We start from the raw sequence: 55,334 nt of genomic DNA, 5'->3' as shown, positions 1-55,334 counted from the left end.
GCGCCTTGACTTCGTAGAACTCGATGCAGCGACGTCCCGGACGCTTCAGTCCCTGAAGCCGACCATTGGGCCGCTGATGGGCGGCGCTCTCGACAAGTTCTACGCCAAGGTCGCGGCTCATTCGAAGCTCGGTCCATTTTTCCGCGACAAGACCCATATGTCCGGCGCCAAGAAGGCGCAGGAGGGGCACTGGGACAAGCTTTCCAACGGCACGTTTGACAGCAAATACGTCGCTGGCGTGACGGCGATCGGAAAGGCGCACGCCCGTATCGGGCTTGAACCGCGCTGGTATATCGGCGGCTATTCCATCCTGCTGGGCGAACTTGTTTCGGGCATCCTGAAACAGCACTGGCCATTCCCCTTTGGCCGCCATCATGCCGCGGCGCTGTCCGACAAGCTCAGCGCCCTGATCAAGGCGGCCATGCTCGACATGGATTATTCGATCTCCGTCTATCTCGACGCGCTGGAGGAAAAGCGAATCGAACTTGAGCAGCAGCGCGAACGCGCCGAGGCCGATCAGAAGGTCGCCATGGATCACCTGCGGCGCGGCCTGCAGGCCCTGGCCAGCGGCGACTTCGAATACAAGATGTCGGAAGACCTGCCTGAGAATTTCAAGCGCATGGCGCTCGATTACAACGAAACGGTCAATCGGCTGAACCATTCCTTCGCCTCGATCCGTCGGACCTCGGAAGAGATTCTCGACGGCACGGAGACCATCGCCAAGGCTTCCGACGAACTGGCGCTGCGGACCACCAAGCAGGCGGCCGGAGTCCAGGAAAGCTCGACAGCCCTGCAGCAGCTTTCGGTCAGCGTCGGGCAAACCGCGACAAATGCCGAGCGGGCCTCCGAAGCGGTGCAGGATACCCAGCAGCGCGCCAGAACCTCGGGCGCCGTGGTCACCAAGGCCGTGGCAGCGATGGCCGAGATCGAAAAGTCCGCAACGGAGATTTCCAAGATCATCGGTGTGATCGATGAAATTGCGTTCCAGACCAACCTTCTGGCTCTGAACGCCGGCGTCGAGGCGGCGCGGGCAGGGGATGCCGGCAAGGGATTTGCGGTCGTGGCCCAGGAAGTGCGCAATCTCGCCCAGCGCAGCGCCGAGGCCGCCAAGGAGATCAAGGGCCTGATCACCCAGAGTTCGAACCAGGTCGGCGAGGGCGTCGAGCTCGTCAGCAACACAGGTTCGGCACTGGCCGACATGATCGAGCGCATCGATGCCATCAACACCTTCGTCCTTGACATCGCGACGGCCGCAAAGGACCAGGCCACCGGCCTGAAGGAAGTCAACGTGGCGACGCGCAACATGGACACACTGACCCAGCAGAACTCGACTATGGTCGAGCAGACGTCTGCTGAGACGCGCCGCCTGCGGCAGGAAGTCGCCGGCCTGGTGTCCCTTCTCGGGCAGTTGAAGACGCGCGAGGAAGCGCGTGAAAGCCAGCGGCGGTCGATCAGAAACGCCGCGTAAACCCTGAAGGACATGGTGTCCCAGCCCGTCTTTTTTCGATTCCATCGGAATGCGAGATGGGTTATGGGACATCATGACCATCAAGCCTCTTATCATACTTCCCGACCCCCTGCTGCGTCAGGTTTCCAAGCCGATTGAGCGTGTCGATTCCGATACGTCGAAGCTCATCGATGACATGCTCGAAACCATGTATGATGCGCCCGGTATCGGTCTTGCCGCCATCCAGGTTGGCGTTCCGCGTCGCCTTCTGGTGATCGACGTGTCGAAGGAAGGCGAAGACAAGAAACCGCTGGTCTTCATCAATCCGGAAATCATCAAGTCGTCGGACGACCGATCCGTGTATGAGGAAGGGTGCCTGTCGATCCCTGACTATTATGCGGAGGTCGAGCGTCCGGCAGCGGTTACGGTGAAGTCGATCGATCGGGACGGGCACGAGCAACTGACGGAGGCGGATGGGCTGCTGGCAACCTGCCTGCAGCACGAAATCGACCATCTCAACGGCGTCTTGTTCATTGACCATATCTCCCGGCTGAAGCGCGAGATGGTGATCAAGAAGTTCACCAAGGCGGCCAAGTCCAAGGCCGCCCTTTGACGGTCTGTGCCGCGGACGAGCGGCATCCTTGCTGACGATATCGCGAGCACGATCATGGCACTTCGCATCATTTTCATGGGTACGCCGGATTTCTCCGTGCCCACCTTGCGCGCCCTTGCCGGCGCCGGCCATGAGATCGTCGCGGTTTACACCCAGCCCCCGCGGCCGGGCGGACGTCGCGGTCTCGACCTGCAGAAATCACCGGTGCACCAGGCCGCAGAAGCGCTTGGCATCGATGTCCTGACGCCGCTCAACTTCAAGGCCGAAGAAGACCGCGACCGGTTTCGAGCCTTCGGCGCCGATGTCGCCGTGGTCGTCGCCTATGGTCTGCTGCTGCCGCAGGCCGTGCTCGATGCAACGAGGCTCGGTGCCTATAACGGTCATGCGTCGCTTTTGCCCCGGTGGCGCGGCGCGGCCCCGATTCAGCGGGCGATCATGGCCGGCGATACCGAGACCGGCATGATGGTGATGAAGATGGAAAAGGGGCTGGATACCGGCCCCGTCGCGCTGACCCGCCGGGTTGCCATCGCGCCAGACATGACGGCCGGAGAGCTGCATGATCGCCTGATGCTTGAAGGTGCTGCGGCCATGGTGGAGGCCATGGCGCGGCTGGAGGCGGGAAATCTGCCGCTCACCCCACAATCCGAAGCGGGCGTGCTATACGCCGCCAAGATCGACAAGGCAGAAACCCGGATAGACTTCGCCAAGCCGGCGACGGAGGTGCACAACCATATCCGTGGTCTAGCACCCTTTCCCGGCGCCTGGTTCGAACTGGAGATTGGCGGCAAGCCGGAGCGCATCAAGGTCCTCTCGAGCCAGCTCTGCGGCGGATCCGGCGAGAGGGGCCAAGTCCTGGATGACGCCCTGGCAATTGCCTGCGGGGAGGGGGCGGTGCGTCTGACCCGCTTGCAGAAGGCCGGCGGCAAGCCGCTCGAAGCAGCCGACTTCCTGCGCGGGACGCCAGTGGCGCCGGGGGCAATTATCAGCTGATGCCACGCTTTCGCATGACCGTCGAATATGACGGCACACCCTATGTCGGCTGGCAGAGACAGGAGAACGGGTCCTCGGTGCAGGGCGCCCTGGAACAGGCAATCCTCACGCTGACGGGCGAAACCGTATCCATCCGCGGCGCTGGCCGCACCGATTCCGGCGTGCACGCCATGGGCCAAGTGATCCATGTCGACCTGTCGCGCGCATGGGTGCCCTACAAGCTGCGCAATGCGGTGAATGCCCATCTCGCTCTGGCGCAGGAACACGTCGCGGTGCTGAATGTCTTGGAGGTCCCAGAGGATTTTGATGCCCGGTTCTCGGCGCTAAGACGCCACTATCTCTACCGCATCATTTCCCGCCCGTCGCGGCTGGCGCTGGAGGCGGAACGGGCCTGGTGGGTGTCGAAGCCCCTGGATCATGAGCTTATGCACGCGGCTGCGCAGCAACTGGTCGGGCATCACGATTTCACCACGTTCCGCTCTGTCCATTGCCAGGCGAAGAGCCCGGTCAGGACGCTCGATCGGCTTGACGTGACCCGCAATGGCGACCTGATCGAGATCCGGGCGACAGCGCAGAGCTTTCTGCACAATCAGATCCGGTCCTTTGCCGGTACGTTGAAGCTTGCGGGTGAGGGACGCATGACGGTTGCGGATGTGCGGGCGGCGCTTGAAGCACGCGACCGCGCGGCCTGCGGGCCGGTTGCGCCACCGACAGGCCTGTTCTTCATGAAGGTGGATTATCCCGGGGATCCGGCCTGATCGTTGTCAGCGCGGGAAGACGTCGAGATAGCGCTCCAGCGTCTCGGACAGGATCATCGTCGGCACCAGCAGCACCATCGTCAAGGTCGAGACCATCAGCAGATGGTCGCCGCAGATGGTCCAGAGAATGCGGAACAGCGCTGCCACCAGCACCACCATCAGCCCGAACCAGGCCAATGCAATGAGCGCCGGCAGTCCAGGCGCGATCATCATCAAAATGATCAGCACGCCATAGGCATAGGAGACAGGCAGGGCCAGCCAGTTTGTGGCAACCACGATGGCCGGAAACTTGTCAGCGATATCGAGGACCAGGCACAGCACGCCCACCAGAACCAGCGGCACGAGCCAGTTCGCGGCCTCGAGCAGCGCAAGGCGGAAGAAGAACAGCGAGGCCGGCAGGGCGCCAGTCATGCCGTCCATATAGCTCATGCGCCACCAGATCCATGAGAGCGCGATGGCCGGCGCTGCCCAGACGATGGCCCAGAACGAGCGGATCATGCCCCGATCGGTCATGTCCATGTACTGGAAACCCTTGGGGTTACGCTGGAACAGCAGCCACAAACCGTTGAGGTAGATCAGGATCTCTCTAGTCGTCGGCATGCGTGAACCATCGCTCCAGAAAGGCTTCGTAGATACGGGTCAGGGTTTCGAGGTCTGCCACGGCAACGCGCTCATCCACCATGTGCATCGTCTTGCCGACCAGTCCGAACTCCACGACAGGGCAATAATCCTTGATGAAGCGGGCATCGGATGTGCCGCCCGTCGTCGAAAGCTTCGGTGTTGCCCCCGTCACGGCCTCGACGGCGCCCGAGAGAGAAGAGATCAACGCATTGTTGCGGGTCAGGAACACATGGCTTGGCCGCTCCGCCCAGGCGATCTCGTAGCGGGCCGGCTCGCGGCCAGGGCGCAACCGCTGATCGGCTGCAGCCTCGTCCAGTCGGCGCATGATCTCGGCCATCACGCTCTCGGCTGTCCAGGTGTCGTTGAAGCGGATGTTAAACCGCGCCACGGCTTTGGCGGGAATGACATTGGTCGCGGGATTGCCGACATCGATCGACGTGACCTCCAGGTTGGAGGGCTGGAAGCTGTCGGTGCCGTGGTCGAATGGCGGATGCATCAGGGCCTGCGTCATCAGGATGATGGCTCGCACCGGATTGTCGGCAAGATGCGGATAGGCCGCATGGCCCTGCACGCCATGCACCGTGATCGTGCCGGAGACGGAGCCGCGCCGACCGATCTTGATCATGTCGCCCAGCTGGTCCGGATTGGTCGGCTCGCCCACCAGGCAGGCATCCCAGCGCTCGCCCTTGTCGGCCGCCCATTTCAGGAGCTTCACCGTGCCGTTGACCGCAGGGCCTTCCTCGTCGCCGGTGATCAGCAGCGACACCGAGCCTTTCGGTTTGCCATGTTTCTCGATATGGCGGGCGACTGCGGCTATGAAGCAGGCGATGCCGCCCTTCATGTCCACCGCCCCGCGGCCATAGAGGTCTCCGCCGGATATGGCGGCGGAAAAGGGCGGATGGGTCCAGGCGGCCTCGTCGCCGACCGGAACCACGTCCGTATGCCCGGCAAACATCAGATGCGGCCCGTCGTCGCCAAGCCGCGCATAGAGGTTTTCGATGTCAGGGGTGTTTTCGTCCGTCTCCATGACACGCGAAACCGCAAAGCCGAGCGGCTCCAGCATGGCCTGCAGCGCGGTTAGTGCGCCGCCTTCAGCAGGGGTTACCGAAGGGCAACGGATCAGCGTTTGCAGATTGGCGACGGGATCAGAACTGGTCATGGCAAGCAGTCTTTATGAGGCGCGGCAGGATATCGGGAGCAGGCTCGGCTCCCTTGTATGGCATCCCAGGTTTAGCGGAAGCCCCGAGGTCTGTCACCCCGAGGCTTGTTCTCTGTCAGGCAAGCGTATTGCCGTGAGCGGCACATTGGTACCAGCCGCCGGTGCAAGCTCAGTCGCGCAGCAACTCATTGATGCCGGTCTTCGAGCGCGTCTTTTCGTCGACGCGCTTGACGATCACGGCGCAGTAGAGATGCGGGGCCGGCATGCCGTTGCTCATCGTGGCATTGCCCGAGGGCATAGAGCCGGCAACGACGACGGAGTAAGGCGGTACTTCGCCATACATGACCTCGCCGGTGGCGCGATCGACGATCTTGGTCGACTTGCCGATATAGACACCCATGCCCAGCACGGAGCCTTCGCGGATGATGCAGCCCTCGACCACTTCCGAGCGGGCGCCGATGAAGCAGTTGTCCTCGATGATCGTCGGGCCGGCCTGCAACGGCTCCAGCACGCCGCCGATGCCCACGCCGCCCGACAGATGCACATTGGCGCCGATCTGGGCGCAGGAGCCGACCGTTGCCCAGGTGTCCACCATGGTGTTTTCACCGACATAGGCACCGAGATTGACGAAGGACGGCATCAGCACCACGCCCTTGGAAATGTAAGCCGAGCGGCGCACGACGGCATTCGGGACAGCGCGGAAGCCTGCAGCACGGAACTGGTTCTCGCCCCAGCCTTCAAACTTGGAGGGCACCTTGTCCCACCAGGTGGAAGCGCCCGGGCCGCCCGCAACGACTTCCATATCGTTCAGCCGGAAGGACAGGAGCACGGCCTTCTTCAGCCACTGGTTCACGGTCCAGGCGCCATCGGCGCCGCGCTGTGCCACCCGCACCGCACCCTCGTCCAGGAGCTTGAGCGAGGTTTCAACCGCGTCGCGGACTTCGCCCTTCGTCGTCGTGTTGACGGTATCGCGATTGTCGAAGGCGGCTTCGATGACATGCTCCAGGGAGGCGAGATCGCTAGCGTTCATGAGAATTCCTTAAACTTCGTTGGATATCGTTTGATCCGGGACATGGTCCGGACCCGCAATCGGAAACCGGCGTTCTGCTCTAGCGCATTCCCCCGCGATTTGGAACAGTCGGCGGCGGCAGCGATGCCGTTAGCAACGACGTTCTGCGGCGGACCGTCATCGGTCGCGGCAATGCGAAAGACAAGGAATTCCGCCCCGGCGGAGAAAGGCATGAAACTATGGCAAAGACCAACGGCAGGCAGCGCAAGACAGCCGCTTGGGATCCTCTGAAGGACAGCTCGACCGACCGCAAGGTTGCGGAAGGCGTGCCGAAGACCCCGCAGTCGCTATCCCCCTCCTATCGCCTGGCCTATGCCGACGACGACTTCCTGTGCCGGGAGGAGTTGCGACCCGTGCGCCTGCAGCTCGAACTCCTGAAAACGGAGATGATGCTGTCGGAGCGCGGCATCCGGTCGACCGTCGTGATCTTCGGCGGCGCGCGCATTCCCGCACCCGGTGCCGACGCCTGGGCTGCCAAGAACGAGGTCCAGCGCAAGAACCTGATGGCCGCCTCGGTCTATTACGAGGAAGCCCGGAAGTTCGCCCGGCTGTGTGCCGAACAGGCGGCCTTGCACGAGCACCGTGAATACGTTGTCGTCACCGGCGGCGGTCCGGGTGTCATGGAGGCCGGAAACCGCGGCGCCGCCGAGGTCGATGCGCCATCGATCGGCCTCAACATCGTGCTGCCGCACGAGCAGGCACCCAATGCCTTCGTCACGCCGGAGCTCAGCTTCAACTTCCACTATTTTGCGATCCGCAAGATGCATTTCCTGATGCGCGCCAAGGCCATCACCATCTTTCCCGGCGGCTTCGGCACAATGGACGAGCTGTTCGAATCGCTGACGCTGATCCAGACCAAGCGCATGGCGCCGATCCCACTGATCCTGTTCGGCGCGGAGTTCTGGCATCGCATCATCGATTTCCAGGCACTGGCCGATTTCGGCACCATCGCGCCTGAGGACATGGACCTCTTGAGCTTCGTCGAGACGGCCGATGAGGCCTGGAGCATCATCGCCAAGCACTACGGCTTATAGGATCGCCAGCCGCAAAACGCTTGCAATCGCGAAAACGTGCATCCGCATCGGAACATATTCGGTGGCTGGACGTTTTATCGCGCATTGTCATGCGTTTTGCGGGAGAGGCATTTGGCATTCGTCAACGAAGGGTTGGAACGGCAGCGGCAGGTCTATCGGCGCTGGGCGCCCGTCTATGACCGGATCTATCGCGGCATTCTTCAGGACGGTCACCGCAAGCTGGCAAGCCTGGCGGCAGCGGCCGGTCAAGACATCCTGGAAGTGGGTGTGGGCACGGGCCTGGTTCTTCCCTACTATCCCCATTGTTGCCGCGTGACCGGCATCGATATCTCCGAACACATGATCGACAAGGCGCGGGAGAAGGTTTCGCGGCTGAACCTCAATCATGTGCTCGGCCTGCAGGTCATGGATGCGCAGGCGCTGGAGTTTGCCGACAACTCGTTCGATGCCGTTAGCATGCCCTTCGTCATCACGCTGATACCCGATCCCGAGCGCGCCCTGAGCGAATGCGCCCGGGTTCTGCGTCCCGGCGGGGAGATCATCGTTGCCAGCAAGCTCGGCGATGGTGTTGGCCTCCAGGGCGCGATCGAGGAGGCCATGGCGCCGCTGGTGCACAAGATCGGCTGGAGTTCGGCATTCCGCATCGATCGTCTTGCCCGCTGGGCCGCAGAGCGCGGCGATTTCGACGTCGTCGAGATCCAGCGGGCCTTTCCGAACGGCTTCTTCAAGGTCATGCGCCTGAAGCATCGGCACCCGACCTGACCCGGCCCGGCCCAATAGTAGGGTGCCACCTCGATTGATCTCCTAGGAAATTTGCAACCGGCGGGAACAGGAGTGCCGTCGCCGTAGTTTGCCGGTGGAAACAGGAGATCATCATGACCGACGTCCGTCGTCCCCTTCCGCCGCAACCCCGTCAGACCCAATCGCCTCCGGGGCATACGGCACTGATGGAGCCAGCGCCAGATCACGGCGAGAAGTCCTATGTCGGCAACAACAGGCTGCATGGCAAGGTTGCCCTGATCACTGGCGCCGATTCCGGCATCGGGCGCGCGGTCGCCATCGCTTTCGCCAGAGAAGGAGCTGACATCGTCATCTCCTACCTGAACGAGCATGAGGATGCCAAGGAGACGGCACGCTGGGTGACGGATGCCGGTCGCCGCGCCAAGCTTGCAGCCGGCGACATCACGAACGAACAGTTCTGCAGCCGGCTGGTGCGGGAAACCGTGGAGGCCTTCGGCCGCATCGACATTCTCGTCAACAACGCCGCATTCCAGCGGACCTATGCCTCGGTCACGGACATCACGGCCGAGGAATGGGACATCACCTTCCGCACCAATATCTATGCGCCTTTCTTCCTGAGCAAGGCCTGCGTCCCGCACATGAAGCCCGGCAGCGCTATCATCAACACCACGTCGATCCAGTCGCGGCAGCCATCGGCCCATCTCCTGGCCTATGCCTCTACCAAGGGCGCCGTGTCCAACTTCACCGCGGGCCTGGCGGAAATGGTCGCCGAGCAAGGCATCCGCGTGAATGCGGTGGCGCCGGGCCCGATCTGGACCCCGCTCATTCCCTCCACCATGCCGGTCGAAAAGACACAGTCCTTCGGCAAGCAGACCCTGATGGGTCGGGCCGGCCAGCCAGCGGAACTGGCGGGCGCCTATGTGCTGCTGGCTTCAGACCTCGGTAGCTATATGACGGGGGCAGTCGTTCCGGTCACTGGCGGCGAGATCATGATCTGAATTTTGAGATGCCGAGGTGGGCCTTATCGCCCGCCTCGGCTTCAGCGCTCAGGACGCGTATTGGCTGGCGCTGCGCGAGAGGATCTGGCCAAAACCCTTGTCGCCAATGATGTCGCCATCCTGCATCACCAGCTTGCCGCGGGCGATAGTTGCCACCGGCCATCCGGTCACCTCGAAACCTTCCCAGGGCGTATAGTCAGAGCCATGATGCAGGATCTCCTGGCGAATGGTTTCCTTCCGGTTGGGATCCCACAGCGCGATGTCGGCATCAAAGCCGACGCCGATCGATCCCTTCTTCGGGTAAAGCCCGTACATCTTGGCGTGATTGGTGGCGGAAAGCTCGACGAATTTCTGCGCCGTGATCCGCCCCTTCGAAACGCCCTCGGAAAACAGGATCGGCAGGCGGGTCTCGATGCCGGGAATACCGTTCGGCACCCAGCGAAACGATGTCCGGGCCTTGGGGTTCAACTTGCCGTCAGTGGCGTCGTAGCGGAATGGGCAGTGGTCGGAGGAGAAGGTCTGGAACACGCCCTGGGTCAGGCCTTCCCAGATGGCCTTTTGGCTTTCTGTGTCGCGCGGCGGCGGGGAGCAGACATATTTGGCCCCCTCCATGTTCAGCCCCTGCAGGTCTTCGGCGGTGAGCGTGATATATTGCGGGCAGGTCTCGGCATAGACCTTCAGCCCACGCTGTTGTGCCCAGCGCACCTGCTCCATCGCCTCGCGGCCGGAGACATGAACCACCATCATCGGCACGTCGATCAGTTCCGCATGGCTGATCGCCCGATGCGTTGCCTCTCGCTCGATCACCTCAGGCCTGGAAACCGCGTGATAATAGGGTTCGGTCTTGCCGGCGCGTTCCAGCCGCTCGGTCATGAACTTGATGGTGTCGTAGCCCTCGCAATGCACCATGACCAGCGCCTTTTCCGCGCGGGCGACATCGAACACCTCGAGAAGCTGCCGATCGTTTAGCACCAGGTCGTCATAGGTCATGAAGACCTTGAAGGAGGTATAGCCATCCTTCACCAGCGCCGGCAGTTCCTGGCCCAGCACCGCCGGCGTTGGGTCGGAGACAATCAAGTGGAAGGAGGTGTCGATATAGCACTCGCTCTCCGCGAGGCGCTTGTAGTCTTCCACCGATTGGCGCAGCGAATGGCCGCGCTGCTGCAGCGCGAAGGGCATGATGCAGGTATTGCCGCCGGCCGCGGCCGATGCCGTGGCGCTGGCAAAGTCGTCGGCCAGCGTGATCCCCAGACCTTGCGGCTGGGAGACATGAACATGGCTATCGATGCCGCCGGGCATGACCAGCAGACCGGTGGCATCGATCTCGCGGGCAGCGCCGCTCACCTCCTCGGCAATGATGGCGATCCGCTCTCCCGAAATGCCGATATCGGCGCGATACATGTCGGTCGCGGTCACGATCGTTCCGCCGCGTATGGCCAGGTCATAGGTCATGATGGGTCCCTTGCGATTGAAGGTGGACACTGTGGCATCAGGTCGCCGACAGCGGATGGAAGACCCAATGGTTATCGGAAGGAAGGGGCTTTCGACAAGCCGTCTTGCGCGGGAGACGAGCCAGCGGGCCAAACATGCAAAAAAGGCCGCCCGCAGGGGGCGACCTCTTTGAACACTTGGCTTTTCAGCGCGGGACCTGACGCTGTCAGGACCGCCATGCCGATGTTAGCGAATCCAGGCGCCGCGCTTGGGGAAGTCGGCGGCGCTGATCGAGCCGTCCTTGTCCGTGTCCATGCGCTCGAACATCTTGTCGCCCATGGCCACGGCCTCTTCCTTGCTGATCTGGCCGTTCTCGTCGGTATCGGCCACGCGCATCATGCCCATGCCGCCGCGCGGACCGGGGCGACGTTCGCCCTCGTCATTGCGGGCGTCGTGACGCCAGCCATGCTGACCCTTGCCATGAGGGCCTTCGCCGGCATCGGCGCGGTCGCCGTGATGATGGCGCCAGCCCGGACGATCGTCGTCACCGGGTGCCGGCTTGTCGTCCGCCTGCGGCGCATTCTGGGCCATCTCGGCCTTGCGCGCTTCCATCATGGCCTCGCGATGCTTGCGCATTTCGCCCGGCGTCAGGACGCCGTTGCTGTCTGCATCGATCGTCGTGAACAGCTTGTCGCGTCCGGCAGCGGCCTCTTCCTTGGAGATCTTGCCGTCGCTGTTGGTGTCCATCTGCTGCAGCATGGTGACGAACATGCGTTCCGGGCCACCGCGGCCCATCTGCCCCTCGCGCTGGCCATCACGAGCCAATGATGCGGTCGCCGACGTGCCGATCATCAGGGTGGCTGCCAGTGCTGCCAGAGTGATTGTCTTCCCGTTCATGTGTGCTTCCTTCCATCCGAGTTGGGATGACTGGAGCTTATGCCGGGTGGACCCACGGTCCTACTTAAACATCCGTAAGGATGGATGAATGTTTGGTAATATTTGATGCAATTCAAAAAGTTAACGAAGTATTGCCTCAAGAAAGCCGGTAAGGTCATCCGTCATGTAGTCGATGTCGGCGCCATTTTCCGCCGTATCGGCCCGCTCGAAGCTTTCCAGAACCGCCGTCCCCAGGTTCACCGGCACCAGAAGAACGGTCTTCATGCCCAGCGCCTTGGGCACGGCCAGATTGCGCGGCAGGTCCTCGAACATCGCCGCATGGCGCGTATCGACGCGGTGCAGGCTCATAAACTTGTCATAGGTTTCGCCTGCGGGCTTAGGCACATAATCCGCCGCTACGATGTCGAAGATGTCGTCGAAATGATCGAGGATGCCGAGCGCCCGAGCGGCAGCCTGGGCGTGGCTCACCGTGCCGTTGGTGAAGATGAACTTCCGGCCCGGCAGCGCCCGAATGGCCGTGCCTAGCCGCTCATCCGGCAGCAGCGCCGAATAGTCGATCGCATGGGCCCGCTCGAGAAAGCTGTCCGGATTGATGCCGTGATGCAGCATCAGGCCGGCCAGCGTCGTGCCATGGTCGCGGTAGTACTGCTTCTGCAGCCGCTTCGCATCCTCAGGCGCCAGTTGCAACAATTCGGCGACGAAGGCCGTCATGTTGCGGTCGATCTGGGCGAACAGGTCGATGTGATGCGGATAGAGCGTATTATCCAGGTCGAAGACCCAGTCGTGCACATCAGCGAAATCAGCAGCGTTCGGAAGCGATGTCATCTTTGTCATGGCTCCCTTATGTCAGAGCCGCCGACGGAAGAAAATGCGTATTTGCGGTGCCGATCGCATTTGGCAAACGTGCTGAAGCAGCGGCATGGAAATAGAATTGGTCGCCGCCTCGAAAAGTGCTATGCCGGTGCTCATGCGAACCGATCATCGGCATTGGCAGAAGGCGGCATTCATCCTGCAGGACCACAAGCTCCTGCCGGCCCGCTTTTTCGCATCCTATTCCTGCAAAGCCCTGAGCCGGCTGAGCTGACGCCCGCCCCGGCTGTGTCGCACAGCCAATCCTCGCAATTCCCGTTATTCTCGACCGGCGTGCTGGAGAGGGCTTCAACCCGTCTCGCATCTGGTCGCTTCCCGGAGAAACACCATGGAAGTCTGGGCCGTCATCACTTTTGCCAGCGCCTTCCTCCAGAACATGCGCTCGGCGCTGCAGAAACACCTGAAGGGGCGCATGGGTACGACCGGCGCCACCTTCGCCCGCTTCGGTTATGGCGTGCCCTTCGCCGTGGCCTATCTCGCCATCCTGCATTATGGCCTGGATCGGCCGCTGCCTGTGATGAACGGTCCCTTCTGGTTCTGGGCCACAGTCGGAGCCTTTGCCCAGATCGCCGCCACGTTCCTCCTGGTGCATCTGTTTTCCTTCCGCAACTTCGCGGTTGGCACAGCCTATTCCCGCACGGAACCGGCCCAGGCAGCCCTGATCGCGCTGGTCCTGTTCGGAGAGAAGATCACGCTGCCCGTCATCATGGCGATCGTGATCTCGGTCGTCGGGGTCATGTTGATATCGGTCGCGCGCACCGCCATCACGCCTAAAGCGCTCCTGACCTCGGTTCTCAGCCGCACCGCCCAGATCGGGCTGATGTCCGGGCTGTTTTTCGGCGTGTCCGGTATTTCCTATCGGCAGGCGTCGCTTGCCCTGGCCCCGAGCCTGCCGCAGCCTGATGCGGTCATGCAGGCCGGCTTTACCCTCGTCGTCGTGATCCTCATTCAAACGATCTCGATGCTGGCCTGGATGCTTCTGCGCGACCGGCAGGAGCTTGGAAGGGTCGCTGCGGCATGGCGGATTGCAACGCTGGTCGGCTTTGTCGGCGCCACCGCATCCTTCGGGTGGTTCATCGCCATGACCCTTCAGCAGGTGGCCGTGGTCAAAGCGCTGGCGCAGGTGGAAATGCTCTTCACCTTTGCCTCCTCCGTCTTCGTCTTCAAGGAAAAGATCAACGGCTTCGAGATTGCCGGTTGTCTTCTGATCGTGCTCGGCGTCCTGCTGCTGCTGGTTACGTGAGCCGTGGCGGATTGCGGTAGCGTTTTGCGGGCGCTACCTTGACGGAAGGTCATCAACGCGCTGCGGAGGCCAGCATGTTCTATGCCGAATGGATCGAAACGCCGCTTGGCGACATGGTGGCCATCGCCGATGCCGCAAGCCTGCATGTCCTGGAGTTCCGCGATAGATTATCCCGACAGGAGGATATCGCGGCTCTCGAACTGCGTATGGGAGCGCCGGTATCCGTTGACGGTAATGCGGTGACTGCTCAGGCCACGTCTGACATGGCGGACTATTTTTCCGGACGATCCGCCACGTTTTCCGTCCCGCTTTCCCCCGCAGGCAGTGACTTCGAGAAAAGCGTCTGGAGGGAGTTGCTGCAGGTGCCTCTCGCGGAAACCTGTTCCTATGGCGATATCGCCAGGAAGGTCGGCGGACTGGAGACCGTGCGCGCTGTCGGCAAGGCCAATGGCGCCAATCCCATAGCCATCATCATTCCCTGCCACCGCTGCATCGGTTCCGACGGATCACTGACCGGATATGGCGGCGGGCTCTGGCGAAAGAAATGGCTTCTGCGGCATGAGGGCCAGATGCGGCCCGTCGGCCTGTTCGCCAGCTGACGCAAATCCACCTTGCATTGAATGCACGGCTGCGCCTGCAATTCCGCTTGCATTCCAAACGGAAATCAATCAAGTGATTGATTATGACCACTCAAGAGAACCAGTCCCCATCAACAGGCCGCAAACATGCGCCCCCGCGGCACCGCGAGAGTGGGCCAGATCGACGCCTGGCGATTGCAGCGGCGGCGCGTCAATTGATCGTCGAGAAGGGCCTCGACGGATTGCGCACCCGAGACATTGCCTCGGCCGTCGGCATCAATATCGCGACGCTGCACTATCATGTGCCCACCAAGGAGGCGCTGATCGAGCTTGTCACGGCGTCGATGCGCGATGAGTTTGCCGCGCAGAGCGGAGTCTGGAGCCGGGAAAACCTGACGCCCGCCGATGAACTCCGGCTGGAGATCAGCGAATTCCAGACGTTGCGACAGAAAAACCCGCAGCTGCTGCAGGTGATGGCGGAACTTGGCCAGCGGGCGCGCATCGACGAGAATGTCGCGCGTTATCTCGTTCCCCTGCGACTGGACTGGCGGGCTCGTGTTGCCGGCATCGTCCGCGATGGCAAGGCCTGCGGGCAGTTCCGAAGCGACCTCGACCCGGAGGCGGCCGCCGTGATCGTCACGGGAACGATCATCGGCCTGACTCAATATCCCGATGCGGAACCTCCCGATCTGACCACCGTTTCCGACGAAATTCTCCGTTCTTTCCTTTCACCGACCGCAAAAGAGAAGCTCAATGCAGGCGAAAACTAATCCCGGCGCCGAAGGCGCGGATGCATACCCGAGACGCTGGTCCGCCCTCGGCATCATGATGCTGGCCAATTTCATGAACCTGCTCGACGTGACGATCGTCAATGTCGCGCTGCCGAGCCTGCAGCGGGATCTCGGTGCCTCGTCCAGCGAAATCGAATGGATCGTCGCCGGCTATGTTCTGGTCTTTGCCCTTGGCCTGCTGCCGTTCGGCCGTCTTGGCGACGTGCGCGGCAAGAAGCAGGTCTTTCTCGTCGGTGTCGGCGCCTTCACCACGGCATCGCTGCTGTGCGGCTTGTCCACCAGCACGGAAATGCTGATCGGTGCGCGCTTCCTGCAGGGTGCTGGTGGCGCCATCATGACACCCCAGGTGCTGGCGATCGCCCAGATGATGTTCCCGCCCAAGGAGCGTGCCGCTGCCTTCTCGCTGTTCGGTTTGAGTGCTGGCCTTGCATCCGTCTCCGGCCCCATCATCGGCGGCTGGCTGATCGGCATGGATCTCTGGGGCCTGGCCTGGCGCCCGATCTTCCTGATCAATATCCCGATCGGCATCCTGACCATTCTGGTGGGACGTCGCCTTATTCCCGTCCTGCCGGTGCGTCCCGGTTTGCGCAATGACTTCGGCGGCATCGCCATTGCCGCCGTCACCATCTTCTGCGTCATCTTCCCGCTGATCGAAGGTCGCGGCTTCGGCTGGCCCTGGTGGTGCATTGCCATGCTGGTCATGGCGCTACCGGCCGCTATCGCCTTCTTCTTCTGGGAGCAGCGCCAGCGGCGGCTCGGAGAGCCGGAACTGCTGCCGGTCAGCCTCATGTCGAACCGCAATTACGTGATCGGCGCGCTGATGTCGGCCACCTTCTTCTCGACGCTGCCGGGCTTTTTTCTGATCTTCGCGATGTTCCTGCAGGAAGGCTTCGGATTTACGCCGCTGCAATCGGGCTTCACGACCATTCCGTTTTCCATCGGCATCCTGGTCGCCTCCGTGATCTCGGGTCGCCTCGGCAATATCGCGCCACGGGTCCGAATTGCGCTCGGCCTCGTCATGGTCGCCACGGGCATGTTCGCACTGCGCTATCAGGTCATGGGCTTCGGGGATGTCGCGGATCGCGCCGCACTGCTGCCTTACCTGCTGCTGAGCGGTCTTGGCATGGGCATTGCGATTGCGCCGATGTTCCAGGTGGTTCTGGCAGGCGTGCCGCCCCATGACGCCGGATCTGGCTCGGGCGCCTTGCAGGCCATCCAGCAGGTCGGTAGCGCCTTTGGCATAGCCATCGTCAGCCAGATCTTCTTCTCGAGCCTGGAGAGGTCGATGGCAGCGGGAATGCCCCCGCACGCCGCCTATATCGACAGCCTGGCAACCGGCCTGTTCTACAACTTCTCAGCCTATATTCTTGTGCTGATCGCGGTCATGTTGCTTCGACCGCGGCACATCGCAGACAAGGTTGAGCTGCCGCCCATGCCGATCGAATGACCGGCCTGGGCAGCCCAACGGGTGTCAGGGAACGATCAGTGTCCCTGCACCATGCTCCGTGAAGATCTCAAGCAGGACGGAATGGGACGTCTTGCCGTTGAGGATAACCACACCCTGGACGCCTGCCTTGATCGCGTCGATGCAGGTCTCGACCTTGGGGATCATGCCGCCGGAGATCGTGCCGTCCTTGATCAGGGCCCGGGCCTCGGCCACGGTCAGTTCCTTGATGAGTTCCTTGTTCTTGTCCAGAACACCGGGAACATCGGTGAGGAACAGGAGGCGGGTCGCGTTCAGCGCACCAGCAATCGCGCCGGCAAAGGTGTCGGCATTGATGTTGTAGGTCTCGCCGTCGCGACCCGGCGCGACTGGCGCGATGACCGGGATCATCTCGGACTTGGCCAGGAGGTCGAGCAGGGTACGGTCGACCTCGACGACCTCGCCGACGAAGCCGAGATCGAGCACGCGCTCGATATTGGAATCCGGATCGGTCACGGTCTTCTTTGCCTTTTCGGCGAAGACCATGTTGCCGTCCTTGCCGCAGAGGCCGATGGCCCATTCGCCGGTCTGGTTGATCAGCGCCACGATTTCCTTGTTGATCGACCCGGCCAGCACCATCTCAACGATCTCGACCGTCTGCCGGTCCGTGACGCGCAATCCGCCCTCGAACTTCGATTCGATACCGAGCTTCGTCAGCATCGCCCCGATCTGCGGGCCGCCGCCATGGACGACGATGGGATTGACGCCGGATTGCTTGAGCAGCGCGATATCCGCAGCAAATGCCTTGCCGAGTTCGGCATTGCCCATGGCGTGGCCGCCATATTTCACGACGATTGTCTTGTTCTCATAGCGCTGCATGAAGGGCAGCGCCTGGGCCAGCAGCCGTGCCTGGGTTTCGCTTTCGGAGGCGGTCATCGGAAATCCCTTTTGGTTTGTCGCGCGGGGTTTTAGCGCAACTTGCACCGGGAGGGAATAATCATCCGCGCGGCGAATGACCCTCGCGTTTGATCCGCTTGAGGATGCCCGGCGTTACCCTATGTAAGCTTGGACCATGCGGAGGAGGCCTAGGACCCATGCATATCGATGAGGTGGCCCCGCTGCTGGCCCGCGTGGCATTGAAGGACCGCGCAGGCTTTGCCGCCCTCTACAAGATCGCCAGCCCGAAACTTTTTGGCATCTGCCTTCGTATCTTGAAGGATAGGACCGAGGCCGAGGACGCCTTGCAGGAGGTGTTCGTGCGAATCTGGAACCGTGCCGATAGTTTTGCCGCCGCCGGCAATAGCGGCATCGCTTGGATTTGCGCCATTACGCGGCACCATTGCATAGACCGGCTCCGCGTTCGTCAGCCAGTTGGCGCAGAGCTCGACGAGGCGGAAGAATTGCCGGCGCTTGAGATCAATCCAGAGCAGAATGCCATCCTCGTCAGTGAAGGAAAGCGCATTGACAGTTGTATGGAACAGTTGGAATCTGACAGGGCTCAGGCAGTGCGCTTCGCCTATGTCGAAGGGGTAAGCTATCAGGAACTGGCCGATCGATTCGATGTGCCCCTGAACACCATGCGCACCTGGTTGCGCCGCAGTCTGCTGAAATTGAGAGAGTGCTTGGACCAATGACGACGCCAGACAAGAGCCAGGGAGATCGCTCGCACGACGAAGTGCTCGCCGGCGAATACGTGGTCGGCGTCCTCGATGCAAAGGCTAGGCGCGCGGTCGAAGAGCGCATGCGCCGCGACCGGAATTTTGCCGCCATCGTCCGTCGCTGGGAAGAGAACCTATCCCACTTTGATGACGATTATCAGGCGCAGATGCCCCCGGCGCATCTCCTGTCGAAAATCGAGACCAGAATTCACGGCGACGAAGCCCGCGAAACGACCCGCACCGGCCTCTGGGCCTTCCTGTGGTCATCGGTTGCTGTCTGGCGCAGCGTGGCCGTTGCAAGCCTCGCAGCCCTTGTGTTCGTGGTGGGTGACGAGCTTGTGGAATTCGGCAATATTCCCCGCCCGCCTCTGGTCGCGGAAATGGCCGGCAAGGACAATTCCATCAGCCTGGTCGCCCGCTATGACGATGCCTCCGGCCGGCTTCGGGTCACGCCTGTCGCGACCGGAGAGAGGGCACAGCATTCCCTGGAACTCTGGCTGATCGAAGGTGAGAAGGAACCGCTATCCCTTGGCGTCCTGCCGCAGACGGGCGAGGGGGAAATCTCGATACCCGCGGAAAGACGCCGACAGTTTGCCGCGGGCGTCGTTCTCGCTGTCAGCCTTGAGCCGTTCGGCGGCTCGCCAACAGGCAAGGCAACCGGTCCAATTCTCGCAGTCGGTGAGGCGCATTTCTAGCGCCTGCTTCTAGTGCGCGTATTTTTATTCATTTTTATCAAGTAGATATCGATTTTTTTGATAAAAATGCCAGGTCTCTGAAACTTAAGTTTTCAACGCCTCGTCTTCTCTCATGTTCCCGATGATGCGGAACACGAACAACCCGGGGCGGCCCATTCAGCGGTCGCGGGTCCTAGGTTCGAAACAGAGGAAGAGGAATTCAGAGATGATCAAGTCCACACTCCGCCTGCTCGCCATTGCAACGGTGCTCACCGCCGGTGCCGTCACGGCGCATGCTGCCAACCCGGAAGTTGGTGGTGCTGCCATGTTCGAAGACAAGAACATCGTTGAAAACGCGATGAACTCGAAGGACCACACCACGCTGGTTGCTGCCGTCAAGGCTGCCGGCCTGGTCGAAACGCTGCAGGGTGCCGGCCCGTTCACCGTCTTCGCGCCGACCAATGCCGCGTTTGAAGCCCTGCCTGCCGGCACTGTCGACACGCTGCTCAAGCCGGAAAACAAGGATCAGCTGACCAAGGTGCTGACCTGCCATGTGGTTGCCGCCAACGCCATGTCGGATGCCATTGGCAAGATGATCGCCGATGACAAGGGCACCCATGCGGTGAAGACCGTCGGCGGCTGCACGCTGCAGGCCAAGATGGATGGCGACAAGATCACCCTGACGGATGAAAACGGCGGGGTTGCCACGGTCACCATCGCTGACGTCAAGCAGTCGAACGGCGTGATCCACGTCATCGACAAGGTGCTTCTGCCCAAGATGTAAGTCTTTCAGGTCGCTCGGGCTGTCAAAGGTTCAGCTTGGGTCCGGGCTGCCCCTCTCCGGTCTGGACGCGGATCCGCCCCGCGTCGAGCCAATCAGGCCACGTGCCCCACAGTCTCGGCGATCGCCTGACGAAGCTCTTCCAGGCCGGAGCCTTTTTCCGATGAGGTGCTCAACACTTCCGGAAAGGCCGCCGGCCGCTTGCGGATCTTCTGCAATGTCTCTTCGACCAGTCCCGGTATGCCGGCTTCCTTGATCTTGTCCGTCTTGGTCAGCACGATCTGGTAGGAAACGGCCGCCTTGTCCAGGAGATCGAGCACCTCGTCATCGTTCTTCTTCAGCCCGTGGCGAGCGTCGATCAGCACGTAAACGCGCTTCAGCGTGGCGCGACCCCTTAGATAATCGAAGACCAGCTTGGTCCAGGCATCCACCTGGTCCTTCGGCGCCTTGGCATAGCCATAGCCCGGCATGTCCACCAGCGCCATGGGCGGCAGGTCGTCGCCCTCGCCGGAATAGCCTTCCGGTACGAAGTAATTGAGCTCTTGTGTGCGCCCCGGCGTGTTGGAGGTGCGTGCCAGCCCCTTGTGGCCCACCAACGCATTGATCAGCGACGACTTCCCGACATTCGAGCGCCCGGCGAAGGCCACTTCCAGCGGCCCCTCCGGCGGCAGGAATTTCATGGCCGGCACGCCACGGATGAAAATCCAGGGATTGCCGAAGAGAGAGCGCTTCCCGCCTGCATCTGATGTCGTCATGGCAAAGGCCTCTTTTTATGATCGAAGCCGCAAATCCGGGTTTTACAACCGGATGTCAAGGGCCACTGGCTGGATAGGCATGTCCGGGACCGCCAAGGCCCCTTCCAATAGATCAAATGGTCGGTGGCAGCACCTTGGGCTGCGCGGTGGCCTGGCGGCGCATATCGGCGATGAGATAAGCAAGGAGCGCCAGCAGAATAACGCCGCCGCCGATCATCGTGGCTGCGTCCGGGATCTCGTCATGCAGCAGCGCAACCCAGAGTGGCCCGAGCATCGTCTCGACCGTCCCCAGGAGGGCCGCAAGCGCGGCGGGGATCAGCCGTGCCCCAGTCACGAACATGGCCATGCCCAGCCCCAGATTGAGCGCGCCGAAGATGAACAGCAGCCCGAAGTCCTGGGCGGACACTGAAAACGCACTGGCTTGGCTTGCGGCAATGGCAGCGGCAATGAAGCTACCAAGCGCCGCAGCCGGTGTCATGCGCACATGCGGATAGCGGCGCGTGACCACGGTCGTCACCGCAAATACCACAGCAATCATCAAGGCGAGCCCATTGCCGATCGGCGAGATATCCCCCTGCAGCGAGCCCGACACCATGATGGCAACGCCGGCGATAACCGCGGCGATGGCCACCCAGGTAAAGGCCGATACCGGCTCCCGGAACACGATCCAGGAAATCAAGGCCGCAAACAGCGGCACGCCCGCCTGCAAAAGCACGACATTGGCAACCGTCGTATAGCCGATGGCGATGATGAAGCAGGTCGAGGCGGTGGCAAAGCCGAAAGCGACCGTCAGGCCCGGCCAACCCATGTCGCGGAACAGGCGCAGCGATGTCTTTGGTCCATCGCGGATCAACAGAAAGCATAGCAGAAAGAGCCCGGCAAACAGACACCGCCAGAACACGATGGTCCAGCTGTCGCCCACGTCAAGGAAGCGGGCAATGGCGCCGCCGAAGCTCCAGGCGATCGCGGAGCCGAGCACCAGCGCAATGCCGGCAAGATCGCCTTTCGCACGCGATGGGGCCGGTCCCTTGTTCAGGGTCTGCGTCGCCATGCTCAACCACTCCGAATTTTATTGCTTGGATCCGTAAGCCTCCCGCTTCGGATTCCCTTGAGAGCGAGTGCTAGCGGTTTCGGACCGCCGCGGCAATGTCTGCCCGCTTGTCCCAGATATCGATCCCCTCAAACGAAAAAGGCCCGGGATGTCCCGGGCCTTGATCGCGTTACTTGGTCGCTGCCGGTTTTCGCCGGAACAGGCCCTTGAGATTGTCGAACAACTCGACCTTCACCCCGTGGCGCTTCATGATGAAGGCCTGCTGAATGATGGACAGCGTGTTGTTCCAGGCCCAGTAGATGACCAGGCCGGCTGGGAAGCTCGCCAGCATGAAGGTGAACAGCACGGGCATCCAGGTGAACAGCATCGCTTGGGTCGGATCCGGCGGCGTCGGGTTCATGCGCATCTGCAGGAACATGGTGATGCCCATGATGATCGGCCAGACACCGAGATGCAGGAAGGCAGGACCTTCGAAAGGCAGCAGGCCGAACAGATTGATGAAGGTGGTCGGATCTGGCGCTGACAAGTCCTGGATCCAGCCGAAGAACGGCGCATGCCGCATTTCGATGGTCACGTAGATGACCTTGTAGAGCGCGAAGAACACCGGGATCTGCAACAGAACAGGCCAGCAACCCGCGACCGGATTGATCTTCTCTTCCTTGTAGAGCGCCATCATCGCCTGCTGAAGCGCCATGCGGTCATCGCCATGCTTGACCTTGAGCTCTTCCATCTTCGGCTGGACGCGCTTCATATTCGCCATCGATGCATATTGCTTGCTGGCGAGCGGGAAGAACAGCGCCTTGACGACGATGGTGGTGATGAGGATCGCCACACCGAAATTGCCGACGAGACGATAGAAATAGTCCATCATCTTAAACATCGGCTTGGTGATGAAATAGAACCAGCCCCAGTCGATCAGCAGGTCGAACTTGGGAATGCTGAGCGCAGCCTCATAGCTGTCGACGACGGGCACTTCCTTGGCGCCGGCGAAGACCAGCGTCTTGAGCGTCGAGGACTGACCCGGCGCGATGGCAACCGGATCGTTCTTGTAGTCGGCCTGGAAACGCGGCTGGCCATCGGTGAAATGCGAGAAGCGCGATTCATAGGCGACAGCCTGCGGCGGCACGAGCGCGGCCGCCCAGTACTTGTCCGTTATGCCGAGCCAGCCGCCCGTTGCCTTGGGATTGGCAACGTTTTCACCCTCGATGCTCTTGTAGCTTTCCTCGATCAGGCCGTTATCGCTGCCGACAACGCCGAGGAAGCCTTCGTGAAGAACGTAGATCGATGCGGTGGTCGGCTTGTTGTAGCGGGTGATGCGACCATAGGGCGCAATCGTCGCGTTGGCGGTGCCGCCGTTGGAAATCGTGTCCTCGACCGTGAACATGTAGCGGTCATCGACCGAGATCTTGCGGGAGAACGTGATGCCGGCTTCGTTGGTGTAGGTCAGCGTGACCGGGGTGGTATTGGTGAGCTTCTCACCCTCGGCCAGGGTCCAAACGGTCTGCGGTCCCGGCACAGTGCCGGAGCCTTCACCCGCGATGAAGGCGACTTCCGTGAAATAGCCATCGGCCGTTTCGGCCGGGTTGAACAGCGTGATCATCGGGCTCGAGTCATCCACGGTCTCGTGGTAGCCCTTGAGCTTGAGATCGTCGAGGCGCGCGCCCGTCAGATTGATGGAGCCGAGCAGGGCAGGGGTATCGATGGTCACGCGCTGCGACTTTGTGATGGCGTCCGCGCGGCTTGCCTGGGCGCTGGCCTGGGACTGGCCCGGTAGCGTGCCGTTGACGGCGCCTGCCGTAGCAGCGGGTGCGGCTGCCTGCGGATTCGCAGCCTTCTGCGCTTCGGCTTCCATCTGCGCCTGCTCCGCGGCCTGGCGCTGTGCCTCGATACGCGGGTTCATGTAGAAGAACTGCCAGCCGAGGACGATCAGCACCGATAGCGCAATCGCGATGAAATAATTGCGGTTATTTTCCATCATGTTTTCCTGGAACGGGCCGCATTGGACCGCTCGGGTTTGGACCGGGCATCTATACGCTCGGCCAGTTGGGCGGCAAGCTGCGCAAACGGCGCTGACAGGACCTCTCGGCGAGCGACGATCACATAGTCATGTCCCGGCCGCATTGCAAATCCCGCTGAAAGCCGCACCGCTTCTTTTAGCCGTCGGCGCATGCGATTGCGTTCAACCGCGTTACCATGCTTCTTCGTCACCGTGAAACCGGTGCGGGGGGGCTCCGATGGTGCCTTGCGGTCCAGCACCTCCAGAAGGAAATATTTCCCCTTCCTTTTCTCGCCGTTTCGAACGGCAAGAAACTGCGGCCGGCTTTTGAGCCGCCCGACAGTCTTTTTGTGGTCAGACGTCATTCGCCCGTGTCTCTCATCGGGCAAGCCGGCCTTAGGCCGACAGACGCTTGCGGCCGCGGGCGCGGCGAGCAGAAAGAACCTTGCGGCCACCCTTGGTGGCGAGACGCGCACGGAAACCGTGGCGGCGCTTGCGAACAAGCTTGGAAGGCTGATACGTACGCTTCATTTATTTAATACCGCGGTGTGCGGCCCTTCTTGGGTTTGCTTTAAAAGCAAGAGCGTTGGATTAATCGCACGGAAAACCGCCACGCACGCGACGTGGGCGGTTCCGGACGTGCGCGGCTTATACGGATGATGGTTTCCCGAGTCAATTCCCGCTTGCACATGGGGTGGCGTGCGGGGATGGCTGCGACTTCTTGTGATTGGGAATTAACATATTCGCTCCGGCCAATCTTGGTCGGTTTTTCTCAAAATCACGTCGCCAAAGCTGAAAAATCCCGCTTTAACCCTCATAAGTTGCCGATTTTTGCGCGATTTGGTGTAAAGATTGCTGCAAAATGGCGTCAATTGCCCCCACGTGTCCAAAAATGAACCATTAACACTTGAATGCTAAAGTAGCCGAATTGAACGATCTATTCGGGCCCGGTGCGCTTTGCCTTGGCTCTACGGAAGGCATCAGAAAGTGAAGATAAGCGGCAAAATCTATTCGCTCGTGGCGATCCTCGGATCGGCCGCCGTGATCATCGGCGCCATGGGTCTCTACGTGGTAACGCAATATGATGCCAAGACGCAGGACCTCCTGACGGCCTCCGAGCGCGCCTATAATGGCGAGCGACTTAACCGCATGGTCACGGCGGTCGTCATGGATGCCCGTGGCATCTACGCGTCCAAGACCACCGAAGATGCCAAGAAGTTTGGCGAAGGCCTGATGAAGAGCCTGGACTCCATGGACGCGGTTATCGCCAAATGGAAGCCGCAGGTTCCGGCCTCTCAGACCGCAGCTTTCGATGCCATGACCGCACGCTCGGCTGAATTCCGCAAGTTCCGGTCGGAAACGGTTCGGCTGGGATCCGAAGTCAGCCCGGCCGCTGCAAACGAACAGGGCAATAACGAAGGCAACCGCGCGAACCGCAAGGCGTTCCAGGCCGAAATCGATGCCGTAGTCGAGCAGGACAAGGCCGAACTGGCGGCGCTCAAGGAGTCGCTTGCTGAATTCCAGACCATGATGCTGATCTTGATCTCGGGTGCAACCGTGCTTGCCATCGCCGTCGGCACGAGTCTCGGCATGTATATCGGCGTCAACGAGCTGAGCCGCCCGATCCTGCGCCTGACCGGTGCGATGAAGCGGGTTGCTGATGGCGACTTCGAGACTGACGTACCCTATGCCGGCCGCAAGGACGAAATCGGCGACATGGCCGCTGCGGTCGAAGTGTTCAAGCAGAACGGCCTTGCCGTCAACCGCCTGAACGCGCAGGAAAATGCGATGCGCGCCAAGAGCGACGATCTGCAGTCCAGCATGTCCGTCGTCGTTGCCTCCGCCGCTGCGGGCGATTTCAGCCGCCGTATCGAAAAGCAGTACAACGACGCCAACCTCGACCGCTTCGCCGGCAATATCAACGAGCTCCTGTCATCCGTGGACGCCGGCATCTCCGAGACCCGGCGCGTCGTGGCAGCCCTTGCTGCCGGTGACCTGACGCAGGATATGCGCGGCGAGTTCCGCGGCGCCTTCGCCGAACTGCAGACCAATGTGAACAGCAGCTTCGATCGCCTCCGCCATGTCATGAAGGACATCCTGCAGAAGACCCACTCGATCAACGGCAGCAGCAACGAGCTTTCCGTTTCAAGTAACGACCTGTCGCGCCGCACCGAGCAGCAGGCCGCAGCGCTGGAACAGACCTCGGCAGCCCTGGACCAGATCACCGTCGTGGTGACCAACTCCACCACCCGCGCCAAGGAAGCCAGCCAGATGGTGACCGAGGCCAAGCAGAGTGCTGCCCAGTCCGGCGTGGTCGTCCGCGAAGCGGTCGATGCCATGGGCCGCATCGAGCAGGCCTCGCGCGAAATCTCGCAGATCATCAACGTGATCGACGAAATCGCCTTCCAGACGAACCTTCTGGCGCTTAATGCCGGTGTCGAGGCTGCGCGCGCCGGTGAAGCCGGCAAGGGCTTCGCCGTCGTCGCCCAGGAAGTGCGCGAACTTGCGCAACGCTCTGCCAATGCCGCGAAGGACATCAAGGCACTGATCACGAAGTCCGGCGTTGAGGTCGAGGGCGGAGTGACGCTGGTTCAGCGCACTGGTGCCGCCCTGTCGGAGATCGAAACCCGCGTCTTGAAGATCAACGACCACATCCACTCCATCGCTACAGCAGCGGGTGAGCAGTCGACGGGTCTGAATGAAGTCAACAAGGCCGTCAACCAGATGGACCAGGTGACCCAGCAGAACGCCGCCATGGTCGAGGAAACCTCGGCTGCGACCCACAAGCTGTCGCAGGAAGCCGATAGCCTGGCCGCCCTGGTGTCGCACTTCAAGGTTGGTGATAGCACCGAGCGTCTCGCTGCCGGCCGCCCGGCTCTTGCGACCCCCGCGGCTGCTCCGGCCCGTTCTCCCGCGCGTGAACGCCTGGGTGCCGTGGCACGCGCCTTCTCGGGTGGCGGTGCCGCGATGGCCATGGCTCCGGCCGCCGCCGGCGCGAACTGGGAAGAATTCTAAGGTCCCTTCTGCCTGCCTCTTGCATACTGATGCCGCGGTGATCCAGCCGCGGCATTTTCGCGTTTAAGGGGACACGCAGCGCAGATTGGAAAACAGTGGCCCATAAGCTATTATAGCGCCGCCGCCGGCCGGTTTGGATGGATAGGTCCACCGGTTTCGTGCGCAGGCGGCACGGGATGAAGAGTTTTGACAGACGCATCTGATCCGGCCGACAAGACCGACGCGAGCAGCCATTCCAGGGCGATGCCTCATCTGTTTCGCGGCCTTTCCGGCAAGCTCCTTTGGCTGACGATCATCTTTGTCATGGCGGCGGAGGTTCTGATCTTCGTGCCCTCTGTGGCCAATATGCGGCTGAACTGGCTGCGGGACAGGCTGAACACCGCCGCGGCGGCAAGCGTGGTCATCGACGGCCTCCAACCGATCGAACTGCCCCGGGCCGTGCAGGACGATGCGCTTGTGGCCACCGGCACCAAGGCCATCGTGCTGCGCAAGGATGGCACGTCGCGGCTGCTGGCCGTGGTCGGCATGCCGCCAGAGGTCGACGAGACCTTCGACCTCACCTCTGTCGAGCCGCTGTCTGCCATCCACGACGCGCTTGACGCGCTGCTTTTGGGCGGCGACCGCATTCTCAGGGTCTACGGTCCGATCGGCGAAAGCGACATGGTGATTGAGCTCGTCATGTCCGAAAAGAGCCTGCGCGCGGCCATGCTGGTCTATTCCCGCAATGTCTTCATCCTGTCCTTCATCATCTCGCTGATCACGGCCGGCCTGATCTTCCTGGCCATCAATCGCATGATGATACGGCCCGTCAGGACGCTCACGCGCAGCATGCAGGCCTTTGCCGAGAAGCCTGAGGATCCATCGCGCATTCTCGTGCCAACGCGTGGCGTCGATGAGCTTGCCGTTGCAGGCCGACATCTCGCGGCCATGCAGGAGCAGTTGCAGAAAACGCTGAAGCAGCAGAAGAACCTCGCCGATCTCGGCCTTGCGGTCTCCAAGATCAATCACGACATGCGCAACATCCTGGCCTCGGCACAGCTCATGTCCGACCGACTCGTCGATGTCGACGATCCCCTGGTCAAGAGCTTTGCGCCAAAACTCCTGCGCACCATTGACCGCGCCGTTGGCTACACGAGCGAGGTCCTTGCCTACGGTCAGGCGTCGGAAGCCGAACCGCGCCGTCGTCGTTTTCCGCTTTGCGACCTGACCCAGGAGGTGCGCGACATCCTCGCGATCGACAGCGAAAGCGGCATAGAGTTTATCGAGTCGATCGCCGCGGATGTCGAGGTCGATGCCGACAGCGAACAACTGTTCCGCATCGTGCATAACATCTGCCGCAATGCCCATCAGGCCCTGCTGAACCACCAGCCCGAGGATCCGGCACTGCCGCGTCGCATCACCTTGAGCGCCCAGCGCATCGGCAGCGTCGTGATGATCGCTATCGACGACACCGGTCCTGGGATGCCGCGCAAGGCCCGGGAAAACCTGTTTGCCGCCTTCCGCGGTTCCGTCCGTTCGGGTGGCACCGGGCTTGGCCTTGCGATCGCCAGAGAACTGGTGCTTGCTCATGGCGGCACCATCGCGCTGGTGGAAAAACCGGGGCCAGGCACGCTGTTCCGCATCGAAATTCCCGATCGGCCGGTTTCCATCGAGGATTGGCGCGTGCGGGCGTGATCGGAAATATGAAAGCCATTTCAATACCTTGTCGAAACAATTTCAGTTAAATGACATTTTTCCTTCGAAATTCGCTTGCATTCGCGCGGCGGACGATTTAGAGGATCGCCACGCCGCCGGAAACGACCGGCACGGCACGCACCCGTAGCTCAGCTGGATAGAGCACCAGACTACGAATCTGGGGGTCAGGAGTTCGAATCTCTTCGGGTGCGCCATTTTTCTTCCGCTTGAAGTCGTACGCGCCAAGTCAATTCCCCACACACCGACATATGCTGCTATTTCGCTATGCGTTTGGCGCACATCTGGCATGTTTGGTTTCTTGACAGATATCAAGGCCCCCGCCGCCCCATTGCTTCATTGAACACTGCATAGCCGGCGCCATGCGCTGGAACAGTTATTGATCGACCTGGGTCGGGGGAAATTTCATGTTGCGTGACCGTATTCGCTGCCGGCCGCTCGTTGACCGTATCATCACGGCGGACGAAGCGGCGGCCATGATTCAGGACGGAATGACCGTCGGCATGAGCGGGTTCACGCGCTCGGGCGAGGCCAAGGCTGTGCCGCTTGCGCTGGCGGACCGGGCCCGCCGTCATCCCATGAAGATCACGCTGATGACCGGCGCGTCGCTCGGCAATGACATCGACAAGATCCTCGCGGAAAGCCATGTGCTCGCGCGCAGGCTGCCGTTCCAGTCTGATCCCGGCCTGCGCAAGGCCATCAATGCCGGCGAGGTGATGTTCATCGACCAGCATCTTTCCGAGACCGTGGAGCAGTTGCGCACCGGTCAGATCGGGCCGGTTGACATCGCCGTTGTCGAGGCCGTGGCCATCACCGAGCATGGCGGCATCGTGCCCACCACGTCGGTCGGCAATTCCGCAAGCTTCGCCATCCTGGCCGATAAGGTCATCGTGGAACTGAACCTTTCCCAGCCGACCACGCTGGAAGGGCTGCATGATATCTTCATTCCCACCCAACGCCCGGCGCGCATGCCAATCCCGGTGGTGACGCCCGAAAGTCGCGTGGGTCTTCCGTTCATTCCCATCCCGCCGGAAAAGATCGTCGGCATCGTCGTTTCGGAGAAGCACGACAGTTCGGCCAATATCGACCAGCCCGACGACGATACCCGCGCCATCGCGGGCCACCTGACGGAGTTCCTGGCGCAAGAGGTGCGCAAGGGGCGGATGGGCAATGATCTGCAGCCGCTGCAGGCCGGCATCGGCACCATCGCCAATGCCGTGCTGCATGGCTTCCTGGATACGCCGTTTCACGATCTGAAAATGTATTCCGAGGTGCTGCAGGATTCGACATTTGAACTTCTGGATGCCGGCAAGCTGACCTTTGCCTCCGGCTCTTCGATCACGCTGTCGAGCGACATGTATGCCCGCATCCTGCCGCGGCTTGCCGAATACAAGCAGAAGCTCATCCTGCGCCCGCAGGAGATCAGCAACCATCCCGAGGTCATCCGGCGGCTCGGCCTCATCTGCATCAACACGGCGCTTGAATTCGACCTCTATGGCAATGTGAACTCTACCCATGTCGGCGGCACGCAGATGATGAACGGCATCGGCGGTTCAGGCGATTTCGCCCGAAATGCCTATCTGTCGATCTTCGTGTCGAAATCCGTCGCCAAGGGCGGCATCATCTCCAGCGTCGTGCCCATGGTCAGCCATGTCGACCACACCGAACATGACGTGGATATCCTGGTTACGCAAAACGGCTTGGCGGATCTGCGTGGCCTTGCCCCGCGCGAGCGCGCGCCTCTGGTCATCGCCAACTGCGCCCACCCCAGCTATCGCGATGCCTTGCTGGACTATTATCAGCGCGCCGTCGCTAGGGGAGGCCACACGCCGCATCTCATCGAACAGGCGCTGAGCTGGCATCAGGCGCTCAGGGAACGCGGCACCATGCTTCCCGGATAAGAGTGCTGCCTTCTCAGGCCGCCGCAGCAAAGTAATCGGTATAGGCCGATATGCTGCGCTTCAGGCCCTCTTCCAGGGTGAAGCGGGGCTGCCAGCCCAGCACGCGTCTCGCCTTGCTGCAATCAAGCTGCATGTCGGGAATTTCGGACTTCGCCTGGTCGTTGATGATGACGTCGGGCTTATGCCCCATCAGCCGGCAGAGGGTCTCCACCAGTTCCAGCACGCTGAGCTTGACCTCAAGCGAGAAGTTGAAGGCTTCGCCATAGGCGTCGAAGTGTCCTGCAAAATGCTTCTCGATGAGCAGATCGTTCACCAGCACGGCATCCTCGATATAGAGGAAGTCCCTGGTGAACTTGCCGTTTGAGCGCAGCTCGACCGGACCGCCCGTCAGGTTCTGGCGGATCACATAGGGAATGATCCGGTCGAAATTGAAGTCGTAGCCGCCGAAATAGTTGCCGCAGCGGATGGTGATGGTCTTCAGCCCATATTGCTCGGCATAGACGGTCGTCAGGTTTTCCTGCGCGATCTTGGCCGCCTCGTAGATGTGGCTTGGCCGCAGATGCATGTCCTCGGTAAATGGCGTGGGATTTCCGCTATAGACCTTGTCCGTGGTGTGGGAGAGGAACAGCGTGTCCGGCCGGCCGGTTCGCAGCGCCTCCAGGAGGTTCAGGGTGGAAAGCGCGCTTGTGTTGAAGGCGAGCGTGGGGTTGCGGGCGCAGATGCCGACATCGCCGATGGCCGCCATGTGGACGATGACATCAGGAGCGGCCGCGGCGACCGTCTGCGCAACGGCCTGTTGGTTCATCAGGTCGATCCGGTGTTCGGTGCACCGGCGGCCCAGGTCCAACAGGTCATATTGGGAGCGGGTATCCTTGCGGATCGAGGCGCCGGGATTTCGCACCACATGCACCTCATGCCCCTGCTGCAGGAAATGCCCGGTCAGCCATCCCCCGAGAAAACCGGTGGCGCCCGTCATCAGAATCCGCTTCATCTTCTTCCCCCGTCTGGCCCCCGGCCCGCAATCGCCAATGCCGTGGTGGCAGCGATTCGCAGGATGACCCGAGAGCGGAGGGATGATCAAGGCCGGGGAGGGGCGAGGTTTCGTCTCAGGCCGCGCAATAGGCGTTGTAGAGCGCCGTGATGACTTTCAGCGCCGGCTCGCTGTCGATCCTGTACCAGATCGTCTGCCCATCCCGCCGCCCGGCTATGATCCGGTCCCGCCTGAGAAGCGCCAAGTGCTGCGACACGGTGGAATCGCGAATGCCAAGGAACTCGGCCAGCTGGCCAACCGAACGCTCGCCATCCACAAGCTGGCAGAGAATGAGAAGACGATGGCGATTGGCGAGTGCTTTCAGCAACTCGCTCGCATCGTCGGCCGCGCCCTGCATGGTTTCCGGATCTATGTTCATTCTTGCGTATCTACGTCATAGCGAATATATTGTCAAGCAAAGGCTGGAGTTGCGTGAAGGCGCTCCCATTGGAGATGAATGATATGGAAAAGGATCGCGAGATCGTCTGCCCGCATTGTGCGGGCGTCAACCGGTTGAAGGCAGGCCGACCTACTGAGGCGGCAAAATGCGGCCTGTGCAAGCAGCCCTTGTTTGAAGGCCATCCCGTAGAGGCCAATGCCGCCATGTTCCAGAAACAGACAGGCCGCAGCGGAATTCCCGTGCTGGTCGATGTCTGGGCGCCGTGGTGCGGGCCATGCCGCATGATGGCCCCGGCCTTTGCCGAGGCGGCGCAACGGCTGGAGCCGGCCGTGCGCCTGGTCAAGCTCAACTCCGAAAATGAGCCTGATGTTGCGGGTCGGTTGGGCATTCGCGGCATTCCCACCATGCTGCTTTATCAGGATGGGCGCGAGATCGCCCGCATTTCCGGCGCCATGAAAACCAAGCAGATCATCGATTGGACCACCCAACAACTGGGCGGTGGCTGACGCGCGTTCGCTGGATCTGTGAAGAAAGCCATAGGCAGCCACCTCGATGTGATATATCACAGCAGAGAAAAAATGGCGATAACTGGCCGGGCAGATCAGGAGGGTGACGATGAGATGGAAGCGCACGATGCAGTTGCTGGACGTGCACTGCGAAGGTGAGATCGGCAAGGTCGCGATCGGCGGCGTACCGAAGATCCCAGGCGACAGCATCGCTGACCAACTCCACTGGCTCAACACCGACCCGAAAGGCGAGGAACTCCGGCGCTTTCTGGTGCTCGAACCGCGTGGGGCGCCAATCGGTTCGGTCAACCTGCTGCTGCCGGCGAAAAATCCGGCGGCCGATGCCGGCTTCGTCATCCTGCAGCCGGACCAGGCCCATGCGAGTTCCGGTTCAAACTCGATCTGCGTCACCACGGCTCTGCTCGAAAGCGGCATCGTCGAGATGCATGAACCGGAAACCGTGGTCACCCTCGACACCGCGGCAGGCCTGGTGAAGGCCGTCGCCACCTGCTGTGATGGCCGGTGCGAAAGCGTGCGGCTGACCATGGTGCCCTCCTTCGTCCATGCGCTCGATCAGGTGATCGATATGCCGGATTGGGGCCGCGTCACCTTCGACCTCTGCTTCGGCGGCGTCTTTTATGCCCTTGTGGATGTCTCCGCCTTGGGAACCACCATTGCACCAGAAAACGCCCGCCAGCTGGTCGAGGCCGGCATGAAACTCAAGCAGGCGATCAATGAGGCCATGCCGGTGGTGCATCCGCTGATCCCCGCGATTTCGGGCATCGCCTATGTGATGTTCCGGGATGTAGATCCCGATGGGGCAGTGCGCACCTGCACGACCATGTGGCCGGGACGCGTCGATCGTTCCCCCTGCGGTACCGGCAATTCGGCCAATCTTGCCGCCCTTCATGCCCGGGGCAAGGTTAGGGTTGGCGATGTCTTCAAGTCCCGCTCCATCATCGGCTCGCAGTTCGAGGTCGGCCTTTCGGCCGTCACCGAGGTCGCCGGACGCCCGGCCGTCATCCCGACGATCAGCGGACGCGGCTTTACCTACGGCCTGCACCAGGTATCCCTCGATCCTTTCGACCCGTTGGCGGATGGATTTGCTCTCACCGATGTCTGGGGACCATCGGCTGGCGCCATTGCCGGGCGGAAAAACAGTTAGCGTTAACATTTTCTTGCAAGCACGCGGTTCCACCAATTCAAGCACTTGCAAATGTACGAATTTCGGAGAAGTATCGCAGGATATGCATCTCGTCCTGGCGAGCCGGGACGGCATGCGTCTGCGCTGTTTAACGGGTCCGAAAGACGGGAAAGTGTTTTGACTGGTGATGTGAGCTTGCCGTCCGGCCCGCAGACGACACCTTCGCTTCGTGTGACATCTATTTTCGCCAGCCTGTCGCCCGCCGACGAGCGGCAGTGGCTGGATCGTTGCCGGGTGAGGTCGATCAGTGCCGGAGAGGCGCTGGTGGACTATGAAGAGCCGACGACAGAGGTATTCGTCGTTCAGAGCGGCGAACTTCGCGCTGTGCTGCGCTATGCCGTCGGCAAGGAAGCCATTCTCGGCACCTTCCGCCGCGGCGATGTCATCGGTGAAGTCGCGGCGATCGATGGGCTGACCCGGTCCGCCAATCTGATGGCGGTCACCGATGCGTCCGTCGTCGTGCTGCCGGGCACGGTCTTCCACGACATCATGAAGCAGAATTTCGATGTCTGCATGGCGCTGATGCAGCTATTGGCGCACCGGCTGCGCCAGACCAACGAGCGTCTGTCGGAACTGACCTTCCTCGACACAAAGCATCGGCTTTACAACGCCTTGCTGCGGCTGTCGCGGGCCCGTAGCGAGACCACGCGCGAACGCATCATTTCACCGCCGATGGTCCATGCCGACTTGGCGGAATTGATCGGCGCGAGCCGCGAGACCGTGTCTCGCGAAATGTCCCGCCTTAGCAGGGATGCGCTTGTGGAGCGCACCTCCAGGGCCATCGTGCTCAAAAACCCCGCCGAACTCTCGCGCCGCATTTCAAAGGCGCTGGAGCAGTAGCCAATCCGGCACGCGACGATGTCACGAAGCCGGATAGATCACGCCCTTGCGCAGGATCATGTTGGCATAGAGCCGGGGCTCGGCTGTCTGAACGATGGTATGCGCGGCCTTCACCCGGTCGTAGAATTGCGCGCCGACCAGGGGCACGACCTTGCGGTCCGGCTCGTGGCGTGCGCAACAGGCGATCATCTCGTCATGGACCGGGTCCCGCTTGAGCGGATCTCCCCCTACGGTCGAGCGGAACAGCGCCTCCGGCACGAAATCATCGATCGGCAGCACGCTCAGGATCGCATCGAGCACCGGGATCAGGTGATGCCCGTCCATGCGGATCAATCGCCTTGCGTGCTCCAGGCCCGGATAGTTTCCATCGACCACGGCGATTTCGTCCCCATGGCCCATGGCCCGCAGCGTGGCCAGGAGTTCGGGGCCGAGCAGAGGGTCAAGTCCCTTCAACATTGTCTATCTCCTTGAAAAGCACGCTGTGATCGATGAGGTAGCGAGCAAAGATCGGAAGGCTGGCGCCGCCGATGGCCCGCGCTTGTGCGCCGACCTGGCCCTCGACGATATCGGGCATCAGGACGCCCTGCAGGTCGAGCTTGGCCACGGCGTCGCGGGTCGCAGCGACGATGCGGGCCCGCACCCAGGCCGGGAATCCGCCATCGATGATCGCGGCGGCAAAATCGATGATCGAGGCCGACGACACGATGGCCTGCGCCAGCGCATCGGCGCTTTCGCGGATCCAGAGGTCCATGGCCTCGCCAAGATCGACCCAGTCATCTGCCGAATACCATAGCGGCTGCGGATCGATGCCGCGCTCCAGGAGCAGGTTTTCCAAAACAAAGATCGAGGCAATCTCCAGCAACTGCCGGTTCTGGCCGGTCTTGTCGCGCACGGGCAGCGAGCCCAGGGCGCCGGCCGTGCCCGTGCGTCCGACGAAGATCGAGGAATTCAGCACGATGCCGCCGCCGACGAAGGAGCCGACATAGAAATAGACGAAATCCGGATAGCGGGGGCCGATGCCGAAAACCAGTTCGGCGCCGCAAGCGCTGGTGGCGTCGTTCTGCAGATAGACCGGATGGGACACGCGCGCGGCGATTTCCGCCTGAAGGTCGAAGCCGCGCCAGGCTTCCATCTCGCCCGCGGGCGCGCCCACTTCGTCGGCCCAGTTCCACAGCTCGAAGGGCGCGGCGATGCCAATACCGGCGATGCGACCGCGTTGCTCGGCGCTCAACTGCTCCTCGAGCGTCGCGACGCCCTCAATGACGAATTCGATGATCGCTTCCGGCATGGGATAACGATAGGTCCGGTGCAGTTTCAGCCGGATACTGCCGACGAAGTCCATCAGGATCAGGTCTGCGCTGCGGCGCCCGATCTTCACACCGAAGGAGAAAACGGCATCCGGATTGAGATGCATCGGCACCGAGGGTTGGCCGACGCGTCCGCGCACCGGTTCCCCGCGGATCAAGAGGCTATCCTTTTCCAGGGCCCGCATGATGACGGACACCGTCTGCGCCGAAAGCCCTGTTCGACGGGCGAGGTCAGCCTTGGAGAGCCCATCATGCTGGCGCACCAGGGAGAGCACCAGCCGTTCGTTATGCGCACGAACACGGATCTGGTTTGCGCCGCCACCGGCTACGGCCAGCGGGGGCTGCGGGTTCTGTCCTGGTGTGGCGTGGCCTCCTGCCGCCATGATCTGTCATCCTCCGGGCGCGGTCGTTCACGACCTTGTTGCATGTAGCCCGTCCTCCCATGAGCCGCAAGCATGCCGAATCTCGATTAATAAATCAAATGGATTTAGTTATTGACTTTCGGTTCGGCCTGTTGTTTTTAATTGGTCGTCACGGCGACGGCGTCCATCTCGGAGGGAGGGCGCCAGCAGGTTGCGCGTGATGACGGCCGGCAGGGCCACAGCACATTTTCCTGGGAGGAAAGCATGAGAAAGACCGTATTGACCGCATCCTTGGCCGCTCTCGCTTTGGGCGTCGCATTCAGCGCTCCGGCCAGCGCCGCGGATGTCTCCGCCTGCCTCATCACCAAGACCGACACCAACCCCTTTTTCGTCAAGATGAAGGAAGGCGCGACCGCCAAGGCCAAGGAACTCGGCGTCACCCTGAAGAGCTATGCCGGCAAGATCGACGGCGATAGCGAAAGCCAGGTTGCCGCCATCGAGACCTGCATTGCAGATGGCGCCAAGGGCATTCTGCTGACCGCATCCGACACCAAGGGCATCGTGCCCTCCGTCAAGAAGGCGCGAGATGCCGGTCTGCTGGTGATCGCACTCGACACGCCTCTGGAGCCGATCGACTCCGCTGACCAGACCTTCGCCACCGACAACCTTCTGGCCGGCGAGCTGATCGGCAAATGGGCTGCCGCCACCCTCGGCGACAAGGCCAAGGACGCCAAGATCGCCTTCCTGAACCTCACCCCCTCGCAGCCTTCGGTCGACGTGCTGCGCAACCAGGGCTTCATGAAGGGCTTTGGCATCGATGTGGCCGACATCAGCAAGATCGGCGATGAAAAGGATCCGCGCATCGTCGGTCACGACATCACCAACGGCAATGAGGAAGGCGGCCGCACCGCCATGGAAAACCTCCTGCAGAAGGACCCGACCATCAACGTCGTGCACACCATCAACGAGCCTGCCGCTGCCGGGGCCTATGAAGCGCTGAAGGCCGTGGGCCGCGAGAAGGACGTGCTGATCGTGTCCGTCGATGGCGGCTGCCCAGGTATCCAGAACGTTGCCGAAGGCATCATCGGCGCCACCTCGCAGCAGTATCCGCTGATGATGGCGGCCCTTGGCATCGAAGCGATCAAGAAGTTCGCCGATACCGGCACGAAGCCCGCCGCCACGGCCGGCAAGAACTTCTTCGACACCGGCGTATCGCTCGTCACCGACAAGCCGGCTGCGGGTGTGGAGTCCATCGACACCAAGGTCGGCAAGGACAAGTGCTGGGGCTGATCCCGCGCCATTCCAATGTGATCAACGGGGGCGGCTTCGGCCGCCCTTTCATCAGGTGGCACGGTTCCTTTCCCAGTCGCGGCCCATGGCGCGCGTTAGCGATGGAGATCGCCTCATCCATGGGGTATGATTCGCCTTCGGCTTGGGGAGAGGCCGTCGGGAGGAACACATGAGTGAGCCGCAAACTACCAAGCAACCCTTTAACGACTATGAAAAGGTGCTGTCTGGCAGCGCCACCCAGGTCGCGTCCTTTGATACCAACGATAAGACGGCAATCCAGAAGTTTCAGCATTTCCTGCATTCCAGCCCGGCAGCCGTCGCCCTGATCGTGCTGGTCCTGTCGCTGGCGGTATTCGGAGCGATCCTCGGCAGCAAGTTCTTTTCCGCCTTCACGCTCACGCTGATCCTGCAGCAGGTGGCGATCGTCGGCATCGTCGGCGCTGCGCAGACGCTGGTCATCCTCACCGCCGGCATCGATCTTTCGGTTGGCGCCATCATGGTGCTGTCGTCGGTGGTCATGGGCCAGTTCGTGTTCCGCTACGGCCTGCCGGCAGAACTGGCAGTGCTCTGCGGTCTCGGCGTCGGGGCGTTCTGCGGCTTCATCAATGGCCTGCTCGTCTCGCGCATGAAGCTGCCGCCCTTCATCGTCACGCTCGGCATGTGGCAGATCGTGCTCGCCTCAAACTTCCTCTATTCGGCCAACGAGACCATCCGCAGCCAGGATATCGGCGCGACGGCTCCGCTCTTGCAGTTCTTCGGCAACAATATCCGCTTCGGCGGCGCGGTCTTCACCTATGGCGTTATCGTCATGGTGGTGCTGGTGCTGGTGCTCTGGTACGTGCTGAACCACACGGCCTGGGGTCGCCACGTCTATGCCGTGGGCGACGATCCCGATGCGGCGGAACTGGCGGGTGTCAATGTCAGCCGCATGCTGATCTCGGTCTATACGCTCTCAGGCCTCATCTGTGCGTTGGCCGGCTGGGCACTGATCGGCCGCATCGGCTCGGTTTCCCCGACGGCAGGCCAGTTCGCCAACATCGAATCCATCACGGCGGTGGTGATCGGCGGCATTTCGCTCTTCGGTGGCCGCGGCTCCATTCTCGGCATGCTGTTCGGCGCGCTGATCGTCGGCGTCTTCCAGCTTGGCCTGCGCCTCATCGGCACGGACCCCCAATGGACATATCTCTTGATCGGCGTGTTGATCATCGCCGCCGTCGCAATCGACCAGTGGATCAGAAAGGTGGCAGGCTAATGGTTCGCGAACCCATTCTCACCGCCCGTGGCCTCGTCAAGCGCTACGGCCGCGTCACGGCGCTCGACAATGCCGATTTCGACCTCTATCCCGGCGAGATCCTCGCTGTGATCGGCGACAACGGCGCGGGCAAATCCTCGCTGATCAAGGCGATATCCGGAGCGGTCAATCCCGACGAGGGCGAGATCCGGCTGGAGGGCAAACCGGTAAGCTTCCGCTCGCCGATCGAGGCCCGCAAGGCCGGCATCGAGACGGTCTACCAGAACCTCGCCCTGTCGCCGGCCTTGTCGATCGCCGACAACATGTTCCTAGGTCGTGAACTGCGAAAGCCGGGTCTCATGGGCAGCCTGCTGCGCAAGCTGGACCGTCCGGCGATGGAAAAATTCGCCCGCGACAAGCTCTCCGAGCTTGGCCTGATGACGATCCAGAACATCAACCAGGCGGTGGAAACCCTCTCGGGTGGCCAGCGCCAGGGCGTCGCCGTCGCCCGGGCGGCGGCCTTCGGCTCCAAGGTCATCATCCTGGACGAGCCCACCGCTGCGCTCGGCGTCAAGGAAAGCCGCCGCGTGCTCGAACTGATCCTCGACGTCCGCTCCCGCGGACTGCCGATTGTCCTGATTTCGCACAACATGCCCCATGTCTTCGAGGTGGCCGATCGGATCCATATCCATCGGCTAGGGCGACGGCTCTGCGTCGTTAATCCCAAGGATTACACGATGTCGGATGCCGTCGCCTTCATGACCGGCGCCAAGCCGGCGCCCGAGGCGGAGATGGCGGCGTGACGCCCGACGCCAGCCAACTGGCTGAGATGGTGCTGGCGCAGGTCGGCACCGCCACGCGTTTCATGGTGGCGATTGCGGGACCGCCCGGCGCGGGTAAGTCGACGCTTGCGGAAAGCCTACAGCAAGCCTTGAGAGAGCGCGGCGAGACAGCCGCGGTCCTTCCCATGGATGGCTTCCATATGGACAATGCCATCCTGATCGAACGGGGCTGGCTGCCGCGCAAGGGCGCGCCGCACACCTTCGACGTGCGCGGCCTGAAGGACGTACTTTCCGCCGTTCGCGTTGCGGATGTTGAGGTTCTGGTTCCCGTCTTCGACCGCAGCCGGGAGCTTGCCATCGCCAGCGCCCGTGCGGTCTCGCCCTCGGATCGTTTCATTCTTGTGGAAGGCAACTACCTGCTTCTTGCTGAAAAACCGTGGTCGGACCTGGCGCAGTTGTTCGACTTCAGCATCTTCATTGCGCCCTCCAATGCGACGCTGGAAAGCCGCCTGCGGGATCGCTGGCGGCATTACGGTCTGTCGGACGCGGCCGCTGATGAAAAGCTTAACGAAAACGATCTTCCCAATGGCCGTCTGGTCCTTGGTGCCAGCCGCCGCGCCGATGTCACCGTGGTGGAAGACTAGCCTTTCGGGATCGCCGGCGAGGGGATTTTCGCCCTCGTTTTGACGTTTCAGCCGGCGCTAACGTTTTAAGATCGAATTAAAGCGCCCATGTCTAGAATTGTAGCAATTTGATTCAGCTTATCTCAGTCCGCAATTGCTAAATCTTCCCCAGGTTGCAGGTGATCCGCGTTCATGAGGACGCGGGGCTGCGAGACAAACCGCGGGGGTGGGGCATGAGCATTCTGATCGTTGAGGACAATGCGACCAACGCCCTCATCCTCAAGCACCTTGCCAAGAAGGTATCCGACGCCGAGATCGTGATCGAAGCCGACCCAATCAAGGCGCTGGAGCGTTGCCATAACGACGACTTCGACATGCTGATCCTGGATCATCTCCTGCCAGGCATGTCCGGCATTCAGCTTGCCAAGGCTGTCAGGATGATTGCCCGTTACGATGGCGTTCCAATCATCATGGTGACCGCGGACCATGCTCCAGACCTGAAGCTGGAGGCGGAACGCGCTGGCATCAATGATTTCCTGACCAAGCCGGTGGAGGCACTGGCCTTTCGGCAGCTCGTCATGAACCATCTCCAGCATTCGCCATTGCTGAAGCGTGCGGCCGTATAGCCGCTGGTTTGCCGGAGATATCAGATGAAGTCTCTTGTCACTGCCCTTGTTACGGTGCTGCTGCTGTCAAGCACGGCCTTTGCGCTCGATAAGCCCAAGGGCGAGGTGGTCCTTACGATCAAGGGCCAGATCGACAATGCCAATGGCGAGGGCGTCGCGCTCTTCGACCGCGATATGCTGTCCGGTCTTGAAGGCAGGCAGGCGGAAATGCAGACCCCATGGGCCACCACGCCCACCACCTTTGCCGGTCCCTATCTCAAGGCTGTACTGGAAGCCGCTGGCGCCCGGGGCAAGCGCCTCGTCGTGCGCGCGCTCAACGACTATGCCGCCGAAATTCCGATCGAAGATGCCTATGAATTCGAGACCATCCTGGCCGATAGCCTTGATGGCAAGCCGATGTCGGTGCGCGACAAGGGACCGCTGATGGTCGTCTATCCCTTCGACAAGGAGCCGCGTCTCTATAATGAGCGTTATTTCGCGCGGTCCGTCTGGCAGGTCAAGGAAATCGAGGTGCTTCCGTGAAAAGGACACCCGGAGCGAGCGGCGATATCATCCGCAATGCCGGCAAGACCACCCTGGTCCTGCAGGTGTTGTCGGGTACATTGCTGTTCATCCTGATCGTCCTGTTCGCCGATATTTCCGGGCGCTTCCGCCAGTTGCAGAACGGCATTCGCGAAAATGCGCTCTGGTCGGTCTATCAACTGGATCGCGAGACACGAGCGCTAGACTACAGCCTTGCAGAATTGCGCCGGCATGTTCCACCGACAGCACCGCTTTACGAGGATCTGGCGCTTCGTTACGACATCCTGTTCTCGCGCGCCGATATCGTCGCCAACACCCAGTTCGGAAAGTATTTCTCGGAGGATGCCCGCGTCACCGGCATGCTTGGGGAGATCCGGGGGGATATCAAAAGCTACACCCCGATCTTTGACCGCTATCGGGCGGGTCAATTGCCGGCGCTGGAGGAACTGGAAGCGCTGGATGAGCATCTTGCCGCGCTCTCGCGCAAGACCTCAGACCTGCTGCTCTACACCAATATCCGCCTGAGCGACGAGAGAGCGGATTCCCGCGCCATCGTGATGGAGCTGGAAAAGACCTCGGCTGTCATGCTGGTCCTGCTGCTGGCCTCCGTCATTTTCCTGGTGGTCACGCTGCGGCGTCAGCTGAAATCGGTTCGCGAGGCAGGCCTGTCGCTCGAATCCATGGCCGAGGAATTGACCGAGGCCTATCAGGCAGCGGATTCCGGCAACCGCGCCAAATCACAGTTCATGGCCACCATGGGCCACGAAATCCGCACGCCGCTCAATGCCATTCTCGGCCTGGCCGAGCTGATGGAACTGTCAGACCTGCCCGAGGACGCGCGCGCCAACGTCAAGACGATCCGCTCCTCCGGCGAGGCACTGCTGGAGGTGATCAACGAAATTCTCGACTATTCCAAGATCGAGCATGGCCGATTGGAACTCGAGGAGCGTGTGGTCGATGTTCGGAGCCTCGCGGAAACCACCGTCGATATCATCAGGCGGCGCGCCGACGAGCATCATAACGTCATCAAGCTGGATATTCCGCAGACCTTGCATGCCTCCGTGGTACGCACCGATCCCACCCGCCTGCGCCAGGTGCTGCTGAACCTCTTAAGCAATGCGGTGAAATTCACCAGCAATGGCACGGTGACGCTGCGCCTTCGCGAATTCTACCGCGACAGCATCCTGATGCTCCGCTTCGAGGTCGAGGATACCGGCATCGGCATCGATGAGGCAGGCTCGGCCAAGCTGTTCAAGCCCTTCTCCCAGGTGGATGCCAGCATCAGCCGCCGCTATGGGGGCACCGGCCTCGGCCTGACCATCTGCAAACAGATCGTCGAAAAGCTCGGCGGCGAACTTGGCATGAGCAGCACCGTTGGCGTCGGCAGCATTTTCTGGTTCGAACTCTCCGTCGTCGCCGCTGACAGCAGCGAAATGCGGCGCGAGGCGCAGCTCTGCGACCTGTCGAAGCATCTGCCGCGCTTGCGCATCCTTCTGGTGGAGGACAATGCCGTCAACCAGCAGGTCGCCACCAAGTTTCTGGAGCGCCTGGGCCAGGATGTTGTGGTCGTGGAAGATGGCGCCCGCGCCGTGGCAATCACCGGGACGGAGCGTTTCGACCTTGTTCTGATGGACATGCAGATGCCCGTCATGGACGGCATCGAGGCGACCCGTCGTATCAAGGAACGCGACGCCAGCCTGACGGATATGCCGATCGTGGCCATGACCGCCAATGCCTCTGACGATGACCGCCTTCGCTGCATCGAGGCGGGCATGGTCGGCTTCGAATCCAAGCCGGTCACCATGGAAAGACTGCGCAACGTGATCATCAATTTCGCCAGCATTCCAAGCTCGGAAACCGATACGGAGATCCCAATGCCCGCCGACACGGTCTCGCGACTGCTGCCCGAAACGCTCCCGGATGTCAGCGGGCTCGATATGTTGCGTCAGGCCGAACTGGTGGACGCCCTGGGAGAGGATGTCTTCCGCGAACTGGTCGAATCCTTCTTCGAGGATGCCGCCAATCTGGTGGGAGAACTGCATCGAGCGCTGGATGGCGGCAAGCCTGAAGAGGTGGATCGGGTGCTGCACACCATCAAGGGTGCCGCGGTCAATGTCGGTCTTTCCGACATCGCTTCCACCGCCAGCGCGCTGCGCCAGCGTCAGACTACGCCGCTTGATGTGGCGATGCTGACCGAAGAAATCGAAACAATGAAGTTCAAACTGGTAGCCTGAAAGAGGACAGCCGAATGCGTATCCTTCTGGTAGACGACAACAATACGAACTTGAAGTTGCTCACCCGGCTGGTCAAGAAGATAGGCGATTGCGAGCCGGTGGCTTACTCGACGCCGGATGCCGTCCTTTCGGCGCTGCCGGAACTGGATTTCGACGTGGCGATCATCGACTACCAGATGCCGGTCTATAACGGTGTCGAACTCTTCACCGAGATCGTCCGTTTCGAAAAATATGCCGATATCCCGGTGATTTTCGTTACCGCCGATGGCGACATGACGACCCGCATGGCAGCGCTCAATGCCGGGGCGATCGATTTCCTCACCAAGCCGATTAATCCGGTCGAATTCCAGGCTCGCGTCCACAACATCGTCAGCCTCGCCCGGGCTCGCCGGCAGCTGGCCAACCAGGCAGAGATGCTGCGCCGCGAGGTGGATCGCGCGGTCGGAGAATTGCGCGAGCGTGAGCAGGAAATCATCCACCGCCTGACTCTGGCCGCCGGCTACAAGGACCCGGAAACCTCCCGCCACACTCTGCGGGTCGCTGCCTATTCCGAGGCGATCGCCAAGGAACTTGGCATGCCCGATCATCAGTGCAAGGATATCCGGCTTGCCGCGCCGATGCATGACATCGGCAAGGTTGCCATGCCCGATACCGTGCTCTTGAAGCAGGGTCGCCTGACGGAATCCGAATATCGGCAGATGCAGGCCCATGCCCAGATCGGCCGCGATATCCTTGCCCAGTCCCACAGCTCGCTCCTGCAACTGGCCTCCGAGATCGCCGCAAGCCACCACGAGCGCTGGGATGGCCAAGGCTATCCCAACCGACTGGTCGGCGCTGACATCCCGATATCAGGGCGTATCGTCTGCATCGCCGACAATTTCGACGCGCTGACGACCGAACGGCCCTACAAGCCGGCCTGGTCCTATGAGCGCACGGTGGAACATATCCTGGCCCGCGCGGGCACCCAGTTCGATCCGGATTGCGTCGCCGCCTTCGAGCGCGCTTTGCCCGTGATCAAGAACATCATGGACACGGACCGGGCTGAGCGGGAGCAGGAAGCGGCGGAAAAGCTCGCCGCCGAGATGCAGGGAAAGGTGGCCTGAACCAGACCGAACCTGACCGGGCGATTTGCGCGCTCACGTGAACATGCTATCGACGCCGGATCGATGACATGAACCGGAGGTGAAACCGTGCGATCGCTGACAATCCGCCGCCCTGACGACTGGCACCTGCATCTGCGCGACGGCGCCATGCTCGAAGGGGTAATCGGAGACACGAGCCGGCACTTTGCCCGCGCCATCATCATGCCGAACCTGGTTCCGCCTGTTGTCACCACGGCGGACGCGAAATCGTATCGCGAGCGAATCATGGCCGCGCTGCCTTCGGGCGATCGTTTCACGCCTCTGATGACGCTTTATCTGACGGAACACACGAGCCCTGACGATGTGGAGGAGGGCAAGAAGAGCGGGTTGATCACGGCCGTCAAGCTCTATCCCGCCGGTGCCACGACCAATTCCCATGGCGGCGTGCGCGACATGGACAAGGCCATGCCGGTCCTGGAGCGCATGGCGAAAATCGGCCTGCCGCTCTGCGTCCACGGCGAGGTTACCACGCCGGAGGTGGATATCTTCGACCGCGAGGCCGTGTTCATCGAAACCGTGCTCGATCCCTTGCGCAAGCGCATTCCGGAGTTGAAGGTGACCATGGAGCATGTGACGACCGAGGATGGCGTCGACTACATCAAGGGTCAGGACAATATCGCCGGCACCATCACCACCCACCACCTGATCATCAACCGCAATGCCATCCTGGTCGGCGGTATCCGCCCGCATTATTACTGCCTGCCGGTGGCCAAGCGGGAAAAGCACCGCCAGGCTCTGCGCAAGGCGGCGACCTCGGGCGATACCAGGTTCTTCCTCGGCACGGACTCAGCACCCCACGTCGATCCCCTGAAGGAATGTGCCTGCGGCTGCGCGGGCATCTACACCTCGATCAACACCATGAGCTGCCTGGCGCATGTGTTCGAGCAGGAGAATGCGCTCGACAAGCTCGAGGCCTTCACCTCGCTGAACGGCCCTGCCTGGTACGGTCTCTCACCCAATGACGAGCAGATCAGTTTGGTAAGGCGCGATGCGCCGGTGTCTTTCCCGTCGAAGATCGAGACCGGCGCCGGCCCGGTCACGGTCTTCGATCCCATGTTCGAGCTGTTCTGGGATGTGGAATAGGGGGAAGTTTAGCCCCCTGTCATCCCTCACGCGTCAGGGGCTGACGCCGTTGAGCAGGTTCGGGAACAGGCCGGTGATGCCGATGATGATTAGGTAGATGGCGATCACATAGTTCAACAGACGCGGCATCACCAGGATCAGAACGCCGGCAATCAGCGCCACCAGCGGCTGAATTGAGATAAAACCTGCCATAAAACTCTCCTTTGTCAGATTGCGATGCTGGAATCGGTTTGGGAGGGCGCAACGCCCACGCGGGCCTTGTCGAAGGCGGCGCGCAGCTCCTGCTCCTTCGATGTGTCGAGGTTGGTGCGAATGATGCTGCCGCCATGGCCGCTTAAGCGATCCACGACCTTGTCGGAAGCGGCCCGGTCGGCCAGGATGAACAGCGCGGCTTGGCCGGGCTGCAGCACGCCGGCGACATCCTTCATGAAATTGTCGTTAATGCCGTAGTCGGTCAGCGCCCCGGCAAGAGCACCCGCGCCGGCACCGGCGGCAACGCCGACCAGCGGATTGAAGAACAGGATACCGGCCAAAAGCCCCCAGAACGCGCCGCCGCTGGCGCCGATGCTCCACATCGAAACCATCTGGTTGAGCTTGATCTGGCCGCGCTCATCCGCTTCCGCAACGACGGCATCCTTGACCTCGACCAGATATTCCTTGGCGAGCTGAAAGAGGGTGGCACGGGCCTCTTCGGCCTTCTGGCTGCTGGGATATCCGATGACGATGAGTTCCGACATGTTGATCTCCTGTTGATGTTTGTCTTGGGTGGGCGGCCGGCATGTTGGACCGCTCCCATGACAGAGATGTGGTTGATCCAGCCCCCGGTTTAGGGCGATGCCGGATTAAATCTTGTTCACCTGGTGAGGGTGTTTGAGAGCCCCCGGATTTGCCTCTGCTAAATCTGCCGCCCGCGCTGGTAAGCCGGGTCGCTTGCTGCTATTGCCCACGTTCGGATGCCGTAACGCGACAGGAGCCGAAATGATCCAGACGACTTTCCCCGAACCCGCCGTCATGGCCGAGCTGATGGCGAAGATGCTTTGGGAGATCAAGGCGGTGCACTTCTCGACCGAGAAGCCGTACAAGCTGTCGTCCGGCATGATGAGCCCGGTCTATATCGATTGCCGCAAGCTGATTTCCTATCCGCGCGTCCGCTCCGCGATCATGGATTTCGCGGCGGCCACGGTCATGCGCAATGCCGGCTTCGAGCAGTTCGACGTGGTGGCCGGTGGCGAGACGGCGGGCATTCCCTTTGCCGCCTTCCTGGCTGAGCGTTTAGGACTACCGATGATCTATGTGCGCAAGGCGCCGAAGGGACATGGCCGAAACGCCCAGATCGAAGGCCATATGCCCGAAGGCGCGCGCGTGCTCGTGATCGAGGACCTGACGACGGCCGGCGGCAGCATGTTCAAATTCATTGACGCTATCCGGGCGGCTGGCGGCACCGTGGATCACGGCATCGCGCTGTTCTACTACAGCATCTTCCCGGAGGCGCAGAAGCGCTTCGACAATGGCAAGGTCCGGCTGCACCACATCGCCACCTGGCGCGAGGTCCTCGCCGTTGCCCGCCAGCAGGCGCTGTTCGACGAGAAGACCCTGTCGGAAGTGGAAGCCTTCCTTGATGCTCCGCTCGCCTGGTCTGGCCGCAATGGCGGCATATCCGACCTCGCGGTCTGATATCCGGGCAGGAGGCTGGATATTTCACGCCGATTGATTTAATCGGTTGAAGCAGACAATCTGGATGCCAAAATCGTGAATGCCGGGGAGGCCTGAAATGATCCTGTGCTGTGGTGAAGCCCTCATCGATATGCTGCCGCGCGAAACCACGCTCGGCGAAAAGGGCTTTGCCCCCTATGCCGGCGGCGCGATCTTCAATACGGCGATCGCCCTTGGCCGCCTCGGCATGCCCACCGGCTTCTTCACCGGCCTCTCCAGCGACATGATGGGCGAGATCCTGCGCGAGACGCTGAAGTCCAGCAAGGTCGACAACAGCTACTGCGCCATTCTCGATCGCCCCACGACGATCGCCTTCGTCAAGCTGGTCAATGGCCACGCGTCCTATGCCTTCTATGACGAAAACACCGCCGGTCGGATGATCACGGAAAGCGACCTGCCCACCCTCGGCGATGATTGCGAAGCCCTGCATTTCGGCGCCATCAGCCTGATCCCGGAGCCCTGCGGCGCCACCTATGAGGCCCTGATGAAGCGCGAGCACGCCAAGCGCGTCATCTCGCTCGATCCCAACATCCGCCCCGGCTTTATCAAGGACAAACCCGCCCATGTCGCGCGCATCAGCCGCATGGCTGAGATGTCCGACATCCTGAAATTCTCCGACGAGGATCTGGATTGGTTCGAGCTATCGGGCAGCCAGGACGAGCGCGCCGCCTATTGGCTGCAGCGCGGCGCCAAGCTGGTCGTCATCACCCGCGGTGCCGAGGGCGCGACCGGCTATACCGCGAGCCACAAGGTGTCGGTTCCGAGCCAGCGTGTGACGGTGGTCGATACGGTCGGTGCCGGCGATACCTTCGACGCCGGCGTGCTCGCCTCGCTGAAAATGCAGAACCTCTTGACCAAGGCGCAAGTGGCCAATCTGAGCGAGCCCCAGATCGCCGCTGCCCTCGAACTCGGCGCCCGCACCGCCGCCGTTACCGTTTCGCGCGCCGGGGCAAATCCGCCCTGGGCGCATGAGATCGGGCTTTGATGTAGGCGCCGGCTGCGGAGTTCGGGTTTTATTCTATCCTCCATGCTCGGTCGCGTGTCACCTTTGGGCAAACGGATTGATTATACGTAGGCGGCCATCAATCACGAGACCGTCCTGCATGTCTTCGGACAGCAATGTTTCGCAGCCGGCAATAATCGCGGATGCCACAATCATGGCATCATACGTGGAAAGCCCATAGCGCTCTGCGACAGCAAGTCCGGTTTCATGCGTTGCAACGGTGACCGGCACGACATCCAGCAACGCGCGGATCATGTCCAGAAACAAGTTCGTGTCAGTCCACTACATCTGCATCTTTCGACGCATGACATTGGCTATTTCGTTGAGCACCTGGACGCTGATCGTCCCGCCCTCGTTGACGACTGCTTCTGCCCGATCAGCCTTCAGCGTATCGCTGGCCGCAAGGTAGAGAAGCACGTTCGTATCGAGGAAGTTACCGGCCATTCGCCTCGTCTCGGTCGAACTTGAAGTCGGGCGGTAGCCGGCCGCGAAATTCTCGCAGGCGCTTCAACAGATCTTCGCGAGTGGGCTTTCGCGCGACATCCAATTCGCGCCAGTCGGCGGCGCGAATTTCTATATCATCGCCTTCTCTAAGGTTCAGCGCTTCGACCACGCTTGCGGGAAGACGCACCGCAAGGCTATTGCCCCATTTGGCGACCTGCATGCTACTCTCCGGTGATATACGATCTGAGAAATGTATATCACGAGGGCCGCCCTATCAAGCAGCCGCCGTGTCATCAGGAAACGTGTAGTCCGCCACAGCCTTTGCCGATGCGATAGGTATGGCGATCACCCCCGCGCCGCCGCCAGCGCCGTCACCAGCCCCTGGGTCGAGCTGTCATGCCCTTCGGCACTCTCCTTGCCCTGCACCACAGGCAGTAGCCCGGTCGCCAGTTCCTTGCCCAGCTCCACGCCCCACTGGTCGAAGGAGTTGATGCCGAACAGTACGCCTTCCACGAATACCCGGTGTTCATAGAGCGCAATCAGCCGTCCGAGCGCGAACGGGGTGAGCTTGTCGTGAACCAGGGTCAGAGACGGGCGGTTGCCGGAAAACACGCGGTGCGGCGCCAGGAAATCGGCCTTGGCATCGTCCATGCCCTTGGACGTGAGCTGCGCCTTGGCTTCCTCGAAGGTGCGGCCTTTCATCAGCGCTTCCGATTGCGCCAGGCAATTGGCGATCAACAGCTCGTGCTGGTGGCGCAGGTCAGGCTCGAAGCCGTTGGCGGCGATCATGAATTCGGCGGGAATGATATCGGTGCCCTGGTGGATCAACTGGTAGAAGGCGTGCTGGCCATTGGTGCCGGGCTCGCCCCAGACCACGGGGCCAGAGGCGGTCGCGACCGGCTTGCTGTCGATCGTCACGCTCTTGCCGTTCGATTCCATGTCGAGCTGCTGCAGATAGGCGGCAAAGCGCAACAGGCGCTGGTCATAGGGTAGGATCGCCCGGCTCGGATAGCCGAGGACCACCCGATGATAATAGCCGATCAGGCCGAGCAGCATGGGCAGGTTTTGGGCGAAGGGCGCTTCGCGGAAATGCCGGTCCATCGCATGGCCGCCATCGAGGAATTCGCCGAAATGCTTGGGGCCGATGGCGATCATCACAGGCAGGCCAATCGCCGACCAGATCGAGTAACGACCGCCGACCCAGTCCCAGAAGCCGAACACCCGGTCTGCCGCAATGCCGAAGGCGGCGACCTTGTCGAGCGCCGTCGAGACAGCCGCGAAGTGATGTCCAACGGCAGCCTCGCCCAGCGCATCGGCCACGAATTTCCGCGACGTCTGCGCATTGGTCATGGTCTCGATGGTCGTGAAGGTCTTGGATGCGACGATGAACAGCGTCGTTTCCGCCGGGAGCAGCTTCAGCGTATCAGCAATATGGGCGCCATCGATGTTGGAAACGAAATGCAGCCGCGGCCCGTCGTGATAGGGGGCGAGCGCCAGCGTCGCCATGACGGGGCCGAGATCGGAACCACCAATGCCGATATTGACGACATCCGTGATCGCCTTGCCGGTCGCGCCCTTCAGCGCGCCGCTGCGGATACCCTCAGCAAATGCGCCCATGGCATCGAGAACCGCGTTGACCTCGGGCATCACGTCCTTGCCATCGACGAGGACAGGCGTGTTGGAGCGGTTGCGCAGCGCCGTGTGCAGCACCGCCCGATCCTCGGTGAAGTTGATCGCGACGCCGGAGAACATCGCTTCGCGCTTGGCAGCAACACCGCCGACCTCGGCCAGCTTTTTCAGCAGGCCGAGGATGTCGGCGTTGATGGCGCATTTGGAATAGTCGAGCAGCAGGTCATCAAGCCGGGCGCTGAAACGGTCGAAGCGCTGTGGATCAGCCGCAAAAGCCGCGCGCAAATCCGTTGCGTGCGTGCGTGCCGCCACTTGCTTCAGTTCGTCAATGATCGCCTGCATCCGTCTGACCTCCGGTCCCAATTCGGCCCGCAAGGTAGTCGTTTTGACTGACGTAAATCAAGTTGCGCAAAGCAAAATTTCCGCCGCCCGGTCAGGGGCGACGGATCGTAGGAAAGCGTCTGTCAGCCGCGCAGATCTTTGCGCAGGATCTTGCCGACATTGGACTTCGGCAGACTGTCACGGAACTCGATGAAACGCGGTCGCTTGTAGTTGGTCAGGTTTTCGGCGCAGTGGGCCTTCACGTCCGCTTCCGTCAGGTTCGGGTCCTTCTTCACCACGAACAGCTTCACGGCTTCGCCGGAATGAGCATCGGGAACGCCAATCGCCGCGCATTCCAGCACGCCCGGATGCATGGCCGCAACTTCCTCCACCTCGTTCGGATAGACGTTGAAGCCGGAAACCAGGATCATGTCCTTCTTGCGGTCGACGATCTTCACATAGCCGCGCTCGTCCATGTAGCCCATGTCGCCGGAGCGGAAGAAGCCGTCCGCCGTCATCACCTTGGCGGTTTCTTCCGGCCGCTCCCAATAGCCGGCCATGACCTGCGGCCCGCGAATGCAGATCTCGCCCACCTCGCCGATCGGCAACGTCTGCCCGTCCTCGTCGCGGATCTCGATGTCGGTGGAGGGCAGCGGCAGGCCGATCATGCCGGAGAATTCGGTCGCATCCAGCCGGTTCACGGTGGCCACCGGCGAGGTTTCCGAAAGACCATAGCCCTCGGTGATCCCGCAGCCCGTCATTTCGCGCCAACGCTCTGCAACTGGCCGCTGCACCGCCATGCCGCCGCCCAGCACCAGCAGCATTGAGGAGAAGTCGAGCGACTTGAAGTCCGGGTTATTCATCAGCGCATTGAACAGCGTGTTGAGGCCGGGGAAGACATGCGCCTTGTGCTGGGAAAGTTCCTTCACGAAGGCCGGGATATCGCGCGGATTGGCGATCAGGATGTTGTGGCCGCCTGTCGCCAGCCCCATCAGCGAATTCACTGTCAGGGCGAAGATGTGATAGAGCGGCAGCGCGCAGATGAAGGTCAGAACCTCCGGCCGCTTCTTGTTCTGGAAGATCGCGTCGAGCCAGACCTCGATCTGCGCCGCGTTCGACAGCAGGTTGGCATGGGTCAGCGTCGCGCCCTTGGAAACCCCTGTCGTGCCGCCGGTATATTGCAGGAAGGCGACGTCTGAAGGCCCCGTCGCCACCGGCTTCAGCGTGTGCCGCGCGCCCTCTGCCAGCACCTTGTTGAAGGCATGATGGCTGCTGATCGACCAGGCCGGCACCAGCTTCTTCACCTTGCGCACGACGAAATTGACGATATGGCCCTTCAGCCCCAGCATGTCACCCATGGTGGCCACGACGACATGCTTCACCGGAGTGCGCGACAGCACCTGCTCGACCGTGTGGGCGAAATTCTCCAGCACGAATATCGCCTTGGAGCCTGAATCCTTTAACTGATGCTCCAGCTCGCGCGGCGTGTAGAGCGGGTTGACGTTCACGACGATCAGGCCGGCACGCAGGATGCCATAGACGATGACGGGGTTCTGCAGGATGTTCGGCGTCATGACGGCAACGCGGTCGCCCTTGACCAGCCCCTTGGCCTGCAGCCAGGCGCCGATCTTGCGCGACTGTGCCTCCAGTTCGCGGAAGGTCATGCCCCGGCCCATGCTGGAAAAGGCGAGCCTGTCGGCAAACTTGTTGCAGCTATGTTCGAACATGGCCCCAAGCGACGCATGCGCCAGCGGCGGAATGTCCGCCGGCACGCTGGCAGGATAGGAAGCCAGCCAGATCTTCTCGGTGGCGCGTCCGCTTGCGCGGCTTGTAAGGTCGCTCATGTGTTCCTCCTGCTTTTTTTCGCTTCCGGCTGCCAAGCGCTCAGCCGACGGAAGCGCCTCCATGCTCCCCTTGAACCACGAGATTAGGCGTTTGCCGCCGCGGTTCAAGCGCGAATAGAGATATATAACCTTAACGTAAACGTCAATAAACGTCCCGGCGGTGCTGGCCGTGGTTCCACGAGCGGCTTTCCTGTCGAGCCTCACGCAAGCCTTGGTCGTTATCGCTGCGGGTCACGCGTTGAATGACTGCTCGCGGAGGCGGACCGATGAACGTAATGAACGCCGACTGGCAAATGGTGCAGGACCTGTTTGAGGAGCTGGTGGACGCCCCCCCGGCCGAGCGGGAGCGCCGCATGGCGGCCTATGCCCCAAGCCCCGAGGTGATGGCCGAAGCGCTGGCGCTGTTTGCCGCGAACGAAGCGCTGTCCGGCGCTACCGGTAGTGAGAAGGCGGCAGACGATGCCAAGCCATCGCAAGCCGCCGCCGCGATCAAGCTCGAACCTGATCAGGCTGCTGCGCCGGTGCCGGCTCCCGAACCCATGGCTGCGCCTTCCTCCCCTGCAGCACCGCCGCTAAAGGGGTCCATTCCGCTAGGCACCATGCTCGGCGCCTATCGCATCAAGGCGCTGATCACCAAGACCGAGCGCGGCGAACTCTACAGCGCGCGCCGCGCCGATGGCGCCGAGGATGGCCGCGTCATGGTGCGGCTGCTGCCGATCCAGTATGTCGCCCGCTTCGATGCCGCGCGGCCTGATCGCCAATTGCTGATAGGTCTTGAACATCCCGCGATTGCGCGCCTCCTTCAAGGTGGCAAGATGCCGGACGGGCGACCCTATCTGGTCTCTGACTTTGTCGAAGGCGAAGAGCTGCTTGCCTATGTCAAGCGCAAGAAGCTCAGCCTCGCCAATCGCCTGCGCCTGATGCTGGATATTTGCGCGGCCGTGGGCTTCGGACACCGCAATCTCATGGTCCATCAGGATATCAAGCCGTCGCACATCATGGTGACGCCGGCCGGCAAGATCAGGCTCGTGGATTTTGGCCTGGCGCCGATGCTGGGCAATCATGCACCGAACGAGGAGCGGGCCGTCTCCGTCTCGACGGAAGCCTATGCCGCACCGGAATATCTGAAGGGCGCCCGCGCGACTGTCGTCACGGATGTCTATGCGCTCGGCGCTGTCCTGTTCGAGTTGCTGACCGGCGTCGCACCCTGGATGACCGGCGGCAAGGACTCCTCGCCCTCCGCAGCGCGCCTGCTGAACAACGAGCCTCTCTCTGCAAGCACGGTCAAGGCCGTCGAACCCACTGTTGTCCCGATTGAACCGACCAGGCTGATCGGCGATCTCGATGCCATCTTGGCCAAGGCTATGCGCTATGACCCGGCTCACCGCTACGAAAGCGTCTCGGCCTTGTCCGAGGATATCCTCCGCGCCATGGCTCACCGCCCTGTCGTCGCCCGTCGCGGCGGCATGGTTTATCGCGCCGGGCGCTTCCTTCGTCGCAACCGGCTGGCACTGATTGCCACCGCTGCCATCGCGATTGTCGGCGGTGGAGCCACGTTTGGCGCCGGCAGCCTCTATCTCGGCGCCCGCGGTTCGGATGAGCAGGTGCAACTGGCCCGCGTCGAAACCGCGCGTGACCTGATGACGCTGGTCTTCCGCTCGGCCGCGTCAGGCCAGGTCGCCGGCTTCGGCAGCGTCCGCGAGGTGCTGGATCGCACAGTGGCACAGGTCGAAAGCGAACCGGCCAATTCCGCCCTGTCGCCTGATCTTCTGCTCGCCGTCGGATCGACATTCCTTGAACTGGAGGAATATGACGGCGCTTCGACCATGCTGCAGCGTTACCGGGCCTCAGCGGAGGCGACTGGCGATGCCGCCGGCGCGGCGCAGGCCAACCTGCTTTTGGGCGCAGCGGCGGTCGGCACCGGCGACAATGAAGATGCGACGCTCCTGCTGGATGCGGCACAGGCCTATTGGCAGTCGTCGCCGCGCCGCTACCTGGAAGAACTGGCCATGGTGGATGGTCACCGTGCAACGCTGCTCGGCAAGACCGGCCGCCGTGCGGAAGGCATTGCCATGCTGCGGGATGCCATCGCCCGGCTCGACCAGGTCGGCCACGGCCAGACCCAGACGGCAGCTTTCCTGCAGCAAAATCTCGGCGTCCAGTTGATGGAAGCCGGCCAACTTGCCGAGGCCGGCCAGGCCTTCGACAAGGCCACCGCCACCCTGGAGGCGCTTGGACGGGCCAATGCGCCTATTGCCATGACGCTCGACGCCAACAAGGCCCTGCTGGCCTATGCCGGCGGGAACTGGGCGGAAGCCGCCAAGCGCTGGGAAGAGGCGATCTCCCGCCGCCGCAATCTCTATGGTCCATCCGATGCGCTCGCCGCCACCACCCTGTCCTTCGGTCGCGCGCTGCTGGCGCGGGGTGAGCCGCTTCAGGCGCGCCTGCGTTTCAACGACGCGCTGTCGATGACGACGGGCGGCACCAGCCAGAGCACCACGGTCTATGCCATGCTGCTGCAGAGCAGGGGGCTTGCCAATCTTGGCGCCGGCGATCTCCGGGCCGCCGAGCAGGACCTGACCCAGGCGCTTGACGTCGCCGAAAAGCTGTTTGGCGAAAAGAGCCTATATTACGGCATGGCGGTGATGGCCCATGCCGAAATGAGCTTCATGCGTCGCGACATCGAGCAGGCGCGTCAGGACATCGCCATCGCCGAGCCGATCTTCGCCGCCGCCGGCGCTGCCGGTCAGGAGCAGCAGAAGGCGCTGATGTCGATCAAGAAGATCATCGATGCAGCCGGACACATCTCCGGCTGATGCCAGTCCGCTCTGCATAAACGAAAACAGCCCGGTCAAGCCGGGCTGTCAGACTGCTGATAAAGGCGCGGCAATCTGTTTTCCGTCATGGTCGGGCTTGACCCACTGCTGTCCGGTTTAATTTCCGGTCCATTTGAAGACCAACTGGTTGTGGTTTTTGGGTTTGTCTGGCGGGGGTCTGAGGAGGTGATCGGTG

The 55,334-nt window shown here is 61.7% G+C and carries 56 protein-coding genes and 1 tRNA gene (1 of these 57 running past the window's edge); 34 read left to right on the top strand and 23 right to left on the bottom strand.

All coding sequences use genetic code 11. The features are described from left to right. From B9A97_RS19150 to truA, 4 genes are all read left to right on the top strand, one after another. Positions 1-1,468: the 3' portion of a globin-coupled sensor protein gene (locus tag B9A97_RS19150; protein WP_084367174.1), read on the top strand. 32 nt of this gene lie to the left of the window's left edge; only the last 1,468 of its 1,500 coding nucleotides appear in the window; its start codon lies beyond the left edge, outside the window; the stop codon is at positions 1,466-1,468. A gap of 73 nt (positions 1,469-1,541) precedes the next feature. After that, positions 1,542-2,060, top strand: a complete 519-nt coding sequence (gene def / locus B9A97_RS19145; protein WP_084367171.1) for a peptide deformylase — start codon at positions 1,542-1,544, stop codon at positions 2,058-2,060. 54 nt (positions 2,061-2,114) lie between these two features. Then, a complete protein-coding gene (gene fmt, locus B9A97_RS19140) occupies positions 2,115-3,050 on the top strand; it encodes a methionyl-tRNA formyltransferase (protein ID WP_084367369.1) in 936 nt (311 codons plus the stop codon). Continuing rightward, the gene (gene truA / locus B9A97_RS19135; RefSeq protein ID WP_084367168.1) at positions 3,050-3,808 is read left to right on the top strand and encodes a tRNA pseudouridine(38-40) synthase TruA; all 759 of its coding nucleotides are present in this window, start codon (positions 3,050-3,052) and stop codon (positions 3,806-3,808) included. The genes fmt and truA overlap by 1 nt, the downstream gene beginning before the upstream one ends. A gap of 6 nt (positions 3,809-3,814) precedes the next feature. Here truA and B9A97_RS19130 read toward each other — a convergent pair whose 3' ends face one another. The 3 genes from B9A97_RS19130 to dapD form a co-directional block, all read right to left on the bottom strand. Further along, positions 3,815-4,408 carry a hypothetical protein gene (locus B9A97_RS19130; protein WP_084367165.1) on the bottom strand — a complete coding sequence of 198 codons (594 nt, stop codon included), beginning with the start codon at positions 4,406-4,408 and terminating at the stop codon, positions 3,815-3,817. Then, positions 4,395-5,588 carry a succinyl-diaminopimelate desuccinylase gene (dapE, locus tag B9A97_RS19125; protein ID WP_084367162.1) on the bottom strand — a complete coding sequence of 398 codons (1,194 nt, stop codon included), beginning with the start codon at positions 5,586-5,588 and terminating at the stop codon, positions 4,395-4,397. The genes B9A97_RS19130 and dapE overlap by 14 nt, the downstream gene beginning before the upstream one ends. Before the next feature lie 169 nt (positions 5,589-5,757). Next, positions 5,758-6,618 carry a 2,3,4,5-tetrahydropyridine-2,6-dicarboxylate N-succinyltransferase gene (dapD, locus tag B9A97_RS19120; RefSeq protein ID WP_084367159.1) on the bottom strand — a complete coding sequence of 287 codons (861 nt, stop codon included), beginning with the start codon at positions 6,616-6,618 and terminating at the stop codon, positions 5,758-5,760. Between the two features lie 218 nt (positions 6,619-6,836). On the opposite strand from dapD, the gene B9A97_RS19115 reads away from it, so the two are divergent. The 3 genes from B9A97_RS19115 (at position 6,837) to B9A97_RS19105 (ending at position 9,430) form a co-directional block, all read left to right on the top strand. Continuing rightward, entirely contained in the window at positions 6,837-7,691 is an 855-nt protein-coding gene (locus B9A97_RS19115) for an LOG family protein (protein ID WP_084367156.1), read from the top strand. A 111-nt stretch (positions 7,692-7,802) separates the two neighbouring features. Continuing rightward, on the top strand, positions 7,803-8,453 hold the full coding sequence (locus tag B9A97_RS19110; protein WP_084367153.1) for a class I SAM-dependent methyltransferase: 651 nt from the start codon (positions 7,803-7,805) through the stop codon (positions 8,451-8,453). A gap of 113 nt (positions 8,454-8,566) precedes the next feature. Beyond that, the gene (locus tag B9A97_RS19105) at positions 8,567-9,430 is read left to right on the top strand and encodes an SDR family oxidoreductase (protein ID WP_179145339.1); all 864 of its coding nucleotides are present in this window, start codon (positions 8,567-8,569) and stop codon (positions 9,428-9,430) included. Positions 9,431-9,478: 48 nt separating this feature from the next. Here the strand turns inward: B9A97_RS19105 and hydA are convergent, their stop codons facing one another. From hydA to B9A97_RS19090, 3 genes are all read right to left on the bottom strand, one after another. Next, positions 9,479-10,885, bottom strand: coding sequence for a dihydropyrimidinase (hydA, locus tag B9A97_RS19100; RefSeq protein WP_179145342.1), 1,407 nt, complete (start codon positions 10,883-10,885; stop codon positions 9,479-9,481). A 222-nt stretch (positions 10,886-11,107) separates the two neighbouring features. Continuing rightward, a complete protein-coding gene (locus tag B9A97_RS19095) occupies positions 11,108-11,758 on the bottom strand; it encodes an EF-hand domain-containing protein (protein ID WP_084367150.1) in 651 nt (216 codons plus the stop codon). A gap of 120 nt (positions 11,759-11,878) precedes the next feature. Next, the gene (locus B9A97_RS19090; RefSeq protein ID WP_084367147.1) at positions 11,879-12,592 is read right to left on the bottom strand and encodes a pyrimidine 5'-nucleotidase; all 714 of its coding nucleotides are present in this window, start codon (positions 12,590-12,592) and stop codon (positions 11,879-11,881) included. Positions 12,593-12,677: 85 nt separating this feature from the next. Here B9A97_RS19090 and B9A97_RS29825 point away from each other — a divergent pair, with 85 nt between their 5' ends. The 5 genes from B9A97_RS29825 to B9A97_RS19070 all read left to right on the top strand — a co-directional run bounded on the left by B9A97_RS29825 (position 12,678) and on the right by B9A97_RS19070 (position 16,687). Continuing rightward, the gene (locus tag B9A97_RS29825) at positions 12,678-12,842 is read left to right on the top strand and encodes a hypothetical protein (RefSeq protein WP_179145338.1); all 165 of its coding nucleotides are present in this window, start codon (positions 12,678-12,680) and stop codon (positions 12,840-12,842) included. A gap of 114 nt (positions 12,843-12,956) precedes the next feature. Continuing rightward, positions 12,957-13,871, top strand: coding sequence for an EamA family transporter (locus B9A97_RS19085; RefSeq protein ID WP_084367144.1), 915 nt, complete (start codon positions 12,957-12,959; stop codon positions 13,869-13,871). A 74-nt stretch (positions 13,872-13,945) separates the two neighbouring features. Then, positions 13,946-14,470 (top strand): methylated-DNA--[protein]-cysteine S-methyltransferase, encoded by a 525-nt coding sequence (locus B9A97_RS30355; RefSeq protein ID WP_084367141.1) that lies wholly within the window; start codon positions 13,946-13,948, stop codon positions 14,468-14,470. An 83-nt stretch (positions 14,471-14,553) separates the two neighbouring features. Next, positions 14,554-15,219: a TetR/AcrR family transcriptional regulator gene (locus B9A97_RS19075; protein ID WP_084367139.1), complete on the top strand. Its 666-nt coding sequence runs from the start codon at positions 14,554-14,556 to the stop codon at positions 15,217-15,219. Further along, complete coding sequence (locus B9A97_RS19070; RefSeq protein ID WP_084367137.1) at positions 15,203-16,687, top strand: MFS transporter; 1,485 nt, start codon at positions 15,203-15,205, stop codon at positions 16,685-16,687. The genes B9A97_RS19075 and B9A97_RS19070 overlap by 17 nt, the downstream gene beginning before the upstream one ends. Before the next feature lie 24 nt (positions 16,688-16,711). Here B9A97_RS19070 and argB read toward each other — a convergent pair whose 3' ends face one another. Continuing rightward, positions 16,712-17,599 carry an acetylglutamate kinase gene (argB, locus tag B9A97_RS19065; protein WP_084367135.1) on the bottom strand — a complete coding sequence of 296 codons (888 nt, stop codon included), beginning with the start codon at positions 17,597-17,599 and terminating at the stop codon, positions 16,712-16,714. A gap of 158 nt (positions 17,600-17,757) precedes the next feature. Between argB and B9A97_RS19060 the strand changes: the two genes are divergently transcribed. The 3 genes from B9A97_RS19060 (at position 17,758) to B9A97_RS19050 (ending at position 19,779) form a co-directional block, all read left to right on the top strand. Next, the gene (locus B9A97_RS19060) at positions 17,758-18,297 is read left to right on the top strand and encodes a sigma-70 family RNA polymerase sigma factor (protein WP_084367133.1); all 540 of its coding nucleotides are present in this window, start codon (positions 17,758-17,760) and stop codon (positions 18,295-18,297) included. Next, on the top strand, positions 18,294-19,016 hold the full coding sequence (locus B9A97_RS19055; protein ID WP_084367131.1) for an anti-sigma factor: 723 nt from the start codon (positions 18,294-18,296) through the stop codon (positions 19,014-19,016). Before B9A97_RS19060 ends, B9A97_RS19055 begins: the two co-directional genes overlap by 4 nt. A 205-nt stretch (positions 19,017-19,221) precedes the next feature. After that, the gene (locus B9A97_RS19050) at positions 19,222-19,779 is read left to right on the top strand and encodes a fasciclin domain-containing protein (RefSeq protein WP_084367128.1); all 558 of its coding nucleotides are present in this window, start codon (positions 19,222-19,224) and stop codon (positions 19,777-19,779) included. 92 nt (positions 19,780-19,871) lie between these two features. Here the strand turns inward: B9A97_RS19050 and yihA are convergent, their stop codons facing one another. The 5 genes from yihA to rpmH all read right to left on the bottom strand — a co-directional run bounded on the left by yihA (position 19,872) and on the right by rpmH (position 24,109). Next, complete coding sequence (gene yihA, locus B9A97_RS19045) at positions 19,872-20,531, bottom strand: ribosome biogenesis GTP-binding protein YihA/YsxC (RefSeq protein WP_084367126.1); 660 nt, start codon at positions 20,529-20,531, stop codon at positions 19,872-19,874. Between the two features lie 112 nt (positions 20,532-20,643). Then, entirely contained in the window at positions 20,644-21,582 is a 939-nt protein-coding gene (locus tag B9A97_RS19040) for a DMT family transporter (RefSeq protein WP_084367124.1), read from the bottom strand. A gap of 169 nt (positions 21,583-21,751) precedes the next feature. Then, positions 21,752-23,557, bottom strand: coding sequence for a membrane protein insertase YidC (gene yidC / locus B9A97_RS19035; protein WP_084367122.1), 1,806 nt, complete (start codon positions 23,555-23,557; stop codon positions 21,752-21,754). Next, entirely contained in the window at positions 23,557-23,943 is a 387-nt protein-coding gene (gene rnpA, locus B9A97_RS19030) for a ribonuclease P protein component (protein ID WP_084367120.1), read from the bottom strand. The genes yidC and rnpA overlap by 1 nt, the downstream gene beginning before the upstream one ends. A 31-nt stretch (positions 23,944-23,974) precedes the next feature. Further along, positions 23,975-24,109 carry a 50S ribosomal protein L34 gene (rpmH, locus tag B9A97_RS19025; protein ID WP_084367118.1) on the bottom strand — a complete coding sequence of 45 codons (135 nt, stop codon included), beginning with the start codon at positions 24,107-24,109 and terminating at the stop codon, positions 23,975-23,977. A 456-nt stretch (positions 24,110-24,565) separates the two neighbouring features. On the opposite strand from rpmH, the gene B9A97_RS19020 reads away from it, so the two are divergent. From B9A97_RS19020 to B9A97_RS19005, 4 genes are all read left to right on the top strand, one after another. Next, positions 24,566-26,593, top strand: coding sequence for a methyl-accepting chemotaxis protein (locus B9A97_RS19020; protein ID WP_084367116.1), 2,028 nt, complete (start codon positions 24,566-24,568; stop codon positions 26,591-26,593). Positions 26,594-26,836: 243 nt separating this feature from the next. Further along, positions 26,837-28,267 carry a sensor histidine kinase gene (locus tag B9A97_RS19015; protein WP_084367361.1) on the top strand — a complete coding sequence of 477 codons (1,431 nt, stop codon included), beginning with the start codon at positions 26,837-26,839 and terminating at the stop codon, positions 28,265-28,267. Between the two features lie 138 nt (positions 28,268-28,405). Beyond that, a tRNA-Arg gene (locus B9A97_RS19010) sits at positions 28,406-28,482 on the top strand. 210 nt (positions 28,483-28,692) lie between these two features. Beyond that, entirely contained in the window at positions 28,693-30,186 is a 1,494-nt protein-coding gene (locus B9A97_RS19005; protein ID WP_084367114.1) for an acetyl-CoA hydrolase/transferase family protein, read from the top strand. Between the two features lie 13 nt (positions 30,187-30,199). Here B9A97_RS19005 and B9A97_RS19000 read toward each other — a convergent pair whose 3' ends face one another. Together B9A97_RS19000 and B9A97_RS18995 are read right to left on the bottom strand one after the other, a co-directional pair. Next, a complete protein-coding gene (locus B9A97_RS19000) occupies positions 30,200-31,177 on the bottom strand; it encodes an NAD-dependent epimerase/dehydratase family protein (protein ID WP_084367112.1) in 978 nt (325 codons plus the stop codon). Between the two features lie 115 nt (positions 31,178-31,292). After that, positions 31,293-31,595, bottom strand: coding sequence for an ArsR/SmtB family transcription factor (locus tag B9A97_RS18995; protein ID WP_084367110.1), 303 nt, complete (start codon positions 31,593-31,595; stop codon positions 31,293-31,295). Between the two features lie 83 nt (positions 31,596-31,678). Here B9A97_RS18995 and trxC point away from each other — a divergent pair, with 83 nt between their 5' ends. The 3 genes from trxC to B9A97_RS18980 all read left to right on the top strand — a co-directional run bounded on the left by trxC (position 31,679) and on the right by B9A97_RS18980 (position 34,166). After that, positions 31,679-32,122, top strand: coding sequence for a thioredoxin TrxC (gene trxC / locus B9A97_RS18990; RefSeq protein WP_084367108.1), 444 nt, complete (start codon positions 31,679-31,681; stop codon positions 32,120-32,122). A gap of 109 nt (positions 32,123-32,231) precedes the next feature. Further along, positions 32,232-33,287, top strand: a complete 1,056-nt coding sequence (locus B9A97_RS18985) for a proline racemase family protein (protein WP_084367106.1) — start codon at positions 32,232-32,234, stop codon at positions 33,285-33,287. 210 nt (positions 33,288-33,497) lie between these two features. Beyond that, positions 33,498-34,166, top strand: a complete 669-nt coding sequence (locus tag B9A97_RS18980; protein WP_244564290.1) for a Crp/Fnr family transcriptional regulator — start codon at positions 33,498-33,500, stop codon at positions 34,164-34,166. Between the two features lie 21 nt (positions 34,167-34,187). On the opposite strand, the gene B9A97_RS18975 is transcribed toward B9A97_RS18980, so the two are convergent. Further along, positions 34,188-34,622, bottom strand: coding sequence for an RbsD/FucU family protein (locus B9A97_RS18975; RefSeq protein WP_084367102.1), 435 nt, complete (start codon positions 34,620-34,622; stop codon positions 34,188-34,190). After that, positions 34,606-35,856 carry an ROK family transcriptional regulator gene (locus B9A97_RS18970; RefSeq protein WP_084367100.1) on the bottom strand — a complete coding sequence of 417 codons (1,251 nt, stop codon included), beginning with the start codon at positions 35,854-35,856 and terminating at the stop codon, positions 34,606-34,608. The genes B9A97_RS18975 and B9A97_RS18970 overlap by 17 nt, the downstream gene beginning before the upstream one ends. 243 nt (positions 35,857-36,099) lie before the next feature. Between B9A97_RS18970 and B9A97_RS18965 the strand changes: the two genes are divergently transcribed. The 9 genes from B9A97_RS18965 (at position 36,100) to pyrC (ending at position 45,368) form a co-directional block, all read left to right on the top strand. Then, the gene (locus B9A97_RS18965; protein ID WP_084367098.1) at positions 36,100-37,125 is read left to right on the top strand and encodes a sugar ABC transporter substrate-binding protein; all 1,026 of its coding nucleotides are present in this window, start codon (positions 36,100-36,102) and stop codon (positions 37,123-37,125) included. Positions 37,126-37,294: 169 nt separating this feature from the next. Further along, positions 37,295-38,377: an ABC transporter permease gene (locus B9A97_RS18960; protein ID WP_084367096.1), complete on the top strand. Its 1,083-nt coding sequence runs from the start codon at positions 37,295-37,297 to the stop codon at positions 38,375-38,377. After that, positions 38,377-39,159, top strand: coding sequence for an ATP-binding cassette domain-containing protein (locus tag B9A97_RS18955; protein ID WP_084367094.1), 783 nt, complete (start codon positions 38,377-38,379; stop codon positions 39,157-39,159). Before B9A97_RS18960 ends, B9A97_RS18955 begins: the two co-directional genes overlap by 1 nt. Next, positions 39,156-39,782 (top strand): nucleoside triphosphate hydrolase, encoded by a 627-nt coding sequence (locus tag B9A97_RS18950; protein ID WP_084367092.1) that lies wholly within the window; start codon positions 39,156-39,158, stop codon positions 39,780-39,782. Before B9A97_RS18955 ends, B9A97_RS18950 begins: the two co-directional genes overlap by 4 nt. Before the next feature lie 212 nt (positions 39,783-39,994). Next, the gene (locus tag B9A97_RS18945; protein WP_084367090.1) at positions 39,995-40,387 is read left to right on the top strand and encodes a response regulator; all 393 of its coding nucleotides are present in this window, start codon (positions 39,995-39,997) and stop codon (positions 40,385-40,387) included. Between the two features lie 24 nt (positions 40,388-40,411). Further along, the gene (locus B9A97_RS18940; protein WP_084367088.1) at positions 40,412-40,909 is read left to right on the top strand and encodes a putative pterin-binding protein; all 498 of its coding nucleotides are present in this window, start codon (positions 40,412-40,414) and stop codon (positions 40,907-40,909) included. Beyond that, on the top strand, positions 40,906-43,143 hold the full coding sequence (locus B9A97_RS18935) for an ATP-binding protein (protein WP_244564289.1): 2,238 nt from the start codon (positions 40,906-40,908) through the stop codon (positions 43,141-43,143). The genes B9A97_RS18940 and B9A97_RS18935 overlap by 4 nt, the downstream gene beginning before the upstream one ends. A gap of 14 nt (positions 43,144-43,157) precedes the next feature. Further along, complete coding sequence (locus B9A97_RS18930; RefSeq protein ID WP_084367086.1) at positions 43,158-44,246, top strand: HD domain-containing phosphohydrolase; 1,089 nt, start codon at positions 43,158-43,160, stop codon at positions 44,244-44,246. An 87-nt stretch (positions 44,247-44,333) separates the two neighbouring features. Then, entirely contained in the window at positions 44,334-45,368 is a 1,035-nt protein-coding gene (pyrC, locus tag B9A97_RS18925; RefSeq protein ID WP_084367084.1) for a dihydroorotase, read from the top strand. A 33-nt stretch (positions 45,369-45,401) separates the two neighbouring features. Here pyrC and B9A97_RS18920 read toward each other — a convergent pair whose 3' ends face one another. Together B9A97_RS18920 and B9A97_RS18915 are read right to left on the bottom strand one after the other, a co-directional pair. Further along, complete coding sequence (locus B9A97_RS18920) at positions 45,402-45,560, bottom strand: DUF3096 domain-containing protein (RefSeq protein WP_084367082.1); 159 nt, start codon at positions 45,558-45,560, stop codon at positions 45,402-45,404. Between the two features lie 14 nt (positions 45,561-45,574). Continuing rightward, positions 45,575-46,105, bottom strand: coding sequence for a DUF1269 domain-containing protein (locus tag B9A97_RS18915; RefSeq protein WP_084367080.1), 531 nt, complete (start codon positions 46,103-46,105; stop codon positions 45,575-45,577). Between the two features lie 241 nt (positions 46,106-46,346). On the opposite strand from B9A97_RS18915, the gene B9A97_RS18910 reads away from it, so the two are divergent. Both B9A97_RS18910 and B9A97_RS18905 read left to right on the top strand, forming a co-directional pair. Next, positions 46,347-47,042 carry an orotate phosphoribosyltransferase gene (locus B9A97_RS18910; protein ID WP_084367078.1) on the top strand — a complete coding sequence of 232 codons (696 nt, stop codon included), beginning with the start codon at positions 46,347-46,349 and terminating at the stop codon, positions 47,040-47,042. A gap of 97 nt (positions 47,043-47,139) precedes the next feature. After that, on the top strand, positions 47,140-48,066 hold the full coding sequence (locus tag B9A97_RS18905) for a carbohydrate kinase family protein (RefSeq protein ID WP_084367076.1): 927 nt from the start codon (positions 47,140-47,142) through the stop codon (positions 48,064-48,066). A 57-nt stretch (positions 48,067-48,123) separates the two neighbouring features. Here B9A97_RS18905 and B9A97_RS30410 read toward each other — a convergent pair whose 3' ends face one another. The 5 genes from B9A97_RS30410 to B9A97_RS18885 form a co-directional block, all read right to left on the bottom strand. Continuing rightward, complete coding sequence (locus B9A97_RS30410) at positions 48,124-48,351, bottom strand: PIN domain-containing protein (RefSeq protein ID WP_348532406.1); 228 nt, start codon at positions 48,349-48,351, stop codon at positions 48,124-48,126. A 15-nt stretch (positions 48,352-48,366) separates the two neighbouring features. Next, the gene (locus B9A97_RS30405; RefSeq protein WP_348532405.1) at positions 48,367-48,528 is read right to left on the bottom strand and encodes a PIN domain-containing protein; all 162 of its coding nucleotides are present in this window, start codon (positions 48,526-48,528) and stop codon (positions 48,367-48,369) included. Next, entirely contained in the window at positions 48,518-48,748 is a 231-nt protein-coding gene (locus tag B9A97_RS18895) for an AbrB/MazE/SpoVT family DNA-binding domain-containing protein (RefSeq protein ID WP_084367074.1), read from the bottom strand. The genes B9A97_RS30405 and B9A97_RS18895 overlap by 11 nt, the downstream gene beginning before the upstream one ends. 125 nt (positions 48,749-48,873) lie before the next feature. Next, positions 48,874-50,499 (bottom strand): glucose-6-phosphate isomerase, encoded by a 1,626-nt coding sequence (pgi, locus tag B9A97_RS18890; protein ID WP_084367072.1) that lies wholly within the window; start codon positions 50,497-50,499, stop codon positions 48,874-48,876. 122 nt (positions 50,500-50,621) lie between these two features. Continuing rightward, entirely contained in the window at positions 50,622-52,322 is a 1,701-nt protein-coding gene (locus tag B9A97_RS18885; RefSeq protein ID WP_084367355.1) for a long-chain fatty acid--CoA ligase, read from the bottom strand. Positions 52,323-52,588: 266 nt separating this feature from the next. On the opposite strand from B9A97_RS18885, the gene B9A97_RS18880 reads away from it, so the two are divergent. Then, entirely contained in the window at positions 52,589-55,138 is a 2,550-nt protein-coding gene (locus B9A97_RS18880; protein WP_179145337.1) for a serine/threonine-protein kinase, read from the top strand. Positions 55,139-55,334: the final 196 nt, after the last annotated feature.

This window comes from Rhizobium sp. RU36D (assembly GCF_900176345.1).
Taxonomy (GTDB): domain Bacteria; phylum Pseudomonadota; class Alphaproteobacteria; order Rhizobiales; family Rhizobiaceae; genus Allorhizobium.
The sequence above is the reverse complement of the archived record's forward strand: the minus strand, read 5'-3'. Positions and strand labels throughout refer to the sequence as shown.

Excerpts from the sequence above, each read along its gene's own strand:
- def (WP_084367171.1), top strand. The coding sequence starts at position 1,542 with ATGACCATCAAGCCTCTTATCATACTTCCCGACCCCCTGCTGCGTCAG.
- B9A97_RS18880 (WP_179145337.1), top strand. The coding sequence starts at position 52,589 with ATGAACGTAATGAACGCCGACTGGCAAATGGTGCAGGACCTGTTTGAG.
- B9A97_RS18995 (WP_084367110.1), bottom strand. The coding sequence starts at position 31,595 with ATGAACATAGATCCGGAAACCATGCAGGGCGCGGCCGACGATGCGAGC.
- B9A97_RS18910 (WP_084367078.1), top strand. The coding sequence starts at position 46,347 with ATGATCCAGACGACTTTCCCCGAACCCGCCGTCATGGCCGAGCTGATG.
- B9A97_RS30355 (WP_084367141.1), top strand. The coding sequence starts at position 13,946 with ATGTTCTATGCCGAATGGATCGAAACGCCGCTTGGCGACATGGTGGCC.
- B9A97_RS19055 (WP_084367131.1), top strand. The coding sequence starts at position 18,294 with ATGACGACGCCAGACAAGAGCCAGGGAGATCGCTCGCACGACGAAGTG.
- B9A97_RS18960 (WP_084367096.1), top strand. The coding sequence starts at position 37,295 with ATGAGTGAGCCGCAAACTACCAAGCAACCCTTTAACGACTATGAAAAG.
- B9A97_RS19015 (WP_084367361.1), top strand. The coding sequence starts at position 26,837 with ATGCCTCATCTGTTTCGCGGCCTTTCCGGCAAGCTCCTTTGGCTGACG.
- B9A97_RS18945 (WP_084367090.1), top strand. The coding sequence starts at position 39,995 with ATGAGCATTCTGATCGTTGAGGACAATGCGACCAACGCCCTCATCCTC.
- pgi (WP_084367072.1), bottom strand. The coding sequence starts at position 50,499 with ATGCAGGCGATCATTGACGAACTGAAGCAAGTGGCGGCACGCACGCAC.
- rnpA (WP_084367120.1), bottom strand. The coding sequence starts at position 23,943 with ATGACGTCTGACCACAAAAAGACTGTCGGGCGGCTCAAAAGCCGGCCG.
- B9A97_RS30405 (WP_348532405.1), bottom strand. The coding sequence starts at position 48,528 with ATGGCCGGTAACTTCCTCGATACGAACGTGCTTCTCTACCTTGCGGCC.
- truA (WP_084367168.1), top strand. The coding sequence starts at position 3,050 with ATGCCACGCTTTCGCATGACCGTCGAATATGACGGCACACCCTATGTC.
- B9A97_RS18985 (WP_084367106.1), top strand. The coding sequence starts at position 32,232 with ATGAGATGGAAGCGCACGATGCAGTTGCTGGACGTGCACTGCGAAGGT.
- rpmH (WP_084367118.1), bottom strand. The coding sequence starts at position 24,109 with ATGAAGCGTACGTATCAGCCTTCCAAGCTTGTTCGCAAGCGCCGCCAC.
- B9A97_RS19115 (WP_084367156.1), top strand. The coding sequence starts at position 6,837 with ATGGCAAAGACCAACGGCAGGCAGCGCAAGACAGCCGCTTGGGATCCT.
- B9A97_RS19090 (WP_084367147.1), bottom strand. The coding sequence starts at position 12,592 with ATGACAAAGATGACATCGCTTCCGAACGCTGCTGATTTCGCTGATGTG.
- B9A97_RS18955 (WP_084367094.1), top strand. The coding sequence starts at position 38,377 with ATGGTTCGCGAACCCATTCTCACCGCCCGTGGCCTCGTCAAGCGCTAC.
- B9A97_RS18965 (WP_084367098.1), top strand. The coding sequence starts at position 36,100 with ATGAGAAAGACCGTATTGACCGCATCCTTGGCCGCTCTCGCTTTGGGC.
- B9A97_RS19040 (WP_084367124.1), bottom strand. The coding sequence starts at position 21,582 with ATGGCGACGCAGACCCTGAACAAGGGACCGGCCCCATCGCGTGCGAAA.
- B9A97_RS18920 (WP_084367082.1), bottom strand. The coding sequence starts at position 45,560 with ATGGCAGGTTTTATCTCAATTCAGCCGCTGGTGGCGCTGATTGCCGGC.
- B9A97_RS19130 (WP_084367165.1), bottom strand. The coding sequence starts at position 4,408 with ATGCCGACGACTAGAGAGATCCTGATCTACCTCAACGGTTTGTGGCTG.
- B9A97_RS19105 (WP_179145339.1), top strand. The coding sequence starts at position 8,567 with ATGACCGACGTCCGTCGTCCCCTTCCGCCGCAACCCCGTCAGACCCAA.
- B9A97_RS18975 (WP_084367102.1), bottom strand. The coding sequence starts at position 34,622 with ATGTTGAAGGGACTTGACCCTCTGCTCGGCCCCGAACTCCTGGCCACG.
- B9A97_RS18930 (WP_084367086.1), top strand. The coding sequence starts at position 43,158 with ATGCGTATCCTTCTGGTAGACGACAACAATACGAACTTGAAGTTGCTC.
- B9A97_RS29825 (WP_179145338.1), top strand. The coding sequence starts at position 12,678 with ATGGAAATAGAATTGGTCGCCGCCTCGAAAAGTGCTATGCCGGTGCTC.
- argB (WP_084367135.1), bottom strand. The coding sequence starts at position 17,599 with ATGACCGCCTCCGAAAGCGAAACCCAGGCACGGCTGCTGGCCCAGGCG.
- B9A97_RS19095 (WP_084367150.1), bottom strand. The coding sequence starts at position 11,758 with ATGAACGGGAAGACAATCACTCTGGCAGCACTGGCAGCCACCCTGATG.
- B9A97_RS18940 (WP_084367088.1), top strand. The coding sequence starts at position 40,412 with ATGAAGTCTCTTGTCACTGCCCTTGTTACGGTGCTGCTGCTGTCAAGC.
- yihA (WP_084367126.1), bottom strand. The coding sequence starts at position 20,531 with ATGACGACATCAGATGCAGGCGGGAAGCGCTCTCTCTTCGGCAATCCC.
- B9A97_RS18970 (WP_084367100.1), bottom strand. The coding sequence starts at position 35,856 with ATGGCGGCAGGAGGCCACGCCACACCAGGACAGAACCCGCAGCCCCCG.
- B9A97_RS19005 (WP_084367114.1), top strand. The coding sequence starts at position 28,693 with ATGTTGCGTGACCGTATTCGCTGCCGGCCGCTCGTTGACCGTATCATC.
- fmt (WP_084367369.1), top strand. The coding sequence starts at position 2,115 with ATGGCACTTCGCATCATTTTCATGGGTACGCCGGATTTCTCCGTGCCC.
- B9A97_RS19070 (WP_084367137.1), top strand. The coding sequence starts at position 15,203 with ATGCAGGCGAAAACTAATCCCGGCGCCGAAGGCGCGGATGCATACCCG.
- B9A97_RS19050 (WP_084367128.1), top strand. The coding sequence starts at position 19,222 with ATGATCAAGTCCACACTCCGCCTGCTCGCCATTGCAACGGTGCTCACC.
- B9A97_RS18885 (WP_084367355.1), bottom strand. The coding sequence starts at position 52,322 with ATGAGCGACCTTACAAGCCGCGCAAGCGGACGCGCCACCGAGAAGATC.
- dapD (WP_084367159.1), bottom strand. The coding sequence starts at position 6,618 with ATGAACGCTAGCGATCTCGCCTCCCTGGAGCATGTCATCGAAGCCGCC.
- B9A97_RS19000 (WP_084367112.1), bottom strand. The coding sequence starts at position 31,177 with ATGAAGCGGATTCTGATGACGGGCGCCACCGGTTTTCTCGGGGGATGG.
- B9A97_RS19060 (WP_084367133.1), top strand. The coding sequence starts at position 17,758 with ATGCATATCGATGAGGTGGCCCCGCTGCTGGCCCGCGTGGCATTGAAG.
- B9A97_RS18905 (WP_084367076.1), top strand. The coding sequence starts at position 47,140 with ATGATCCTGTGCTGTGGTGAAGCCCTCATCGATATGCTGCCGCGCGAA.
- B9A97_RS18895 (WP_084367074.1), bottom strand. The coding sequence starts at position 48,748 with ATGCAGGTCGCCAAATGGGGCAATAGCCTTGCGGTGCGTCTTCCCGCA.
- B9A97_RS19085 (WP_084367144.1), top strand. The coding sequence starts at position 12,957 with ATGGAAGTCTGGGCCGTCATCACTTTTGCCAGCGCCTTCCTCCAGAAC.
- yidC (WP_084367122.1), bottom strand. The coding sequence starts at position 23,557 with ATGGAAAATAACCGCAATTATTTCATCGCGATTGCGCTATCGGTGCTG.
- trxC (WP_084367108.1), top strand. The coding sequence starts at position 31,679 with ATGGAAAAGGATCGCGAGATCGTCTGCCCGCATTGTGCGGGCGTCAAC.
- B9A97_RS18915 (WP_084367080.1), bottom strand. The coding sequence starts at position 46,105 with ATGTCGGAACTCATCGTCATCGGATATCCCAGCAGCCAGAAGGCCGAA.
- B9A97_RS19075 (WP_084367139.1), top strand. The coding sequence starts at position 14,554 with ATGACCACTCAAGAGAACCAGTCCCCATCAACAGGCCGCAAACATGCG.
- dapE (WP_084367162.1), bottom strand. The coding sequence starts at position 5,588 with ATGACCAGTTCTGATCCCGTCGCCAATCTGCAAACGCTGATCCGTTGC.